The organism is Collinsella aerofaciens, assembly GCF_018785245.1.
GTDB classification, from domain to species: domain Bacteria; phylum Actinomycetota; class Coriobacteriia; order Coriobacteriales; family Coriobacteriaceae; genus Collinsella; species Collinsella aerofaciens_AD.
Genome location: NZ_WQPL01000014.1, coordinates 1 through 57,671, shown reverse-complemented (window position 1 = coordinate 57,671; position 57,671 = coordinate 1). Strand labels below are relative to the sequence as shown.

49 protein-coding genes and 6 tRNA genes (1 of these 55 running past the window's edge) are annotated in these 57,671 nt (G+C 58.7%); 28 read left to right on the top strand and 27 right to left on the bottom strand.

From position 1 onward, the window contains the following. From GPK39_RS03170 to GPK39_RS03130, 9 genes are all read right to left on the bottom strand, one after another. Nucleotides 1-1,047, bottom strand: partial view of an aminopeptidase gene (locus GPK39_RS03170; protein ID WP_022093791.1) — the 5' portion only. It extends 234 nt beyond the left edge of the window; the window shows 1,047 of its 1,281 coding nt (coding positions 1-1,047); the start codon lies at nucleotides 1,045-1,047; its stop codon lies off the left edge, out of view. 89 nt (nucleotides 1,048-1,136) lie between these two features. Continuing rightward, entirely contained in the window at nucleotides 1,137-1,712 is a 576-nt protein-coding gene (locus GPK39_RS03165; RefSeq protein ID WP_022093792.1) for an ABC-2 transporter permease, read from the bottom strand. Further along, a complete protein-coding gene (locus GPK39_RS03160) occupies nucleotides 1,713-2,591 on the bottom strand; it encodes a phosphoribosylaminoimidazolesuccinocarboxamide synthase (protein WP_035136481.1) in 879 nt (292 codons plus the stop codon). A gap of 118 nt (nucleotides 2,592-2,709) precedes the next feature. Continuing rightward, nucleotides 2,710-4,275 (bottom strand): sensor histidine kinase, encoded by a 1,566-nt coding sequence (locus GPK39_RS03155; RefSeq protein WP_215673732.1) that lies wholly within the window; start codon nucleotides 4,273-4,275, stop codon nucleotides 2,710-2,712. Nucleotides 4,276-4,286: 11 nt separating this feature from the next. After that, on the bottom strand, nucleotides 4,287-5,009 hold the full coding sequence (locus GPK39_RS03150; protein ID WP_215673731.1) for a response regulator transcription factor: 723 nt from the start codon (nucleotides 5,007-5,009) through the stop codon (nucleotides 4,287-4,289). Between the two features lie 153 nt (nucleotides 5,010-5,162). Next, nucleotides 5,163-6,374, bottom strand: a complete 1,212-nt coding sequence (locus tag GPK39_RS03145; RefSeq protein ID WP_035136485.1) for a twin-arginine translocation signal domain-containing protein — start codon at nucleotides 6,372-6,374, stop codon at nucleotides 5,163-5,165. Beyond that, nucleotides 6,374-6,637, bottom strand: coding sequence for a TIGR03905 family TSCPD domain-containing protein (locus GPK39_RS03140; protein WP_006236206.1), 264 nt, complete (start codon nucleotides 6,635-6,637; stop codon nucleotides 6,374-6,376). Before GPK39_RS03140 ends, GPK39_RS03145 begins: the two co-directional genes overlap by 1 nt. Nucleotides 6,638-6,765: 128 nt before the next feature. Next, nucleotides 6,766-8,112, bottom strand: coding sequence for an adenylosuccinate lyase (purB, locus tag GPK39_RS03135; protein WP_022093797.1), 1,347 nt, complete (start codon nucleotides 8,110-8,112; stop codon nucleotides 6,766-6,768). Between the two features lie 426 nt (nucleotides 8,113-8,538). Continuing rightward, nucleotides 8,539-8,613, bottom strand: a tRNA-Gly gene (locus GPK39_RS03130). Between the two features lie 297 nt (nucleotides 8,614-8,910). Here GPK39_RS03130 and GPK39_RS03125 point away from each other — a divergent pair. Further along, nucleotides 8,911-12,342, top strand: a complete 3,432-nt coding sequence (locus GPK39_RS03125; protein WP_215673730.1) for a SpaA isopeptide-forming pilin-related protein — start codon at nucleotides 8,911-8,913, stop codon at nucleotides 12,340-12,342. A gap of 66 nt (nucleotides 12,343-12,408) precedes the next feature. On the opposite strand, the gene GPK39_RS03120 is transcribed toward GPK39_RS03125, so the two are convergent. Continuing rightward, nucleotides 12,409-12,627 (bottom strand): hypothetical protein, encoded by a 219-nt coding sequence (locus GPK39_RS03120; RefSeq protein WP_215673729.1) that lies wholly within the window; start codon nucleotides 12,625-12,627, stop codon nucleotides 12,409-12,411. Between the two features lie 21 nt (nucleotides 12,628-12,648). Beyond that, complete coding sequence (locus GPK39_RS03115) at nucleotides 12,649-15,840, bottom strand: hypothetical protein (RefSeq protein ID WP_215673728.1); 3,192 nt, start codon at nucleotides 15,838-15,840, stop codon at nucleotides 12,649-12,651. A gap of 198 nt (nucleotides 15,841-16,038) precedes the next feature. Here GPK39_RS03115 and GPK39_RS03110 point away from each other — a divergent pair, with 198 nt between their 5' ends. Both GPK39_RS03110 and GPK39_RS03105 read left to right on the top strand, forming a co-directional pair. Beyond that, on the top strand, nucleotides 16,039-17,061 hold the full coding sequence (locus tag GPK39_RS03110; RefSeq protein ID WP_215673727.1) for a helix-turn-helix transcriptional regulator: 1,023 nt from the start codon (nucleotides 16,039-16,041) through the stop codon (nucleotides 17,059-17,061). Further along, nucleotides 17,048-17,965 (top strand): helix-turn-helix transcriptional regulator, encoded by a 918-nt coding sequence (locus GPK39_RS03105; protein ID WP_215673726.1) that lies wholly within the window; start codon nucleotides 17,048-17,050, stop codon nucleotides 17,963-17,965. Before GPK39_RS03110 ends, GPK39_RS03105 begins: the two co-directional genes overlap by 14 nt. Here the strand turns inward: GPK39_RS03105 and GPK39_RS03100 are convergent. Both GPK39_RS03100 and GPK39_RS03095 read right to left on the bottom strand, forming a co-directional pair. After that, a complete protein-coding gene (locus GPK39_RS03100; RefSeq protein ID WP_215673725.1) occupies nucleotides 17,962-20,856 on the bottom strand; it encodes a helicase C-terminal domain-containing protein in 2,895 nt (964 codons plus the stop codon). The two genes, GPK39_RS03105 and GPK39_RS03100, sit on opposite strands and share 4 nt — an antisense overlap. Beyond that, complete coding sequence (locus tag GPK39_RS03095) at nucleotides 20,850-21,815, bottom strand: D-alanine--D-alanine ligase family protein (RefSeq protein WP_215673724.1); 966 nt, start codon at nucleotides 21,813-21,815, stop codon at nucleotides 20,850-20,852. The genes GPK39_RS03100 and GPK39_RS03095 overlap by 7 nt, the downstream gene beginning before the upstream one ends. 85 nt (nucleotides 21,816-21,900) lie before the next feature. Here GPK39_RS03095 and rlmN point away from each other — a divergent pair, with 85 nt between their 5' ends. Next, the gene (gene rlmN, locus GPK39_RS03090; RefSeq protein ID WP_215673723.1) at nucleotides 21,901-22,953 is read left to right on the top strand and encodes a dual-specificity RNA methyltransferase RlmN; all 1,053 of its coding nucleotides are present in this window, start codon (nucleotides 21,901-21,903) and stop codon (nucleotides 22,951-22,953) included. Between the two features lie 198 nt (nucleotides 22,954-23,151). Here rlmN and GPK39_RS03085 read toward each other — a convergent pair whose 3' ends face one another. The 9 genes from GPK39_RS03085 to rpmH form a co-directional block, all read right to left on the bottom strand. Continuing rightward, entirely contained in the window at nucleotides 23,152-23,406 is a 255-nt protein-coding gene (locus tag GPK39_RS03085; RefSeq protein ID WP_149926478.1) for a hypothetical protein, read from the bottom strand. Beyond that, a complete protein-coding gene (locus GPK39_RS03080; protein WP_215673722.1) occupies nucleotides 23,396-24,301 on the bottom strand; it encodes a ParB/RepB/Spo0J family partition protein in 906 nt (301 codons plus the stop codon). Before GPK39_RS03080 ends, GPK39_RS03085 begins: the two co-directional genes overlap by 11 nt. After that, on the bottom strand, nucleotides 24,294-25,094 hold the full coding sequence (locus GPK39_RS03075; RefSeq protein ID WP_215673721.1) for a ParA family protein: 801 nt from the start codon (nucleotides 25,092-25,094) through the stop codon (nucleotides 24,294-24,296). The genes GPK39_RS03080 and GPK39_RS03075 overlap by 8 nt, the downstream gene beginning before the upstream one ends. A gap of 134 nt (nucleotides 25,095-25,228) precedes the next feature. After that, on the bottom strand, nucleotides 25,229-25,966 hold the full coding sequence (rsmG, locus tag GPK39_RS03070; protein ID WP_252204612.1) for a 16S rRNA (guanine(527)-N(7))-methyltransferase RsmG: 738 nt from the start codon (nucleotides 25,964-25,966) through the stop codon (nucleotides 25,229-25,231). Between the two features lie 96 nt (nucleotides 25,967-26,062). Continuing rightward, entirely contained in the window at nucleotides 26,063-26,632 is a 570-nt protein-coding gene (locus GPK39_RS03065; RefSeq protein ID WP_022093802.1) for a Jag family protein, read from the bottom strand. A gap of 44 nt (nucleotides 26,633-26,676) precedes the next feature. Next, entirely contained in the window at nucleotides 26,677-27,447 is a 771-nt protein-coding gene (locus GPK39_RS03060; RefSeq protein ID WP_006236192.1) for a YidC/Oxa1 family membrane protein insertase, read from the bottom strand. A 29-nt stretch (nucleotides 27,448-27,476) separates the two neighbouring features. Next, the gene (gene yidD / locus GPK39_RS03055; RefSeq protein ID WP_215673719.1) at nucleotides 27,477-27,701 is read right to left on the bottom strand and encodes a membrane protein insertion efficiency factor YidD; all 225 of its coding nucleotides are present in this window, start codon (nucleotides 27,699-27,701) and stop codon (nucleotides 27,477-27,479) included. After that, nucleotides 27,698-28,036: a ribonuclease P protein component gene (gene rnpA / locus GPK39_RS03050; RefSeq protein WP_006236191.1), complete on the bottom strand. Its 339-nt coding sequence runs from the start codon at nucleotides 28,034-28,036 to the stop codon at nucleotides 27,698-27,700. The genes yidD and rnpA overlap by 4 nt, the downstream gene beginning before the upstream one ends. Before the next feature lie 20 nt (nucleotides 28,037-28,056). Next, nucleotides 28,057-28,191 carry a 50S ribosomal protein L34 gene (gene rpmH / locus GPK39_RS03045; protein ID WP_019127408.1) on the bottom strand — a complete coding sequence of 45 codons (135 nt, stop codon included), beginning with the start codon at nucleotides 28,189-28,191 and terminating at the stop codon, nucleotides 28,057-28,059. Between the two features lie 345 nt (nucleotides 28,192-28,536). Here rpmH and GPK39_RS03040 point away from each other — a divergent pair, with 345 nt between their 5' ends. The 14 genes from GPK39_RS03040 (at nucleotide 28,537) to typA (ending at nucleotide 43,614) form a co-directional block, all read left to right on the top strand. After that, complete coding sequence (locus GPK39_RS03040) at nucleotides 28,537-29,889, top strand: ATP-binding protein (protein WP_215673718.1); 1,353 nt, start codon at nucleotides 28,537-28,539, stop codon at nucleotides 29,887-29,889. 15 nt (nucleotides 29,890-29,904) lie between these two features. Continuing rightward, the gene (locus tag GPK39_RS03035; RefSeq protein ID WP_328517342.1) at nucleotides 29,905-31,629 is read left to right on the top strand and encodes a DnaA ATPase domain-containing protein; all 1,725 of its coding nucleotides are present in this window, start codon (nucleotides 29,905-29,907) and stop codon (nucleotides 31,627-31,629) included. A 238-nt stretch (nucleotides 31,630-31,867) separates the two neighbouring features. Further along, nucleotides 31,868-32,971 (top strand): DNA polymerase III subunit beta, encoded by a 1,104-nt coding sequence (gene dnaN, locus GPK39_RS03030; RefSeq protein WP_022094338.1) that lies wholly within the window; start codon nucleotides 31,868-31,870, stop codon nucleotides 32,969-32,971. A gap of 10 nt (nucleotides 32,972-32,981) precedes the next feature. Continuing rightward, nucleotides 32,982-34,088 (top strand): DNA replication/repair protein RecF, encoded by a 1,107-nt coding sequence (recF, locus tag GPK39_RS03025; protein WP_215673717.1) that lies wholly within the window; start codon nucleotides 32,982-32,984, stop codon nucleotides 34,086-34,088. Then, nucleotides 34,075-34,638, top strand: a complete 564-nt coding sequence (locus tag GPK39_RS03020) for a DciA family protein (protein ID WP_338404382.1) — start codon at nucleotides 34,075-34,077, stop codon at nucleotides 34,636-34,638. Before recF ends, GPK39_RS03020 begins: the two co-directional genes overlap by 14 nt. A 105-nt stretch (nucleotides 34,639-34,743) precedes the next feature. Further along, a complete protein-coding gene (gene gyrB, locus GPK39_RS03015; RefSeq protein WP_022094340.1) occupies nucleotides 34,744-36,774 on the top strand; it encodes a DNA topoisomerase (ATP-hydrolyzing) subunit B in 2,031 nt (676 codons plus the stop codon). Between the two features lie 41 nt (nucleotides 36,775-36,815). Beyond that, a complete protein-coding gene (gyrA, locus tag GPK39_RS03010) occupies nucleotides 36,816-39,527 on the top strand; it encodes a DNA gyrase subunit A (protein WP_215673734.1) in 2,712 nt (903 codons plus the stop codon). Nucleotides 39,528-39,827: 300 nt separating this feature from the next. Next, nucleotides 39,828-39,904, top strand: a tRNA-Ile gene (locus GPK39_RS03005). A 67-nt stretch (nucleotides 39,905-39,971) separates the two neighbouring features. Beyond that, a tRNA-Ala gene (locus GPK39_RS03000) sits at nucleotides 39,972-40,047 on the top strand. A 4-nt stretch (nucleotides 40,048-40,051) separates the two neighbouring features. Further along, a tRNA-Ile gene (locus tag GPK39_RS02995) sits at nucleotides 40,052-40,128 on the top strand. A 159-nt stretch (nucleotides 40,129-40,287) separates the two neighbouring features. After that, a complete protein-coding gene (locus tag GPK39_RS02990) occupies nucleotides 40,288-40,788 on the top strand; it encodes a bifunctional nuclease family protein (protein WP_117756926.1) in 501 nt (166 codons plus the stop codon). Nucleotides 40,789-40,821: 33 nt separating this feature from the next. After that, nucleotides 40,822-41,178 (top strand): hypothetical protein, encoded by a 357-nt coding sequence (locus GPK39_RS02985; protein WP_117564021.1) that lies wholly within the window; start codon nucleotides 40,822-40,824, stop codon nucleotides 41,176-41,178. Nucleotides 41,179-41,208: 30 nt separating this feature from the next. Continuing rightward, nucleotides 41,209-41,658 carry a hypothetical protein gene (locus GPK39_RS02980; protein ID WP_215673716.1) on the top strand — a complete coding sequence of 150 codons (450 nt, stop codon included), beginning with the start codon at nucleotides 41,209-41,211 and terminating at the stop codon, nucleotides 41,656-41,658. Nucleotides 41,659-41,775: 117 nt separating this feature from the next. Next, nucleotides 41,776-43,614: a translational GTPase TypA gene (gene typA, locus GPK39_RS02975; protein WP_006235837.1), complete on the top strand. Its 1,839-nt coding sequence runs from the start codon at nucleotides 41,776-41,778 to the stop codon at nucleotides 43,612-43,614. A 128-nt stretch (nucleotides 43,615-43,742) separates the two neighbouring features. On the opposite strand, the gene GPK39_RS02970 is transcribed toward typA, so the two are convergent. The 5 genes from GPK39_RS02970 to GPK39_RS02950 all read right to left on the bottom strand — a co-directional run bounded on the left by GPK39_RS02970 (nucleotide 43,743) and on the right by GPK39_RS02950 (nucleotide 47,370). Further along, nucleotides 43,743-44,891, bottom strand: coding sequence for a bactofilin family protein (locus GPK39_RS02970; RefSeq protein ID WP_215673715.1), 1,149 nt, complete (start codon nucleotides 44,889-44,891; stop codon nucleotides 43,743-43,745). Nucleotides 44,892-44,996: 105 nt separating this feature from the next. Beyond that, on the bottom strand, nucleotides 44,997-45,686 hold the full coding sequence (locus tag GPK39_RS02965) for a trimeric intracellular cation channel family protein (protein WP_252204610.1): 690 nt from the start codon (nucleotides 45,684-45,686) through the stop codon (nucleotides 44,997-44,999). Nucleotides 45,687-45,889: 203 nt separating this feature from the next. Next, entirely contained in the window at nucleotides 45,890-46,897 is a 1,008-nt protein-coding gene (locus tag GPK39_RS02960; RefSeq protein WP_215673714.1) for an endonuclease domain-containing protein, read from the bottom strand. Between the two features lie 244 nt (nucleotides 46,898-47,141). Further along, nucleotides 47,142-47,232 (bottom strand) — tRNA-Ser (locus tag GPK39_RS02955). Nucleotides 47,233-47,279: 47 nt separating this feature from the next. Then, a tRNA-Ser gene (locus GPK39_RS02950) sits at nucleotides 47,280-47,370 on the bottom strand. Between the two features lie 494 nt (nucleotides 47,371-47,864). On the opposite strand from GPK39_RS02950, the gene rpsF reads away from it, so the two are divergent. The 10 genes from rpsF (at nucleotide 47,865) to GPK39_RS02900 (ending at nucleotide 57,526) form a co-directional block, all read left to right on the top strand. Further along, nucleotides 47,865-48,158, top strand: coding sequence for a 30S ribosomal protein S6 (rpsF, locus tag GPK39_RS02945; RefSeq protein ID WP_006235831.1), 294 nt, complete (start codon nucleotides 47,865-47,867; stop codon nucleotides 48,156-48,158). A gap of 48 nt (nucleotides 48,159-48,206) precedes the next feature. Then, nucleotides 48,207-48,659, top strand: a complete 453-nt coding sequence (locus tag GPK39_RS02940) for a single-stranded DNA-binding protein (RefSeq protein WP_055310294.1) — start codon at nucleotides 48,207-48,209, stop codon at nucleotides 48,657-48,659. Nucleotides 48,660-48,731: 72 nt separating this feature from the next. Then, nucleotides 48,732-48,998, top strand: a complete 267-nt coding sequence (rpsR, locus tag GPK39_RS02935) for a 30S ribosomal protein S18 (RefSeq protein WP_006235829.1) — start codon at nucleotides 48,732-48,734, stop codon at nucleotides 48,996-48,998. Between the two features lie 15 nt (nucleotides 48,999-49,013). Continuing rightward, a complete protein-coding gene (gene rplI / locus GPK39_RS02930) occupies nucleotides 49,014-49,553 on the top strand; it encodes a 50S ribosomal protein L9 (RefSeq protein WP_215673713.1) in 540 nt (179 codons plus the stop codon). A gap of 218 nt (nucleotides 49,554-49,771) precedes the next feature. Then, complete coding sequence (gene dnaB, locus GPK39_RS02925; RefSeq protein ID WP_117778659.1) at nucleotides 49,772-51,169, top strand: replicative DNA helicase; 1,398 nt, start codon at nucleotides 49,772-49,774, stop codon at nucleotides 51,167-51,169. Nucleotides 51,170-51,262: 93 nt separating this feature from the next. Continuing rightward, on the top strand, nucleotides 51,263-52,549 hold the full coding sequence (locus GPK39_RS02920; RefSeq protein ID WP_215673712.1) for an adenylosuccinate synthase: 1,287 nt from the start codon (nucleotides 51,263-51,265) through the stop codon (nucleotides 52,547-52,549). 121 nt (nucleotides 52,550-52,670) lie between these two features. Further along, entirely contained in the window at nucleotides 52,671-53,975 is a 1,305-nt protein-coding gene (gene purD, locus GPK39_RS02915) for a phosphoribosylamine--glycine ligase (RefSeq protein WP_215673711.1), read from the top strand. A gap of 21 nt (nucleotides 53,976-53,996) precedes the next feature. Beyond that, nucleotides 53,997-54,692, top strand: a complete 696-nt coding sequence (locus GPK39_RS02910; protein ID WP_215673710.1) for an NUDIX domain-containing protein — start codon at nucleotides 53,997-53,999, stop codon at nucleotides 54,690-54,692. Between the two features lie 82 nt (nucleotides 54,693-54,774). Further along, a complete protein-coding gene (locus tag GPK39_RS02905; protein ID WP_215673709.1) occupies nucleotides 54,775-56,547 on the top strand; it encodes an ABC transporter ATP-binding protein in 1,773 nt (590 codons plus the stop codon). Between the two features lie 19 nt (nucleotides 56,548-56,566). Then, nucleotides 56,567-57,526: a hypothetical protein gene (locus tag GPK39_RS02900; RefSeq protein ID WP_215673708.1), complete on the top strand. Its 960-nt coding sequence runs from the start codon at nucleotides 56,567-56,569 to the stop codon at nucleotides 57,524-57,526. Nucleotides 57,527-57,671: the final 145 nt, after the last annotated feature.

The following is a 57,671-nucleotide window of genomic DNA, read 5'->3' as shown; positions in this document are numbered from 1 at the left end:
GTAGAACAGAACACCACTTTCGCGGATCGGCGTGTTCTTGGAAATGAGCGCGACCTCTCCCAGGTGAGCAGCGCCCTCGTCAGTATCGATGATACTTGCGAGCGTTGCCTTGCCCACGCGGGCGTCGTAGTCCACCACGCGGCCGCCCTCGAACTTAATCCAAAAATCGTCGACTTTATTGCCGTGGTGGATGAGCGGCATGGCCGAGTACACGATACCGTCGGCGCGCATGCGATCGGGCGAAGTGAAGACTTCCTCGGTGGGAATGTTGGGGAAGAAGGGGTGCCCATCGGGCGTCTTGCCCTTGCCGCCGGCCCACTCGTGACCCTTCGTCATGCCAATCGTCAGATCGGTTCCATTTGCCGCGGTGTAATGCAGGCAGTCGAAACGATTGTCGTTCAGGAAACGCAGGTTCTTTTCGAATGCGGCGTCATGGAGCTCCCAGTCGCTCTCTGGATCCTGGCCATCGGCGCGAGCGGTGTGCAGAATCGCATTCCACAGCTTATAGATTGCAACCTCATCGGCGTCTCCCGGGAACACCTCGCGCGCCCAAGCCACGACCGGAGCGCCGGCGATGCACCACGGATTGATGTTGTAATCCAGTCCACGGCGGAAAACTTTGCACTGCGTGTTCTTTGCCTTAGAAGCTGCAGCGGGCTTAGCGGGATCGATGCCCTTAAGGGCGGCGGGGTCCGCACCCTCGATAAAGATAAAGCAGGCACCGTCCTGGGCCAGGGAATCCAGCTGCAGGCGCTTCCACTCGGGTGTCTGCTCAAAATAGCTTTTCTCGACATGCTCGTACGTGAGCCTCGTCACGGCATCATCGGCCCAGATGACCGTCACGTGGCCGGCGCCGGCAGCATAGGCCTCCGCGACCACCACGCGCGCAAACGGCGCGCACTCAACCGGAGACTGAACGACGACTTCCTGGCCGGGCTTAACGTTTACGCCCTTGCGGACAACCAGGCGCGCATAGTTTTTAATCTTGGGCTCCAGGGACTTCATACCCTCCAGGGCCTCTTCGACCGTCAGGGCAGCTCGAATCATGTGCCACTCCATCTATCTATAGAACAGTAAAAAGGCGCGCCGCAAAAACGACGCGCCTTATATCTTAGCGATAAGTATGTATGCAAACGCTACTTCTTCTTGGAGTCCTTCTTGTCCTCCTCGGCAGCTGCGCGCTCGATAAGAGCGTTGAGCTTGTTCTCGGACATGCCCTCGGCCTGCGCGCGGTACATGTTGCGCAAGGGACGAATACGAGCGAAGTCGTAGATAAAGTCACCTAGGATGATGACATAGGACAAAACGATGCCGACCATCTGGACAGGGCTGGACACCATGCCAGCGGGAGCGAAGTACAGCGAGGCCCAAATTGCCACGACGAGCACCATGCCAATGGCGAGCACAATCCACCAGATGCGACGGCGCTTGGTGTAGTCCTCGTCCTGCTTGAGGAGGATATTCGACACCGTATAGATGCGGTCCTCCTTGGCGCGCTGCTTAGCCTTGCGGGCGCGCTTCTCCTCTTTAGAGAGGCCCTCGAGGTTCTCGCCCTTCTCGAGCTCTTTGCGGCGTGCCTTAGACGAAGCCGGCACGACGCGAACGGAGCTCGCTGCTTGGCGGGCGGGCTTAGCAGATGCGGCAGACTTGCGCGCAACCCCGGTAACTTCGTGGGATTGCGTGCGCTTGTTCGTGGCGCTACGGGTACTCACTTATGCGTTCTCCTTCATGCTTGTGAACTGGGAGCCCGTGATGATCTGGAAGGCCTCGCGATAGCGCTCGGACGTGCCATCGATGACCTCGGCGGGCAGGTGCGGGGTCTCCCCCGTCATATCCCAGTTGGCCTTGAGCCAATTGCGGACGAATTGCTTGTCGTAGCTAGGCTGGATCTTGCCCTCCTCGTAGCTGGCAGCAGGCCAGAAACGGCTGGAGTCGGGCGTGAGACACTCGTCGATCAGCGTGACCTTGCCATCAATAACACCAAACTCGAACTTGGTGTCGGCAATGATGATGCCACGGGTCGCGGCGTACTCGGCGGCAGCCTTGTAGATCTTGAGGGAAAGGTCACGAATCTGCGTGGCGATGTCCTCGCCCACGATCTCGCAGCAACGCTCGAACGAGATGTTCTCGTCGTGGTCACCGATCTCGGCCTTCGTGGACGGCGTGAACAGCGGCTCAGGAAGCTTGGAAGCCTCGGTCAGGCCCTCAGGCAGCTGGATGCCGCAGACGGTGCCGTTCTCGTCGTAGGTCTTCTTGCCCGAACCGGTCAGATAGCCGCGGACGATGCACTCGATAGGAATCGTCTGGGCCTTCTTAACCAGCATGGCGCGGCCAGCGAGGTAGTCACGATACTCAGCAAACTCCTCGGGGAAATCCGCCGGGTCGATGGAAACGAGATGGTTGGGGACGATGTCGGCAAACTTATCGAACCAGAATGCCGAGATGCGATTGAGTACCTCTCCCTTAAACGGAATCTCGTCGGGAAGAATGAAGTCGAACGCAGAAATGCGGTCGGTGGCGACCATCAGCAGGTTTTCACCGGCATCGTAAATATCACGAACCTTGCCACGGGAATCCGGACGACGCTCCATCGTTGTCACGTGAGTCACTCCTTACCTAAATACGACAGAAATGCGGGTTCTTTCCCGCATGTTTTCGCAAACTCGGAGCGGCAGGGACGCGGCCCCTCCTTCACCGAATAGCGAAAAGCTAGTGCTCCATTGTAGTAGATGCCGCGTCTGCCGTGTGCTCGCGGGGCAGATGAATTGTAAAAGTCGTACCCTTTCCAAGCTCCGACTCCACGGATATGTAGCCATGGTGACGCTCGACGATCTGCTTGGTCACGGCGAGGCCAACGCCCAGGCCGCCAGCTTCGCGGGCGCGGCTGGCATCGGCGCGCCAAAACCGCCCGAAGATGCGCGACAAATCGTCCTTGGCAATACCGATGCCGGTATCAGAAACGGCAATGCTGACGTGCTTGCGGTCACTGAGCACCGACACCACGACCCAACCGCCCTCGGGGGTGTAGCGCATGGCGTTGCTCATGAGGTTGATAACACATTGCGTGATCATGTCGGGATCGGCCTCGACGACATCGTCGTGACCCTGGGTCTCGTCCGCAAAACGCAGGCGCAGATCGCGGTCGACAAACAGGCGCTCCTGGGCATTAACGATGGAACGCACGAAAGGAACCATGTCCACCGGCTCAAGGTTGAGCGGAGCCGAGCTGTTTTCCATGCGCGACAGGTCGAGCATCTGCTGCACCAGACGAGCCAGGCGACGCGTCTCGGAAGCAACGGTTTCCAAATGCTCATCGTCGGTGGGATACACGCCATCCTGCATGGCCTCGACCGTTGCGAGCATGGCCATAAGCGGCGTGCGAAGCTCGTGTGCAACGTCTGAGGTCAGGCGCTTCTCGTGTTTCATATCCTTCTCGAGCGAAGTGGCCATCTCATCGAAGGTCTCACCCAGCTGATCGATCTCGTCATCACCGCGCAGTCCCGTGCGAGCCGACAGGTCGCCGTCACGGATTTGCTTTGCGGTACTGGTGATGCGATGAATCGGCTTGGTGAGCATGCGCGACACGAGCGATCCGATAACGACCGAAATGCAGATTGCAACAACCGCGGCGAGGGCCATGGCGTTAAAGGTCTTCTCCCTAAACGCAGAGTCCGCCTTGGTGAGCAGAGCGTCGGAGCCGATGGCCCACAGCTTTACCTGTCCGACATGCTCGCCGGAAGACGTTACAATCTCGACGTTAGCAACGCTATCGGAGTCGGTTGGAGCAGACGAGACCGGGCTATGCGATGCCCTCTTGCCGCTCGTGTCGTCGGTCGTAGCCTGGTTTTCGCGTACATCGGCGGTGGCGCTTGCCGAGGGCCAGGAATCGTCATAAACGATCACGCCCTTTTTATTGACGACCTGCATGCCCAGATCGTCGGAAACCAAACTCGACGTTGCGACCGTGCGCAGTTCTCCCGCGGTCCAAGAGCCGTTTTCCTCATATGAGGTTGCCAACTTCTCGGCAGCGGAATTTGCGATTTCGACGATATTGGAGCGTGTGTAATCCGAAAAGACCGTGCCCCACACAACAGAGACAACGCCCACCAGCACCAATACCGTCATGAGCGATGTCAGAGCAAAAGCAAGTGCCATGCGCGAGGGATAGCTCATCGTTGGCCGTGAATCGGAACGAGGCGTGTTCCAACTAGCCTTGGAACCCGCCTCGCTCTCCTGCTTGTGCTTTTGTCCGATTTCAAAGCGCGCAGGTGTCATATGTGATTTCCCTATTTCTCGTCCGACTTATCGGTCTTGGCCGGAGCCTCGAAGCGATAGCCGACACCATGGACGGTGTAGAGCCACTTGGGCTTCTTGGGATCATCGCCCAGCTTGGCGCGAAGATTCTTCACGTGGCTATCGATGGTGCGCTCATAGCCCTCAAAGTCATACCCGAGCACTTTCTCGACCAGCTCCATGCGGTTATACACACGGCCGGGATGGCGGGCAAGCGTGGTGAGCAGCTTGAACTCGGAAGCCGTCAGATCGACTTCCTTGCCCTCGACCAAGATCTTGTGGCCCGAGATATCGATGACCAGATCGCCGAAGTCGAGTACCTCGACGGCGGGCTCGTCGGCCTGATGGGCACGGCGGAACAGAGCGCGAACGCGGGCGACGAGCTCGCGCGGCGAGAACGGCTTAATCAGATAGTCGTCGGCGCCGAGCTCAAGACCGATAATACGGTCCTCGATCTCGCCCTTAGCCGTCAGCATGATGATGGGGACATCCGAGGTATCGCGAATGGTGCGGCAAACGCGCTCGCCGGGGATCTTGGGGAGCATAAGGTCGAGCACGACCAGGTCGAACTGATGCTTCTCGAACTCCTCGATCGCGGACTGGCCGTCGCTGACGCCCACAACCCAGTAGCCTTCGCGCTCGAGATAGGCAGCGACGGCGTCACGGATTGCCTTCTCATCCTCGACCAGCAGAATCTTTTTTGCATCTGAAGCCATAACACGGCCCCCCTGTCTCAATTAGCTAAGAACAAGCCCATTTTAACGCACCTGAGCCCGCCGGATGCCGCTATGACGCGGCAGCTCGGCGGGCGGTACTCACAATTACAACGCGTTTATTCCCCTGTTGGCGCCTTTTTAACCCCTCTAAGCTTAAAGAGAGAATAGACGTGCAGTGACCGTCTCTGGTATACCCTGGCTGTTGCGCACCGTGGCGTACGTAAGGAATGAGTCCGATTTTCCCGCCGTAGCTGGATAATCGCCATACTCCAAAGCGCGGTCGGGCGACAGCAGCGAGCCATAGGTCTTGGCAGAGGTGTCGATCAGGAAATGCGACGCCTGTACCTTAACAAGGTATTTATTCTTCTTGCCAGCCGCACATGCGAGCGGCTCGCGGGACAGGAAGAGGTACGGCCCTCCCTCATTACCGATATATGTGCCCATATTGCCCAGGCTGCCCACGCCACTATAGGCCGCCTCGATAGAAAACACGAAGGTATCGCCCATATATACGGCCTCGAAAGGCGAGACTGACGAGGGAAGGACTAGCTGGGCACGTTTGGTGTTGTTGCCGTCGGTCAGATCGATTGCCGTTATGCCGTAGTAGACGCCCTCGTCGTTGCGGACACGCGGCGAGATGGTCAAAATGCCGTCGCTCGCGCGCGGGGCCGATGCAAAGCGGCCCGTCGATTTCCAAATTACCTCGGCCTTGGATTCATCAAGCGAGCGACGATAGCAAAACGAATCACTACTCGTTTTATTGCCGCCTGCCGAAGGCATTTTATACCAGATGACTGATGCCCCGAACGCCGTAAACAGCGGCGGATCGTAGTCCTTGCCACCTCGATCGAGCTCAACCACGTCGCCAGAGAGCGAAGCGCCCGACAGATTTTGAGCGTAGAGCTTCCACGATGAATTGGCAAAGTTCATCTCAACCCACGCGAATACGCCGTCGCCGGCACGGACATCGTAGAATGCATATCCCGTGCCCTCGATAGGATCCTCGATTAATGTGGTAAGCGAGCCATCGCCCAGGTTGAGCACACCGAGCGTGTTGGCGTGCAGTGCCGATGCGGGCGCCATCATTGCCGCGGCGTAATCGCCGTCGCAGTAGTACAGCAGCGTACCCAGAGGCAGCGTCCACGACGCCGCCGGCTCAAGATCGATGTCGACTGCCTCGTACTCATCCGTAATCGAGATGATTTTGGAATCATCCTTGATAACCTGCGGCTCGCCGGCGGCATCATCGCTGGTGCCCGTTTTTTTCGAGCATCCGGCAAGCACCGTGGCAGCGCCCGCGGCAGCCCCACCGAGTACAAAGCCGCGACGCGATATTCCGTTCTTGATGTGATCGGCGATACCCATTAGGCGATCTCGGTGCGAGCGGCCTCGATAGCGCGTGTAAGCTGGTCGGCGCAGGAGGTCTTTTTCATACCGCAGGTATTACCGGCGAGAACCTCGATTACGCGATCGGCAGGAGCGCCCTCGACCAGCTTGGAGATAGCCTTGAGATTGCCGTCGCAGCCGCCGGTAAACTCAACGCCCATCACCTTGTTGCCGTCATCGGAAAGATCAAGGTGAATATTGCGAGCACACACGCCCTGAGGCTTGTAATCAAACGAAATCATGCGATCCCCTCTCAGAATGTTATTCGAGACGACTATTATCCCCGTCTTTCCCTAAATGCAACGAGGCGCTTTGCCGGCAACACACATTACCAGCAAAGCGCCCTAAAAAGCTAACGTTATGCCCGAACCTACTCGAAGCTCAGCTGCTCCAGACGATCAAAGACCGTGTCGATACGGGTGAGGAAGTCCCACGGATCAAAGATCTCGTCGAGCTTCTCCTGACTGACGGTGCAGCGCGGGTCGGCCTCGAGACGCTCCTTAAAGGTGGGGCCGGAGACACAATCCTGTACCTCGTGCCAGGTTGCCATAGCGTTCTCCTGCACAATGGCGTACGCGTCCTCGCGGGTGATGCCCGTGTCGACGAGGGCGAGCAGTACCTTGGAAGAGAAGATGAGGCCGCGGGTCTTATTGAGGTTGGCCATCATGCGGGCGGGATACAGTTGCAGGCCGTCGATAACGCGGATGAGGCACTGGAACATGTGGTCGAGGGCGATGAAGCTGTCGGCCTGGGCGACGCGCTCGGCAGAGGAGTGCGAAATGTCACGCTCGTGCCACAGGGCGACGTTGTCGAAGGCAACCTGCGCGTTGGCCTTCACGACGCGCGACAGGCCGCAGACCTTCTCCATGGTGATGGGGTTGCGCTTGTGCGGCATAGCGGAGCTGCCCTTTTGACCCTTACGGAACGGTTCCTCGGCCTCGAGTGTATCGGTCTTCTGCAGATTGCGAACCTCGGTAGCGATGCGCTCACAGGTGGCCGCGGTGGTGGCGAGAACGCCGGCGAGATAGGCATGGTGATCGCGGCTGATGACCTGCGTGGACAGAGGATCGTGGACCAGGCCCAGGTGCTCGCAGACGTACTCCTCGACGAACGGCTCGATGGAGCTGTACGTGCCGACAGCGCCCGAGATAGCACCGAAGGCAACGTTCTTGCGGGCATCCTCAAGACGGTCCAGATCGCGCTTGAGCTCCCAGGCCCAAGAGCCAAACTTCATGCCGAAGGTCATCGGCTCGGCATGGATGCCATGAGTACGGCCGGCGCAGAGCGTGTTGCGCTCCTCAAAGGCGCGACGCTTGCAAATCTCGCCGAGCTTCTTGACATCCTCGATGATCAGGTCGCAGGCCTGGGTGAGCTGGTAGCACAGGGCCGTGTCGCCCAGATCGGAGCTGGTCATGCCATAGTGAACCCAGCGGCTGGGTTTGGGGTCGCCCTCGGGAACATCGGCATCGATGTATTCCTTCATGTTGGTCAGGAAGGCAATGACGTCGTGGCGCGTGACTTCCTCGATCTCATCGACCTTCGCCTTCTCAAAGTTGGCATGGTCGCGGATCCACTGGGCCTCGTCTTTGGAAATACCGATCTTGCCGAGCTCCGCCTGGGCCTCGCAGGCCAAGACCTCGATCTCCTGCCAAATGGCGTACTTGTTCTCGAGGGAGAAAATGTGTCCCATCTCCGGGCGGGTATAGCGATCGATCATAGCGGCTCCTTTTTGGTTATTGGCACGTTGGTCGTAACCCATCCATTGTACCGTGCGCAGGTGCAAGTATGGGCAGCAGGCATTAACCTAACATTTTGGAATTGGAGCGAGCAACGGGACGTCTGCGTTATTTGCTTCGCAAATACGCACCGGCTGCGGTCGATCTCCTCGGATTCACGGAGACGAAGGGGAAGACTTTGTTGAATTAGCCGTCCCCTTGTCTCCCGTGCCCGATGGAGCGGGCAACGGGACGTCTGCGTATTTGCTTCGCAAATCCGCACCGGCTGCGGCCGCCTATCGGCGACCTTGCCTGCTCGCTATAAACGCTTCGCGTTTATTTAACGCTCGCACCCTGTCGGGTTCGAGTCCCGGCGCTTTATTGAAAAAAGCACGGCACCGTGATGGTGCCGTGCTTGTGCTCTTAACTGGAGCGGGCAACGGGACTCGAACCCGCGAGTGTCAGCTTGGGAAGCTGATGCCTTACCACTTGGCGATGCCCGCTTGTGTGTTGGCTAGTATAACGCGGTTGTCTTGTTCGATACAAGGGTGGCGATGCTTGTTTTAGCTGTGGAGATTCGTTTGAAAATCGCGTCAATTGTGGAGATGAGGACCTTTGACCTCCTGTTCTCCCTATCTTCTACCTGCGCTTTTGCTTGATTGTTGTATTTGAGCTCAATTTGTCAGGAATTGGGCAAGCTTTTGGTCAGGCTCCGGTACTTACCCGCATGAACCTCGGGGGTAGCCTCATCCTACGCGTCGCAGCCTCCCCATGCGGCGCACGAGGGATAAGGAGCAGCCATGTCCAACGCACCCACGCACTCTGTCCACAGCGCAATCGCAACAGGTCCGCTGCTCCTGCTCCTCTTCCTGCTTTTCGGCTGCCTGGCACCGAGAGCCGCATTTGCCGTCGATGGCTACGACCAACTCGGCTTCCGCACTATTAGCGATGATTGTGGGCCCTTCTTCATCGGCAAGTATGAAGCTCAAGACGCCTCGATTGCCTACTGCATGAACCAGGAGCGCCCCGGCCCCACCAAGCCGGGCGGCCCATGGCTCAACTTTGATCAAGGCTGGGTGTGGCTCGACGACGAGTTCGCGGCAATCGTTTGTCACGGATATCCTACCGCCACGTCGTTTGGCGGTTACCATCTTTCACCCGATCGCGCCCGCGCCGCAACCCAGCTTGCCGTATGGATGCTCAACGGCACTACCCATGTCGACGGTACCTATTCCTACACGACCGCTCAGGGCAAAACCAAGAGCGGGCACTTTACCGCCGACAATGAAGTCGTGGCGGCTGCGCGGTGGCTCCACGACAACGCAAAATCAGGAAGCATCAAAGCCGCTCCGCACCGCGCGCGGCGCTATCTAGGAGCCGTATCGGGCGGCAGCAAACGTCAAGACATGCTCTATGTACTGCCGGCAGTCTCTGTTTCCTTCAAAAAACAGTCTGCAAACGCCGCCATTACCAGCGGAAACAATACTTATCAGTTTGACGGGGCAACATTCGATATTTTTGAGAGCGCCAGCGGCGCGCATGTCGGCACCGTCCAGATGGACAGCAACGGTCGAGCGCAAGCAACACTTCTGCCCAACACGGCATACTACCTAGTTGAAACGAAGGCGCCGGCCGGCTATGTCCCCCGCCACGATCGTATTGCCTTTACCACGGGGAATGACGGCGGGCGGGTCGCCATTGATGAACAGCCCGGCACCATCAACCTGCGTATCGTAAAACTCGATGCCGCGACGAATGCCGGCCACCAGGTGGGAGCTTCGCTCGCAGGAGCAGAGTTCACGTGTGTGTCGCAATCAACCCCTGGATGGGCACAAATCCTCACGACCGACGAAAGCGGTCGGGCCACCCTCGCCGATGTCCCCTTAGGAACCTTTACCATCTACGAATCAAAAGCCCCCGAGGGCTACCTGCCATCCAACGACAGCTGGACCTATACCGTTGGAGCCGACCAGCTCGGCGATTCAGGCGTGGTCGAGATCGAATCTCGCGTTTCCGATATCCCCATTGCGTTTAACCTTGAGATTTCCAAATTCAAGGATTACGGCAATAGCGACCAATCCGGCCTGGAGCAGCCGGCGGGTGGTGTTGTCTTTGAGGTTGTCAGCAACAGCTCTCAGCAGGTTGTTGGCACACTGACCACAAACATCTATGGCTTTGCCTCCACCGAAGATCAGCCCGAAGCATGGTTCGGCACAGGCAAGCGACCCGCCGGTGTCCACGGAGCCGTCCCATACGACCGTGCCGGCTACACGGTTCGTGAGGTTCCGGAAACCGTCCCCGAGGGTTTTAAACGTGCAGGGGAATGGACCGTCGGGGCAAATCAGATTTCCGACGGCGCCGAGCTTCAATATATCGTGGACAACCACGCTCTGTCGACGCATCTCCAGATTGTAAAACGCGATGCCCAAACAGGCGCTTCTGTTCCCCTAGCCGGATTCACCTTCCAACTCCTCGACAGCAATCACGAACCTGTCTCACAAACTTGCTGGTATCCAGCACATAACGTAATGGACACCTTTACGACTGACGCGACCGGGACCGTCACACTGCCCGAATCGCTCGTGCCGGGCACCTATTATGTACGCGAAACCTCGGCCAAAGAGCCCTATCTTGTCGGCGAGGAGATCGAGGTAAACATACCCGCCGACATGAACCTAACGCCCGTTGCAATCGCCTCGTATTATGACCACGCCGCGACCGGAAACATCAGGATCGTTAAAACCGATGCCGTAGACGGCAGCAGCCTCGCGGGCGCCGTCTTTGAGATCCGTGCCTCGGGTGATATCGTGCGCCCCGACGGTAGCATTGCCGCGCTCGACGGTGAGACTGTCGCTACCGTCACGACGGATGAAACTGGAGAAGCACGCGCGGACGACCTCCCGCTGGGATCTGGCACCGCACGCTACGAGGTTGTCGAGACTCAAGCGCCGGCAGGCTTCTTACTCGATCGGACATCCCATATTGTCGACCTTACTTATGCCGACCAGAAAACACCCGTTGTAGAAGCACGGCTTAACGTATCCGACGATTACACCAAGGTTGATGTCTCCAAGGTCGATGCAAGCGGTGAGCAGGAAGTGGAAGGCGCACAGCTCACCTTATATGGTCCCGATAAAACCGAAATAGACTCCTGGACCTCATCCGACAAGCCGCACCGCGTCGAACATCTTGCACCCGGCACCTACTCGTTGCGCGAAATGATGTCTCCGCGGACCTATGACCTTGCCGAGGAGATAACGTTTGAAATAAAAGATACGGGAGAAGTCCAATCCGTCGCGATGAAGGATGCGCCCATCGAGATCAAGGGGCAGGTCGACAAGCGTCAGGAACTTGTCCAACCTATCGAAAAGGGCCTGTTGGCTAACGGCGATGGTAAAAACCGCGCCACGACGCAAACCAATAGTGATGGGCTTTTCTCCTATACCATCGATGCTCGAAACGATTCCGCTACTTGGGTTGATGAGTTTACGATTACCGATGATCTTGAGTGCGCCAAAGACGGCACGGCGAGATTCATCTCAATCGAAACCCCCGTCGCCATCGGCGACCTCAACGGTCTGTGCAACGTGTGGTATCGCACGACGCCGTTGGACTCGACAGACGTCGATGAGCCGGCGAACGCGACACTTGACGATGGACACGAAAATCCTTGGCTTGAGTCCGACGAAGTAAAAGAGAGCCTTGGTGAGGACTGCCGCCTCGTCGATTACGACGGCTGGCGCCTCTGGAAGGCGGATGTCTCGACCACGGAATCCACCACACTCGAGGCGGAAGAGCTCGACCTTGCATCCAATACCGTCGTAACAGGCATTCGAATTGAATACGGTGCGGTAGCCGCCGACTTTACGACTCGAAGCGATGCGGATTCTTGGACCCGCGATGATCTCAAAGATGAGCACGACGACCTTGACGATGCCAAAGCAATCCTTGGCACAGACGCTCGGGGCGCAGTCGTACACATGCAGGCAACGTCGGCTTATACGCCCCAAACCGCACTCACCAACAGCGCGCGCGTCGATCTTTGCCGCAACGGTGGCGGCGATAAACTTGAGTCACATGACGAGGACAGCGTCATTCAACGCTGTACCCTACCGCAGGACCTACCGGCAACAGGATCAGTTCCCATCGCCTCTTGCATCACCGCGCTCCTGACCTCGGGTGCCGCAGCCCTATGGTTCGCTCGCCTTAGGTCGATCCCAAAGAAGCGCTAGCGCGATGAAAAAGCGGGCGAGCCAGTCCCCTGGCTCGCCCGCTTTCAATCATTTAAATCGCCGCATCTACTCTGCAGACGAAGATCCACCATCAACGATTGCCTGCTCGGACTCAGGAATCCCATCGGCACCCGTACTCTGTTCTTGCTCCACCTCTTCGCTGATTGCGGAGGCGGGGGTCGAGCCCTTTGCACCCACGATGAAGGCAGCCCCAAATCCTAACGCAATGGCAATCAAGGTCAAAATCACGTAGACAGGCCAATGGCGCTTAATATACGAAAACACGTTGACTCCTTAGAGCTCCGTCTACGAACGGCGGATAACCTCGGTCACGACCTCGGATACCGTAGTAATGTTCGTCGGGTTGACATTGTGGGGCAGGTCGTCCTCGGTACGAGCGCAAGCCAGACGAGTGCCGTCCACGCCGGCGATGGTAAGGGCTCGGCGGCTCGCCTCGAGCGCAGCATAGGCATCGGTCTTGGCATAGGGCATCTCGAGCGCGCCACAATCGACATGGAACGACTTGCAGACCTTGCTGACCAGGTTCATGATGCGGCGATCGCCCTTGAGCAGTTGTTGTTCGCCCTCGACCGTCACCACCGAAAGCCTACCGGCGCCGACGGATTCAAGATTGATAAAGAATACGCCGCGGAGCTTATCGCGATGCGAAGCCAAGAAGGCCTTCATGCCAGCGCCATCACAATCCGAGGCGCCCGTTGCCACAAACCAGATATCGTGACCGAGCAGCTCATCATCGCCCATAGAGGCGACAGCCGAGAGCATATCTTCGGAAGAAGCGCCATCGGAAGACGTAGCGCCACCCTTCCAGCCATCGTTATCGTCCTCGAAGTTATCCCACGAACCGATACCGCGACCGGACTTCTTGGCATCGTAATCGTCTTCGACGCCCAGCCAGTCACTCATGCTGTCCTGCTCGTTTTTCTTTTTACGGCCGAACAGACCACCCAGGCCGCGCTTACGAGACTTGGGTGCCGCCGGGGCGGGAGCCGAAATGGTCTCGATCGGCTGTGCGCCCGACGCAACGGGCATAGGAGGCGCAACGGGTGCCGATGTGGGTTCGGGGCCCTGGGCAGTAGCAAAGGGATCGTTGACCTGTGCGGAGGGGTCGGGAAGGTCGAACAGCGACGTGCGAGACGCAACGTTTGCCTGCTTCATAGACGGCAGCGACGGATCGGGGACCGAAGCCAGCGGAGACGAGGAAGGTGCAGGCGACGGTGCCGACGCCGGATCGGGAACATTCATCTGCGGGCGCGGCGATGCCTGGGAGGAAATCTGGGCCATAAGGGAATCGACCGTTTCGTCCTGGGTGGGAGCGACATTGGCAACCGTGGCACCGGAACCACTCGGGGTCGGCATGGTGAAAATCTGCGTGGAATAAGGCCTCGACTCATCCGTCTCGGGAGTCTCGGAAACCGCAGGCACTTCCTCCTGCTCGACCTCGGTCGAATCATCTTGCTCGGCTGCCGCGTATTGCTCTTCGTCAGAGTTGGCCTCGACGGGCTCGTCCTCGGCGGCATCTTGGATTTCGGCAGCATCAACAGGCTCGTCATCGTCTGCCGCGTCGCCCTGCTCATCGGAAACAGGAAGGGGCTCGGCAATCGCGGTGCCCTGCTTTTCAAACGTTATCGTGGAATCGAACTGCGCGGCATCAAACGACATGGTGCTATCGACGTGCTGCTGAGCCTCGAAAGACGTCGTCGCTTCAACAACATCCGCGGACGCCGGTTGCTGGGACTCAAAGGACGTTGTAGCTTCGGCGGCTTCGACGGGCGCGGACTGCATAGCCTCGTTCTGCTCGAACTCTTGCGCCGCGAGCTCACGTGCCGCCTCGGCTGCCTGCTGCTGAGCGATAGCCTCCTGCTCGGCAGCCTCGCGTGCGGCAGCGCGCTTCTCCTCGAAATCGTCGACAAATTTCTTGCCCTTTGCAAACGCACCCTTAAAGAAGTTGGAAGCGCTGGCGCCAATCGACGAGAACGCGGATGCAATGTCGGTATGCGGCGTTGCCGCGGGAATCTCGGCCGAGAAATCAGTATCGCTCTCGTAAGACACGCGCCTCGGTTGTTCAACGTAATCGTCGTCAGACTCGTCCGCAACGTCTTGCGCCGGTGCGGCGGGAGCCAAAATGTCCAGTCCTGCCGCGGGATCGAACGCGGACACCGCCTCGGGATCGGCAACGGCAGCGGTAACCGCGGCAGACTCATCATCCGCAGCGACAACGGGCGCAGGCGCAGCCACGACGGGGGCAGGCTCGGGCTCAACCGTTGGCTCCTCGCCCTCCTCGTAATCGAGCGTGCAGGACTCGGGAAGCATTCCGAGCGCACGGATGGCATCCGAACCAAAGCGGATGTTGCCGGCGGCGTTGCGATAGAGCTTGGGCTCGGGCTCGGCAGACTCCTCCGCCGGCTCGGCAGCGGGAACCTCGTCATTGAACTCTTCGGCTTGGGCAGCCTGATTCTGATCCTCAGGCACGATAGCGCCGATCAGCGTCTCGTCGGCAGACGCACCCTCAAAGCCCTCGATTTGCTCGTCGAAAGCCTCACCCTGTTCGGGCTCGGTCTGAGCGTCGGGAGCAATCGGCTGACCGAATTCGTCCTCGGCGTAGGTAGGCTCTTCATACTCGATGGTGTTGCCGTAGTCGTTTTGCTGCTGGGCCGCGGCATATTCCGCCGCTGCGCGCGCCATTTCCTCGGCACGACGCTTCTGCTCCCCAAAATAGGTATCGAACGGAACATCGTCGGGAAACTCGTTTTCGCCCTGGAAGGGAGCAACGTTGTCCATAACGCCGAGCATAGCGGCGACAGAAGACTTGTTGCACACCGCGCCAGACGTATAGGGAAGAATGTGGCGGTTAGAGATGATGTTTACCGCGTTGGCGAGTGCAACGAGGGAAGCGAGGATCGCGACAATCCACAGCAGAACCTTGAGCGCGCCGGGGAGCGGCAGAATACGCAGGATGGCGACAACCGCGGGCGCGATCGTGGCGACAGGCAGGAGCTTGGCGATGAGCGCACGATACGGAGCGTAGGGCTCGCGAGCAAGGAGCTCGGCACGGGGGGAATCATAGTGGGCCACCACGACGACCGGGCGGTTGCGAGGAGACGCAAGCGGGCCCGAGGCCTTGTGATAGGCGATGACATTTTGGCTCACACCGGTCTTTCCCAGGCGCGAAACCACGGGATGCCCTGTGCGCTCGAGTACGTAGAGCACGGCACCGACAATGGCCAGCAAGGTGCCGACCAAGCCGATACCGCCGCCGATGCCCATCAGCAGGGCGCCGGCAAACGCAAGAATACCGGTAACGGCAAATGCCAACCTACTGGGCGCCGGGGCATTGAACTCCTGAACCTCGGGGTCAAAGCCGTGGTTGCGGAAGATCTGAGCGATATCTTCGGCAGCCAAGCGCTCTTCTTCGCTGCATGCCGGCGTAATGCCGGTGTTCTGCAGCAGGTGGTTAATATAGTTCTGGGTGTTCGCCATGTGCGCTCCACATCCATAATCCGACAAATAGGCCCAATGCATGCACATTAGAACCGTATATAGTCGAAAGTATACCCCGAGCGAGCGCAAACGACCGAATTCGGGCCATCTTAACGCCCCGAGCGGACAAGGATATAGCCTAATCTCCATATCGGACTAAAATCATGGCAGCAAACCACCTTCTCATGCGAGGACTCTATGACGGCAAGCGACACGACCGAGACAATTAAAAAGGGAAATTCGGAGCCCAGTTTCGATAAAACGGCTCAGCGCATCCTCAATCTTTTCTTTGTGCTCAATAGCTCCCCCGAACCGCTGACGACCGAGCAGATCGTCTTGGATTCTGACCTGGGATATGACTCGGGCAATATCGACTCGGATAAGCGCAAGTTTCGACGCGATCGTGACAAACTGCTCGAACGCGGCATCTTAATCAAGGAGGTTCGCCCCACCGGCGCGCAGGAGACCGAGGAAAGCTCGTGGACAATCGACCGCGAGCACACGTTTGCGGCAGGCGGCCTCATTACCGCAGACGATGCCGATATCCTGCTCAACGCCATCGACCAGACACTAGCGGCCGGCTCATCCACTTTTGCCGCACCGCTTGCCGATATTCGCTCCAAGATTGCCTATCTCACCGGTAGGACGGCGGTGGACGAAGTACCGATCCGCCGCTCTCCCACCGTCGATGCGGTATGGAGCGCCTTTGCCGAGCGATGCGCGCTGCGATTTTTATATCAGAACGGACGCGGCGAGCAGAAAGAGCGCACCGTCTGCGTCTACGGCATGTTCGAGCGCGAGGGCGTGGCGTACTTCTGCGGTCTCGACAATGCCACCGACGACATCAGGACATTCCGCTGCGACCGTATCGTTCGCGCTTGGCGTCCTTCGAAGGCCTACGTCATCCCCGCGAACTTCAATCTCAACGACTATCTGTTCTTTGAATTCGATTTTGCCGACCGACCGCCCGTTGCAGCTACGTTCTCGTTCGCCCCTCAGACGCAGATCGATATGATCAACGGCCTCACGCGCGGGCGAGGTGAGCTCGTACACACCGATGTGGGATGGACCTGGACCGTCGACGTGCGCGATCTTGAAGCCGCCGCCTCATTTTGCATGGCCCACGCCATGGACGGCATGAGGCCCGTGGCCCCCAAATCGCTCAAACAGGCGTGGAACCACCTCATTGAAAGGACGGTGCACGAGCATGCCCGTGCGTAAACTCACCAGCGAGCAGAGGCTCTCGCGCGCCATCGACATCATGGAGGCCCTCTACGCCGCCGGCGAGAGCGGCATGACTCGAACCGAGATTTGCAGTCGCTTTGACATCACGGGGGTGTCGCTCGACGAGATTCTCGAGATCGTCTCGACGCTCGCGGACCGAGAATCGGGCGCGCGCATCATCTGCGAATGCCGCGGCGAGCGTGTGGTCCTCACCGGTGACGCCGGGCGTGTGCTACCGTTGCGCCTGAGTGCCGCCGAGGGCGCTGTGCTCAACCACGAACTTGAATCGTTGGGGATCGAGCCGCAGACGGCAGCTCGGATTCGACATGCCCTTCTACCCGAAGAGCTTGGCTATAACCAGCGCGTCTTTGACACCGTCAACCACGGATCGCACTGGCAGCAGCTGAGCTGCGCCATTCAGGACGGCGTTCGCTGCCGCATCTCGTATCGCTCGATGGACGATGCACGGCCACGCAAGCGTCTGGTCGACCCCTTGCGCATTACGGCAAACGGCGACCAAACATACCTGATTGCCTGGGACATCGCAGTCGATGAGCAGCGCACCTATCGCATGGATAAAATCGAGGGACTCGCCTTGACGGAAGACTCCGTCGTGCCTCACGCACCGGACGTCGCATCCCTCCACGATTCCCTTGCCCGGACGCAGCGTAGTGCAAAGCTCTTGATGCCATTCGATATGGCGGAGCATCTGGACTGGGCCGGCATCACCCTAATCGAGCACAGCGGAGCAGACATGGCAACGGTAACCGTGCATTACGGCTCCGAGCGTTGGCTACTGAGCCAGATAATCGCAGCGGGCGGAGCCATCCGCATCTTGGATGACCCCGCCCTGTCAAAGCGTCTGTGCGATATGGCAAAAACCCTCGTCTGTCCGCTTTAGCGCCGCCGCTCGTGGCGTGCACGCCACAGTTGCAGATAGTGCCCAATCTGCGCCGATTCGATGCGCTGGTAGGAGCTCGTGGGCAGCGACGTTAAGAACTTCTTTCCGTAGCCCTTCGTCACCAGGCGCGGGTCGGCCAGAATCAGCACGCCGCAATCGGTCGACGAGCGGATAAGGCGGCCGGCCGCCTGCTTGACCTCGAGCACCGCCTCGGGCAGCGAATAGCGCGCCCAAGCGCGGTCTTCACGCAGGTTGCGCTCGCACGAGAGCGGGTCCGTGGGGCTCGAGAACGGCAGCTTGGGAATGATGACGCAGCGCAGCGTCTCGCCGCTGGCGTCGAATCCCTCCCAGAAGGCCTTAAGCGCAAAAAGCGATGAAGTCGGCTCGCTGATAAACCGGTCGCGCAGGCGACGAGGAGATGAGTTGCGCTGCTGGCAGTTGAGTTCCAGACCCGCACGGGCCATCTTGGGCTCAACGCGGGCGTACAGGTCTTCCATGTCGCGCCGATTGGTGAACAGTGTGAGCACCGATCCGCCCATGGCAAGATGGGCGTCGACCAGCACGCGCTCGAGCGCCGTAAGATAGCTCTCGCGATCGCGCGGATCGGGGATATCGCCCGCAACGACTACAGCCATGTTCGAATCGAAGTCGTAGCTCGAGTCCAAGTGCAGCGATGAGGATGTTGAAGCACCGATGCGATCGAGGCCGACCGCATGGTTAAAGTGTTCAAAGCTTTTGGACACCGTCATAGTCGCCGAGGCAAAGATAGCCGTGTGAACCTCGGGCAGCCACTCGGTTGCCAAGGCCTCGCCAATGTCGATGCGCTCTGCGGTCATCGACTCTCCGCCGGCACGCAGCCTGCGATTGACCTGCAGCGAATACACGTAGTGTTCATCGGTGCCATCAATGATGAGTTTGAGGTTCTCGACCAACTCGTGCAGGCGACGCGAGATATCACCCAGGTCAACAACAACCTCGGGCTTGTCGGCGGCGACGGCTTGCACCAGCGCGTCGACGCTCTTGTCAGCCTGTTCCAATGCGTCGATGCCAGTGTAGGCCGACTGTAAGAAATCATGCCAGTCGTCAGATTCGCGCAGCTCGGGGCCAATCCATAGATTGGCATTGTCATAACCCCCACGCGCACGGCGGCCGAGCTCGCGAACGCCATCGAACACGTCGGCGATTGCCATGCTCGCGCGCGCAACCGTCGACGTCGCCTTGGCAGTAAGGCCCAGATAGAGCGTAGAGCCCTCGGAGGTTGCCAAATCACGGGAAACCTGGCTTAGCGCGCCGGTGCTCGAGCCACCCAGGCGCTCAAACAGAACGCGTGATTCGTCCGCCGACACCACGCGCGCCCACTGGCGGCGCGCCTCGCGCTCGATGGAATGGGCCTCGTCGATTACCCAATGACGAATCGGAGGTAAAATCCTACCCTCGGCCGCGACATTGCGGAACAGCAGGGAATGGTTGGTGACCACCACATCGGCATGCGCCGCACGACGGCGAGCGCCGTGGACCAAACATTTATCAGGGAAAAACGGGCAGAGGCGACGAGCACACTCGCGCGAGGCCGTCGTAAAGTCGGGACGGTTGACGCTGCGCCACCGAATGCCGAGCGAGTCGAGGTCGCCATCGGCTGATTGGCAGACGTACGCCATAATGACCGCGACCGCCGTGAGCGTGTCCGCCGGATCGCGCTTGGTGGTAATCTCGACCTGGCCTCGGCTCATGCGCTCAAGCTTGCGCAGGCACGGATAGTGGTCATAGCCCTTGAGAGCGCAAAATGACAGACCACCGTCCAGTTGCTCGGCAAGTTTTGGCAGCTCATGGTACATGAGCTGGTCGGCAAGATTGTTCGATTTGGTCGCAATACCAACCGTGATGTTGTTACGGCGTGCTGCCTCGGCAAAAGGCACCAGATAGGCCATCGATTTGCCGACGCCCGTGCCCGCCTCAATTACGCGATGTGTGCCCGTGACCAGCGCATCGCGGACCTCGAGCGCCATCGCGATCTGCTCATCACGCGGCTCGTAGGTGGGATACATGCGATTGACCAGGCCACCTGGCGCATAGTCTGCCTCAATCTCCTCACGACTCGGCATCTTGAGTACCGGCAGTTCGTCGGCGTCCACCCGATCGTCGGCGCGATCGGCCTTGAGAACGTCAGCACGAGCGGCGCTGAGAGAGAAGATAGAACCAGGGTTCTGCCCCGCCAAGAATGAGAAGATAGGACGATAGGACCAAGGCACATCCGGATGCATGTCGGCTAGGCGCGCCATGAGGCCCTGAGGCAAGTCGGTGAGCGCCACGAGCAACACGCGCCATACGCCACACAGGGCGTCGACGTCGGCATTGGCACGGTGTGATACCGAGTCACAGCCAAACAGATCGGCCATAAAAGACAACTTGTGCGAGGCCAGGCGAGGAAGCGCGATGCGCGACAGCGCCAGCGAATCGATCCAAATATCGCTCACGTTGACGCCGCCTTTGACCGACTCGATAAACGAGCGGTCGAACGTGGCGTTATGTGCGATCACCGGGCAACCACCGACAAAATCGGCGAGAGCGGCGACGGCCTCAACAGCCGACGGGGCATCTGCCACATCGGCATTTGTAATGCTCGTGAGCTCGGTAATCTCGGCGGGAATCAGCTGCTTGGGATGCACGAAGGTATCGAAGCGGTCGACGACCTCGCGACCCGAAAGGCGGGCCGCCGAGATCTCGATCAGCTCGTTGTCCTGCACCGAAAGACCCGTTGTCTCGGTATCGAGGACGATCACATCTTCCTCAATAAGGCCGAAGGACTGTGTTTTGGCGCGCTCGGCAAGCGTGGCATAGGAGTCGATGACAAACTGCGGCGTTCCTGACAAAACCGCGTCCTCGATTAGCATGCAATGCCCGCTCGACGAAGGCCCATACGGATCAGGCTGTCACAGACCTGCGGGAACGTCATGTCGTCGGTGTGGCGAATCTCATCCGGATACAGCGACGTATCGGTCATGCCGGGAATGGTATTGGTCTCGAGGATGACGGGGCCGTCCTCGCTCACGATAAAATCGCTGCGCGAGATGCCCAGGCAACCGAGGGCCTTGTGAGCAGCACAGGCAAGCTCCTGAGCGCGAGCGTAATTCTCGGGTGAAATCTGCGCCGGAATACGATGGATGTCCGTAGGGTCGACATACTTCACGTCCAGATCGTAGAACTCGCAGTCCTCGGGCTTACGAATCTCGACAATCGGCAGAGCGCGCACGTCATCTTCGCCGTATACGCCGACGGTGATCTCGGTACCCTCGATGCACTTCTCGACCAGTACTTTGTCGCCGTACTCAAACGCCTTGGCGATTGCCGCGGGCAGCTCGGAGGGCTCATGGACCAGGGAAATGCCATAGCTGGAACCGTTGACGGCCGGCTTCACAAAGCAGCGCTCGCCACAAACCTCGACGATACGATCGATATCGACTTCATCGCCCACCTCGAGCGCAAGGCCGGGGGCAATGGGAATGCCCGCCTTGGCGTACAGGAGCTTAGAGACCTCCTTGTCGGCACCGCAGGCGCTGGCAAGCACGCCCGAAGCCGTGTAGGGGATACCCAGGGTCTCCATGGCGCCTTGCATGGCGCCATCCTCGCCGCCGGCACCGTGCATGGCGATAAACGCCACGTCAAAGCCGCCGGTTGCCATGGTTACCATAAAGTCATCAGCAGCCGTGTCGAGCAGCTCCACCGAAGTGTAGCCGGCCTCCTTCAAGGCAACCACGACGTTCTTTCCCGAATTGAGCGAGATCTCGCGCTCAGCGGAATGACCGCCCGCCAAGACCGCTACGTGCATGTTCTCTAGGCTTTTACCCGGCATGGGCAGACTCCTCCTCTATAATTTCTGCAGCTGATACCATATTGTAGCGATACCCTCTACGTTTCCCCAAAATCGAAAGGCTTCCATGAATCCCAGGACTAAATCTCAGGACATTCGCGACTTGAGCCAAAACGATATTCGCGAGCTCGTGGCCGAACTTGGCCAGCCAGCCTTCCGCTCGAAGCAGCTCATCGAATGGGTCTTTGAGAAGAACGTTTGTTCGTTTGACGATATGACAAACCTTCCTAAGGCTTTCCGCGAGCAGCTTAAAGAGGCTTTTGCCTTTGACACGCCGACTGAACTAACCAAGCAGGTTTCCAAAGATGGCTCTCGCAAGTATTTGCTCGAGTACCACGACGGCGTTTCCGTCGAGACTGTCGGCATGCCCCGTCGTAACAAGCTTTCCGTCTGCGTTTCCACCCAAGCTGGCTGTGGCATGGGCTGCGCCTTTTGCGCTACCGGTCTCAACGGCCTCAAGCGCTCTCTGACCGCTCAAGAGATCGTCGACCAGGTACTTCATGTATCCAACGACTTTGGCGAGCGCGCCACGAGCGTTGTCTTCATGGGCCAGGGCGAGCCGTTTGCCAACTACGACGAGGTTCTCAAGGCGCTGCGAATCCTCAACGACCCCGATGGCATCGGTATCGGCGCTCGTCACCTCACCGTCTCTACCAGTGGCGTTATTCCCGGTATTCGCAAATTTGCCGACATCCCCGAGCAGTTCACGTTTGCTGTTTCACTGCATTCCGCCATCCAGTCGACGCGCAATAAGCTCATGCCCGGTGTTAAGAAGTACACGCTGCTTCGCCTTCACGAAGCGCTTCAGCTCTACACCGAGAAGACCGGCCGCCGCCCAACCTATGAGTATGCCATGATCGAAGGCGTCAACGATACGAATCCGGAAATGCAGGCGCTCTGCGACTTCTGCGAGGGAACGCTGTGCCACGTTAACCTCATTCAGCTTAACGACATCGAGGGTAGCCCGCTCAAGCCGTCGCCGATTCATAAGGTTGAGGATCTTCAGCGTCGCCTTGAGTCCCGTGGCATCGAGACAACGATTCGTAACTCCCGTGGTAACGATATTGACGCCGCTTGCGGACAGCTGAAGCAGCGCTTCAAAGTTCAGAAGAACGCATAGGGGAGTCGCACCCCAAAACGTTTCATGTGAAACATCGAACGACCCCGGTTGCAGGATATGCAACCGGGGTCGTTTCATTTATTGACCTTAATTTTGAATCAGCTGCTACTGGTCCCATTTTTACGGCCAAAATAAGGGGTCCTTGTCTCGTGAATCAGACAAGGACCCATCACAATATGCTAAGTAATTGTTAGGTACCTAATAGCCTACATTTTCCCATTGGTTGCTGACCCAACCCTGATTAATCTTGGGATTCTTCGTTACCTGAGCTGTACGCATGGCAACATCTTCTGTCATAACATCCATTTTCTTCTTGGATGTATCGACAATATCTTGCGCACTACGAAGCAAACGACCTCGAAGTTCATCGTCTGTCGCGATCTTATAGCCAGCAAAGGCACCAGCCGCGACAGTCGTCGCCAATGCAATCGCAGTTAAAATTCTATTCCTCATCTTGGCCTCCTTGATCAAACTGAATCATTTCGCCAAGAATACGAGAGAGCTCTTCCTCGTCTTTAAACTCAATCTCAATCTTATTCTTTCCACGCGAGCTCTTCACACGCACGTTGGTATTAAAAACCTGACGAAGCACGCGGGCTGCCTTTTTAAAAGACTGAGGGGTTGCAGGCCTCCGCGTCTTAGGTGTCTCTCCGGCAGAAAACAACGGAGCAAGATTTTCTGTCGCTCTTACGGAAAGGCCCTCTGCAACAACCTTCTCTGCAAGTCGAATTCGAGCATCCTCATAGGGAACTGCAAGAATCGCACGTGCATGACCAGCAGTAAGTTTACCCTCAAAAATCATCTGCTGAACTACTTCGGGGAGATCGAGAAGACGCAGCGAGTTTGTAATTGCAGAGCGTGACTTGCTTACTGCCTTCGACAATGCCTCCTGGGTCATACCGCTGGCATCGATGAGCTGTCGATAGCCCTTAGCCTCTTCGACGGGATTCAGATCTGAACGTTGAAGGTTTTCGATAAGAGCAAGAGCCAGCATCTCTTCATCATTTACCTCTTTAATGATGACTGGCAATTCTTCAAGGCCAGCAAGCTTTGACGCCTGGTAACGACGCTCACCAGCGATGATCTCATAGCCGTTTCCATGCTTGCGAACCAAAAGCGGCTGCAAAACGCCATGTTCTTGGATTGACTCGCTCAACTCGCGAAGTTCAGTTTCGTTAAAGTGAATTCGCGGCTGATTAGGGTTGGGAACGATATCCTCAATAGGTAGTTTTGTTTCAGATGCAGCATTTGAAGCCGATGCAGCCGAACCGCCGGTCTCATACTCGGCCTCTGAGACCAAAGCATTCAGTCCACGTCCCAATCCGCCACGTTTCTTTACACTAGGCACGCTTGATCACCTCTTTTGCAAGGTTCATATATGCTTTTGCACCCTTATTTTGAGGTGCATAGGTAATTACTGGTTCTCCAAAAGACGGAGCTTCGGAGATTTTAACCGTACGGGGGATTAGCGTCTTAAACGCCTTATCACCAAAGTACGATTGAACCTCCTCAACAACCTGATTCGATAGTGAAGTACGCGAGTCATACATGGTCATAAGCACACCATAGGTGTCTAAGCCCTTGTTCAGCCTTGATTTGACCATCTTCATTGACTCAAGCAGCTTCGTAACGCCCTCGAGTGCGTAATATTCGCACTGGATCGGAATCAAAACGCTGTCTGCTGCGGTCAAGGCGTTGATAGTAAGCAGGCCGAGCGAAGGAGGACAGTCAATCAAAATAAAATCGAACTCGTCCTGAATCGGCTCAAGCAAATCTTTGAGGCGGGTTTCACGTGCAATTGCGCTTACGAGCTCAATTTCGGCGCCTGCAAGCTGAATTGTAGCTGGAATTACGAATACCTTTTTGCAATTTGTATCAAGAACAAGTGATTCTGCCGGCACATCATTCAACAATGCATCATAGATGCAGTGATCAAGGTCTTCTTTTTCAATTCCGAATCCACTGGTGCTGTTTCCCTGCGGATCAAAATCGACAATCAGTGTCTTACGACCCTGCTCACCCAGTGCTGCTGCAAGGTTTACAGCCGTCGTTGACTTACCGACGCCGCCTTTTTGATTGATGATTGCAATGATACGCGTGTCTTTTGCGCTCTTTGAACGCTTAACGTCGCGAAATCCCACGGTCCCTCCTGGTGTGTATTAAAGCTGTCAAACGGAGGATGTTTCACGTGAAACATTCCGAATCGATATCAACCGCCATGTTTCACGTGAAACACTGCAAGTTGTTAGTATCCATTATGTTTCACGTGAAACATCTAGGCAAGCGGATTCTTCTTTGCCACGCCATTTGCACGAGGCAATGAAACGGATGCTGGATGACTCTTCTTAAGAACAATGAACTCCCTGTGACCCAAGCCTTCAGGCAAATCAATTGCGTCATTCAGAAGCAAAGTGAAGCCGCAAATCTTAGCTGCTGACATGCCGGAAGCAAGCTCCTCATCCGAAGGATTGCCCTTGGTTATAACAAATAGCCCTCCATCCTTCAGATACGGAGCCGCATACTCAACAAGAATCGGTAGAGGGGCCAGTGCGCGGGCGGTTACAACAGAGAACTGCTTCTTATGGCTCCGAGCATATTCTTCAAGACGATCATGAACCGCATGGGCATGTTTCAATCCAATAGCATGGACAAAGGAATTTACCGCATCAACCTTCTTGCCAACAGAGTCAATATAAGTAGCTTTACGATGCGTGGTTATGGTTAATGGAATACCAGGGAAGCCCGCACCTGTTCCCATATCGAGCAAAGCTCCCTCAGGAGCCTTGTTGATATAGGGGAGCAAAACAAGTGAGTCGAGGATATGAAGTACTGCAGCATCTTCTACGTTAAGAATACGGGTGAGATTGGTTGTCTTATTTGTTTCTAGAACCAAATCCAAATGCTGAATACATTTCCTCAGCTCAACATCAGTTACGCTCAAGGAATACTCTTTGCAATAGAAAGCTAGACGACTCAACATCTCGTCAGCCTGCTGATCAGTAAGTACTAACAACGAAAGCTCCTTTCTGACAAAAATCAGCGTATCGAGAACTTTTGACAAAAAAAGGGGACGTGGAAACCACGTCCCCTTAGCATAAACTCGAGTAGATTATCGAGCAACAATCACCACATGGCGATCAGGGTCAGAACCCTCAGAATGAGTATCGACGGCATCATTGCCACGAAGTGCAATGTGAACCAGTCGACGCTCGTAGGCATTCATGGGCGGAAGCGAAACACTCTTATGAGTGCGAATGGCACGCTCGGCAGCAGACTGAGCCATGGAGGCAACCTTGTCCTGACGGCGGCTCTTGTATCCCTCGACGTCCACTACAACCGGATACCTAAAGCCAAGTTTGCGGCTCACCAGCAAAGAGAACATAACCTGAAGGGCATCAAGGGTGCGACCATGACGGCCAATGAGAACAGCAAGGTCGGGAGCCGTTACATCCAAAATCAGCTCACCTTCGTCGCCCTCATACTCATCGATAGGAGAGTTGGCGGCATCGAAGTGCGAAAGGATGGAACGCAGGATGGAAATAGCAACATCGGCAATGGTGTCGAGCTCCTCATCGGTCAGCTCTTCACCAGCCTTGTAGCGCTGTGCAATCTCGGGATAATCGCCCGCGACCTGCGGGGCAACCTCCTCAAGCATATCCTCGATGATCTCTTCAGACATAACGTACTCCAAAAGTTAGGTACCTAAATAAGATTGATATCCCACTACTTCTTCTTGTGCGGGCGCGGCTTCTTCTCTCGACGAGTGACCTCAACCTGCAGCGGAGCGTTCTTAAGACGCTCCTCCTCATCGGCCTTCGCCTTGTCGATGACCTTCTGCGTCACAAAAATCTGCTGGATAACCTGCCAAGCAGACGAGACGTCGTAGTACAGCAGAACACCAACGGGAAGGCTCCAGCCCATCCAAAGCATCATGACCGTCATGACAACGGCCATCATACGCATGCTCTGAGCCTGCTGGCCGGTCTGGTTGCGCGACATATAGAGCTGCGGAATCAGGGTCAGGACGGCGAACAGGATCAGGCAAACCAGCGCAGGCAGTGCAACCATAAAGCCATCGGCAAAGGAAGCACTCGGCGTGGTGGTCAGGTCGGGCAGGATGTTGAAGAACGAGAACGTGCCGTCGTTAAAGTACTGCGGCAGGTTGCGCAGCAATGTAAACAGGGCGAACAGGATAGGCATCTGAATCAGCAGCGGCAGACAGCCAGCCATGGGGTTGAACTTGTTCTCGCTGTAGAACTTCTGCATCTCCTCGGCCTGACGCTGGGGATCGTCGGCATAGCGCTCCTGGATCTCGAGCATCTTGGGCTGCAGCACCTGCATGCGAGCCGTCGACTTGGTCGACTTGAGCATGAGCGGCGTCAGCAGCAGACGGATGATGACCACCAGGATGATGATGGACAGGCCCCAGTCGACCGCAAAGGTCTGGATGAGCTTGAGCAGCTCGAAAAGGATGTTAACGATCCAATCCCACATGTAAGTTTTCCTCCGATAGCGAGTGCCCGCTAGGGCACAGGGTCATAACCGCCGACGTGCAGGGGATTGCAACGAGCGATGCGCCTCACGGCAAGCCAGCAGCCTCTCAAAACACCGTGCTTCTCAATCGCCTGGATGGCGTATTGCGAGCACGTTGGGTAATAAATGCAGGCGTCAGGCAATATGGGCGAAATAACCTGTTGATATATGCGAATAGGAGCGATGGCAACACGTCGCAAAACGTGATTGCTCATCGCTCCTCCCCGGCAACGCCGGCGCGCTTCATAAGCGAACGCAACGCCTTGTCCATCTCCTGCGGCGAGGAAACCCTCGTCTTGGGAGTTGCAAACAAGATGATGTCATAACCCGCAACGGGAAATCCGCAGCTGCGGGCGGCCTCGCGCATCACACGCTTAGATCGGTTGCGCACGACGGCACAACCGAGTCGCTTAGCACCAACGAAGGCGACCCTTCCGGAGTCGCCTTCGCCAACCGATTCACATATGGTCATTCGAATCAGAGGGTGATTGAAACGACGCCCCTGACTGAACACATGCTCGAAATCTTGCCGAGACTTAATAGTCTTCATGCGAGATGTGTGTATCGCTGCTAGACAGTGAGACGCTTGCGGCCCTTGGCGCGACGACGGGCGAGCACGGCACGACCACCCTTAGTGGCCATACGGGCACGGAAGCCATGGGTCTTGGCACGCTTACGCTTATTAGGCTGATACGTACGCTTCATCTTAAGTTCCTCCTGCTGCATTTCGAGTGTCCGCGGGGACGCGGACGCAGATATAGACACGTGAGCTTGAAGATTGTAGGGAAATCAATGTTCAAATGTCAAGAAATCAAAGGTAAAAGGTTGCGCAGTTCACACGGTTCCCCCATAAGCACAACCGAAATTTGCGCCTCATGGCAACCTTTCACGATATTTCATCGAGTTTTCAACAGGTCATGTTGGCAATGTTGAGAACTTTTCGCCCGTTTTCCAAAGTTTTCAACAAGTTTTGAAAAGTTGTCGAAAGATGAGAAACGTTGCACGGTGAGCTACTATTTGTTCGAAACCTTTTGAAAGATTGCGAGCGGCATGTCTGACGACTTTTACACCATGGTCGATTCCGGAGACCCGGCACCCGACAACGAGCACATCACCGGCGTGCGCGAAGAGCGTGCGGAAGGCGAGCAGACGACCACGCAGGCGCCAAAAGCCATGTACGCCGCGCGCATCGCCGTCTATGACGACATGCTGTCGACACCGCGGGTGATCGTCATTGATCCGCAAGATGTCCGCACGTATTTGGAAGAGACGACCAACACCGTCTACCAGTGCATGAAAGAACAAGGTGGCCATATCTCGCTCATGGTCATCCGCGAGATTGTCGAAAACTTTATCCACGCACACTTTGCCGAGCCCATCATCTCGATTCTGGACGGCGGAGACACCATCCGCTTTGCTGACCAAGGACCCGGCATCGACGACAAGGAACGTGCTTTCGACTTTGGCGTTACCAGCGCAAACAGCAAGATGAAGCGCTATATCCGTGGAACCGGAGCAGGGTTTCCCATGGTGCAGGAGTATTTGGAAAACGCCGGCGGTGCCGTATCCATCGAGGACAACATGGGCAACGGCACCGTGGTTACGGTAAGTCTGAACCCTAAACGCGTGCAGGAAATCGAGCGTGCCGGCGGACGCGGCGCTGCCGTGCGGCCCGAGACGGAGCAGCCCACATATCCCCTGCCGGGAGCTTTTGCGCAGCAGCCCATGGCAGCGCAGCAGATGCAGCCCACCGTGGGACAGATGCAGCAGCCCGGAATGCCTCCTACACAAGAACCCCAGGCGGCATCTATGTCGATGCCGCCAAACATGCCAGAGGCCATGCCGCTGGCTGATCAGGATGCAGCAGCAATGCAGCAGGCGACGGGGGCGCCGGGTGGCCAGCAAATGGGCTATCAGCCGTACCAACAGGGATATCCATATCAGCAGATGCCGCCACTGGGGTATGGCCAGCAGTTCCCGCAGCAGTACCAGCAGGGATATCAGCAGCCGTACCAGCAGATGCCGCAGCAGCAGTACAACCCTTGGACCCAGCAGATGCCTCCACAGCCTTACCAACAGTGGCCTCAAAGTTTTCAACAGCAAATGCCGCCGATGCAGAGTTCTCAACAACCAGCAGCTCAAATGGTGTATCCTAATGCAGCAAATCAGTATGCGCAGCCACAACCGGACGTGTTCGTAAGCGATCGCGGCAACGCCGCGCTGGGCTATCTGGCGCAAAATCAAGCGTGCGGTGCAACCGATCTGGCGAGGACGTTTGGAAACTCGGCCCCCACTTGGTCACGCACACTCAATGACTTGGCGCAGGCCGGCTTGGTCATCAAGCATGGCCAGAAATACCATCTGACCGAACTCGGCGCCGCTCGCGTGCGAGCTCAGAGCTAAAGAACGGGAGAGACAGTGGACGAGGAAGCAAGCATCATCCTGGGGGATGCCATCGCCTTTTGTCAGCGCGACGGCCAAGATGCACGCCTCATCAACATGCTGGGGCAATCGCGCGCCATAAGCCTGACCGAAGATACGCTCACGATCGAGGCCCCCTCGCGCTTTGCCATCGCGCAGCTCAAAAAGCATCAGCCGACTATTGAGGCCTATCTGGAAGAAATCGCCTTTGCACCGATTGCGCTCGACATCGTGGCACCGCAAGGCGCCGCGACGGAATCCGCTGCCGCGACGGCGCCCGCCACGGCTCCCGCTGCTTCCCCGGCGGTGCCGGCCTCCGCAGGCGACGTGCCGACAATCGAGCACCAGCACAGCGATGTTTCCCGTGAAACCATGGCACCGTTGCCGACCGCGGCAGCGACGTCAACGAATGCACCCGTCACGCACATGCCCATCGCTCACGACGCAGCGGCGGGCGCGGATTCGGGCATTGCAATCAAGAACACGCTCTCGGCCGATGATTTTCGTCGCATGATGAACCAGATGAAGGGCGGAGCGCCGACTAAATCCACGCAAGCTGCGGCCCCCGCTTCACCCATGCCAGCGCCGACCGTGCCGGCCGAGCAGAATACGGATGGAGCCCCACTCGCCGCGAACTCAAAATTCACCTTTGAGAACTTTGTCTACGGCCCCGAGAACAGCCATGCCTATCGCTCGGCACTCAAGTTTGCCGCCCTCGCGGACGAGCGCGGCACGTGCACATCGCTGTTCATCTACGGCAAATCGGGCCTGGGCAAGACGCACCTGCTGCTTGCCATCAAAAACGAGCTCGCCGAGAAGTCGCCCGAGATCAAGGTCAAGTATGCCAACTCCCAGGCATATCTGGACGACCTGATGACCGAGTTCGACCGCCAAAAGAAGAGCAACGCCCCCATCATGCAGGCGTACCACGGCGTGGACGTGCTCATCATCGATGACATCCAAAACATCATCGGCAAGCGCGCGAGCGTGGACTACTTTTTCCAGCTCATGGACGAGTTCATCCGCAACAACAAGAAGGTCGTCATCGCGGCAGACCGCGCCCCCAAGGACCTGAGCATGGATGAGCGTCTGACCAGCCGCTTCAACGCCGGCATGCTCTGCCTGGTCGCAGAGCCCAGCTACGAGATGAAATACAAGATCTTGCAGCGCTATTACGAGAACACCATCGTCGCCGCTCCCGAGGCAGGCGACGACTCGCTGCTGGCGGCCTATGGGGGCGACGGCGGGCACCTGACCGACGAGCACTTTAAACACATGGCCGAAGTCTCGGGCACCAACATCCGCGAACTCGAGAGCTTTTGCGAGCGCTGCGCCGGCGAGGCGGGCGACCGCGAGCGCGAGGGCGGGGAGCTCACCTTTGACGATATCGACGCCATTGCCAGCCAGTACTTCGACACATCGGCCAAAAAGATCAACGTGCAAACGGTTCAGTCCGTCATTGAAGAGCAGTACGGCGTGACGCACGAGGAGCTCATCGGCCCGCGTCGCAACGCCAATATCGCCAAAGCACGCCATATCGCTATCTACCTGGCTATCGAGATGTGCGAGATGACGACCACGGCGGTGGGCGCCGAATTTGGCAACCGCAACCACTCGACCGTCAGCACGAGCTACAAAAAGGTCCAGAAGATGATTCAGGAAGACCGCACCGTCACCGAAGACCTCAAGTCGCTGCGCGATAAAATAACACTGCGCTCGTAGGGAAATAGAGACACCTGTTGAAAACTTGTCGAAACCACGGGCATAAGGTGTCTAAAACCCAACCCGCGGTGATGAAAAGTTTTGCGCAGGTTTTGAACGTGGAAAACCACCCCTGTTGCACACAGGTTGCTGTCGATTCTCTTTCTGGGTCTGACCTGCGTCTTTGTGAGTAATCAACAGTTTCGTCAGTGCTATTACTATTATTAAGATATTTATATCTATAGAAAGGTATTAAAAGATGAAGTTTACCGTCAGCCAGAGCTCGCTTACACAAGCCATCGGCGTCGTTATGAAGGGTGTCGCTTCGGCATCCACCCTTCCCATCCTGTCGGGCGTGCTCGTTAAGGCCCAAGACGGCATCTTGGAATTCCAGACCTCTAACTACACCATCTCAATCCGCCATCGTATCGCGGCGCATGTCGAAGAAGAGGGCGAGATGGTTATCCCCTGCAAGATGCTCTCCAATATCACCAAGACCCTCCCCGATGCCCCGGTCACCTTTGAGCTGTCCGAGCGCCAGGTGCTGATTGGTTGCGAGAAGAGCTCGTTCCGTCTGAACACGCTCGATGCCAATGACTTCCCCGAGTTTCCAGCCTATGCCATCGAGAGCGCCGTGGAACTGCCGACCGATATCTTGTCCGAGATGGTCGGCCGTGTGTGGCGCGTCACCTCGACCGACAAGGCCCGCCCCATCTTGGGTGGCGTGCACATGAAGGTCGAGAACAACACCGTGCGCCTGGTGGCGACCGATTCCTTCCGCTTGGCCGTGTGCGATACACAGGTCGAGACCTCGACTCTCGAGGGTTCCTTTGAACTCAACGTTCCGGCTGACGCGTTTAACGACGCGCTGAACATCATGGCCAGTCAGGCGACCATCATGATCGGGGCTACCGACACCCAGGTTGTCTTCGAGGCCGGCAACACCACCTACGTGTCGCGCCGCATCGAGGGCGTGTACCCCAACTACAAGCAGCTCATCCCCGATTCGTGCGTGACGAGCGTCAAGATCGACGTCGCCGCCTTTAACGCCGCCCTCAAGCGCGTGGCCGTTATCGCGAGCGCCAACCCCGCCGTCAAGTTCGAGATCGATGTCGAGAACGGGCAGATGGGCCTGTCCTCCATTTCCAATGACCAGGACCTTGCGCAGGAGACGATCGATGTCGAGGCCGAGGGCGAGTCGGGCACCATCGCCTTCAACTACCACTACATCTTCGGCTGCCTCAATGCCCTGTCCAAGGAGAAGGAGATCACGCTGGAGCTCAAGAGCTACTCGCAGGCGGGCATCTTCAAGTCCTACGACAAGATCAACTACCTGTACCTGGTCATGCCGGTCCGCATCTAGCAACTGCCCTATGACCATGTTCGCCCGCGATCTTTCCGTCGCGCACTACCGCAGCTTCGATAGCTATCGCCTTGCCCTGGACGAGGGCGTGACGATACTTGCGGGACCCAACGCGGCGGGAAAGACCAATCTCATAGAGGCGCTGCAGCTGCTGACGAGCGGCGCCTCGTTTAGGCATCCGACCGCAGCCGAGCTCGTCCATGACGGCGTGGGCTCGTGCAAGGTCGAGCTGAGGCTCGAGGGCGACGGCCGCGTGCTTGATATGGGATTGAGCGCGGAGGACGGTAAACGCTCGTTTAGCCGCAACGGCAAGAGATGCTCTGCCGCCGGTGTGCGCGGGGTTCTGCCGAGCGTGCTGTTTTGCCCCGACCATCTGGACATGGTTAAGCGAGGCGCCAGTGTGCGCCGCGCCGCCCTCGACGACTTTGGCATGCAACTGAGCGCACGCTATGCCGATCTTGCGAGCACCTATGGTCGCTGCGTGACCCAGCGTAACGCCTTGCTCAAGGAGGCCTGGTGCTGCCGCGAGATGCTCGGCGCGTGGAACGATTCGATTGCCCGCGCGGGCGCGGCTCTGCTCGTGCACCGGTTGGCCCTGCTCGACCGGCTGGCGGGCCATGTGCGTACTGCCTACGGGCAAGTGGCGTCCGGTGAAGCCGCCAACGTGTCCTATGCGTCCACGCTGGGGGATTTGCCCCAGACCGAGGACCGAGAAGAGCTGAAGGGCTGGGCGTACGAGCGCATGCTGGCTGCCCTTGATGAGCACGCCGACGAGGAAATTCGCCGCGGCGTGACGTTGGTGGGACCGCATCGCGACGAGATTGAGTTTGCTGTGGCGGGTCGCTCCGCCCGTTCATTTGCCAGCCAAGGTCAGCAGCGAACGTTGGTTTTGGCCTGGAAGGTGGCGGAGGTGGCCGTGGCTCGCGATGTCCTGGGCACCGCCCCACTGCTGCTTTTGGACGACGTGATGAGCGAACTCGACGGCGAACGCCGCGGTGCTTTCCTGCGGCTGATCGGCGATGATATCCAGACGGTCATAACCACGACCAACCTGGGGTACTTTACCGATGACCTGCTTGATCGAGCCAAGGTGGTGAGCATGGGTGAGACGTGCTAATTACGAGCGCGAGAGCGAAACGGTCGCCTTCAGTGGCTTTTTGAACGCAGAGCGCCAGCGCATCCTGGCGGCTGCGACCCCTGAGCGCCGTGCGCAGATGGAGGCCGCCGAGGAGTCGCGCGCGGTCTATCGCGCGTGGAACGCGGTGTGCTCGGGCACGCGCGAGGGGCGGCATGTGACGGGCCTGCGCTACCTGCCCGAGTCCAATGAGCTGCTGGTATATCTCGACTCGCCCTCGTGGACGCAGGAAATGACGTTGTTGCGCGAGATCATCCGCGCGCGCATGGAGCGCGCCGGTGCGCATGTGGATGGCCTGGTGTTTAAAACCACCGCGCCCGGTCACACGCCGCCCGCCGCCAAGGAGCGCCTGCGCCCGGCGACGACCGAGCGCCCGCCGGCTCCGCACGCCGACCTCAGCGATGCCGAGCGCACCGAGATTGAGCGCCAAGTGGCGCCCATCGAAGACCAAAAACTGCGCGAGGCCCTCGAGAACGCCATGAGAGCCAGTGCCGAGTGGGCCAAGGGCGTGCAAAGCAAAAAAGAGCCTTAAATCGCATCTGGTGGCCTTGTAGAGCCAAATACCCTCGTTCCCGAGGGTATTTTTTTACGATAAACTAGTAAGGCTGTACACATTTTCTTGACTGAAGGAGGACGTGTGGCAAACGAAAACGATTACGATGGCGGCGAGATTAAGATTCTCGAAGGTCTCGAGGCCGTTCGTAAGCGCCCGGGCATGTATATCGGCTCGACGAGCGCCAGCGGTCTGCATCACCTGGTGTGGGAGATCGTTGACAACTCCGTCGACGAGGCCATGGCCGGTTTCTGCACCGAGATCCAGGTGACGGTCCACGCCGACAACTCCATCACGGTCGTCGACAACGGGCGCGGTATCCCCGTCGACGAGCACCCTGTTAAAAAGATCCCGACGCTCGAGGTCGTCATGACGATTTTGCACGCCGGCGGTAAGTTCGATAATTCGGCCTATAAGGTCTCGGGCGGCCTGCACGGCGTTGGCATCTCCGTCGTCAACGCACTGTCCAAGCGCGTGGTCGTTCAGGTTCGTCGCGACGGCAACACCTACGAGATGGAGTTCTCGCGCGGCAAGACCGTCAAGAAGATGGAGGTCGTGGGCACCTCGGATTCGACGGGCACCACCGTCACCTTCTGGCCCGACGACGAGATCTTCGAGACCTGCATTTACGATTTCGATACGCTGCACAACCGTCTGCAGGAGACGGCGTTCCTCAATAAGAACCTCAAAATCGTGCTGACTGACGAGCGCGAGTCTACTCCCCACGTGGAGGAGTTTTGCTACGAGGGCGGCATCATCGACTTCGTCAAGTTCCTTAACGAGGGCAAGGACGTCCCCGAGGCCTTTAAGGAGCCTATCTACATCGAGGGCAAATCGGACCCGGACGCACCTGTGGCCAAGATGGGCGAGGTTGAGGTTTCCCTGCAGTGGAATAGCGGCTACGGCGAGAACGTCATGTCGTTTGCCAACGACATCTACACCCCCGAGGGCGGCATGCACCTTGAGGGCTTCCGCACCGCGCTCACCCGCGTGATCAACGACTATGCGCGCAAGCAGAACCTGCTCAAGGAAAAAGACGCCAATCTGACCGGCGACGATGTGCGCGAGGGCCTTTCGGCCGTTATCTCGGTCAAGCTGCCCGATCCGCAGTTTGAGGGCCAGACCAAGGCCAAGCTCGGCAGCTCCTATATGCGCGCGCTGACGCTCAAGATCGTGACCGACGGCCTTGCCGATTACCTCGAGGAGCACCCTAAGCCCGCTCGCGAGATCGTCAAGAAGGCGCAGCAGGCCTGCAAGGCGCGCAATGCCGCCCGCAAGGCGCGCGAGGCGACCCGCCGCAAGAGCCTGCTCGAGACGGCGTCCCTGCCCGGTAAGCTCGCCGACTGCTCGGTGCGCGATGCCGAGCTGACCGAGCTCTTCATCGTAGAGGGCGACTCGGCAGGCGGTTCGGCCAAGGACGGCCGTCGCCGAGACATCCAGGCGATTCTGCCCCTGCGCGGCAAGATTTTGAACGTCGAGCGCGTTGGTGACCATCGCGCGTTCTCGAGTGACACCATCCAGTCGCTGATTACCGCGATCGGCTGCGGCGTCACGACGAGTGCCGGCGACGGCGGCGATTTCGATATCACCAAGGCGCGCTACCACAAGATCATCATCATGACCGATGCAGACGTCGACGGCGCGCATATCCGCATCCTGCTGCTGACGTTCTTCTACAAGTACATGCGTCCGCTGATCGATGCCGGCTACGTCTATGTTGCCTGCCCGCCCATCTTTGGCATTAAGGTGCGCAACAAGATCCACTACGTGTATCCCAACGGCCGCCAGCCCGAAGACGAGATCCTGCGCGATACCATCCAGAGTCTGGGCCTGAACCCCGATGATAACGACGAGGACGGCAAGGCCAAGGACGGCAAGATCACCAAAAAGCGCAAGGGCTATACCGTCCAGCGCTACAAGGGCCTGGGCGAGATGGACCCCAAACAGCTTGCCTCGACGACGATGGACCCAAAGACCCGCATTCTGCAGCGTGTGTCGATCGAGGACGCCGTGGTGGCGGACCGCGCCGTGCGCGAGCTGATGGGTTCCGAGGTCGGCTATCGCCGCGAGTACATCGAGAAGCATGCACATGATGCACGATTCCTTGACGCTTAAGAGGAGGTAACGTGGCAGACGATATCAACAATAACGAGGGTATGGGCGAGGCCGGCGATGCCGGTATGCCCGATGATCTGAAGCGCCTGCTTGCCCGTGCTGAGCAGGGCGAGGACGGCGATCCGGACGCCTATAACCCCGATGCCGATGATGATGAGGAAGAGGACGACGACGGTGAGCTCGAGGAGAGCTTTGGCGAAGTCGATCGTGGCGCCTCGGCCGGCGAGGACATCAACGGCGGCCAGCTCCAGATTTCGGAGTTCGGTCGCGAGATGAAGCAGTCGTTCATCGAGTATTCGATGTCGGTTATCACAGCGCGTGCCCTGCCGGACGTGCGCGACGGCTTAAAGCCGGTACACCGCCGCATCCTGTACGCGATGAACGAGAGCGGCATCTACCCCAACCGCCCACACAAAAAGTCGGCCTGGACGGTCGGCGAAGTTATCGGTAAGTACCACCCGCACGGTGACTTTGCGGTCTACGAGGCCATGGTCCGCCTGGCGCAGTGGTTCTCCATGCGCACGCCGCTCATCGACGGTCACGGCAACTTCGGCAACATCGATGGCGACGGCGCGGCGGCCATGCGTTACACCGAGAGCCGCCTGGCCAAGCCCGCCATGGAACTGCTGCGTGACTTGCAGAAGGATACCGTCGACTGGCAGCCCAACTACGACGAATCGCTCGCCGAGCCCGTGGCACTGCCTGCGCGCTTCCCCAACCTGCTGGTCAACGGCAGCCAGGGCATCGCCGTCGGCATGGCCACCAACATCGCCCCGCATAACCTCACCGAGGCGATCGAGGCCACCTGCTACCTGATCGACAACCCCGACGCCACCGTCGACGAGCTCATGCAGATCATGCCCGGTCCGGACTTCCCCACCGGCGCCATCATCATGGGCAGCGCCGGCATTAAGCAGAGCTACGAGACCGGCCGCGGCTCCATTACCGTGCGTGCCAAGGCACATGTGGAGTCCACCAAGACCGGCCGCAGCCGCCTGGTCTTTACCGAGATTCCCTACATGGTCAACAAGGGCACCCTGCAGGAGAAGATCGCCCAACTCGTCAACGACAAGCGCATTGAGGGCATCTCGGATATGCGCGATGAGTCCAACCAGAAGGGCATCCGTCTGGTCATCGAGCTCAAGAAGGGCGTCATTCCGCAGGTCGTGCTCAACAACCTGTATAAGTACACCTCGCTGCAGACGACCTTTGGCGCCAACAACCTGGCACTCGTCAACGGCGTTCCCAAATGCCTGAGCCTGCGCGAGATGCTGCAGCACTACATCGACCACCAGGTCGACGTCGTCACCCGCCGCACCCGCTTCGACCTTAAGAAGGCCCAGGCCCGCGCGCATATCCTCGAGGGCTACCTGATGGCCCTTGACCATATCGACGAGGTCATCAGCATCATCCGCTCCTCGCAGACCGACTCCGAGGCCAGCAGCCGACTGATCGAACGCTTTGGCTTTACGCCCGAGCAGACCACGGCCATCCTCGAGATGAAGCTGCGCCGCCTGACCGGCCTGGAGCGCGACAAGATCCAAGAAGAGTTGGACGGCCTGCGCCGCGCCATCGCCTACTACGAGGACCTGCTGGCGCACGAGGAGAAGATTCTGGGCGTCATCAAGGAAGAGATGCGCGAGATCTCCAGGAAGTTTGGCGACAAGCGCCGTACCGAAATCAGCCAGGTTGAGAAGGACCTGGATGTCGAGGACCTCATCGCCGACGAGGATATGGTCGTGACCATCACCCACACCGGCTACGTTAAGCGTATCCCAGTGGCTGCCTACCGTGCCCAGAAGCGCGGTGGCAAGGGCGTGTCGGGCGTCAACCTCAAAGAGGACGACGTTATCGATGAGATGTTCATCGCGTCCACGCACGAGTACGTGCTGTTCTTCTCGAGCAAGGGCAAGGTCTATCGCCTGAAGGTGCACGAGCTGCCGGTGGGTACGCGCCAGGCGCGCGGTACCGCGATCGTCAACCTGCTGCCCTTCGAGGAAGGCGAGAAGATCGCGAGCGTCATCAGCTGCCGCGAGTTCCCGGCCGACGAGTACCTGATGTTTGCCACCAAGAGCGGCATGGTCAAAAAGACCGTGATGAGCGCATATGACCGCAGCCGTCGCGACGGCCTGATCGCTATCAACCTGCGTGACGACGACGCGCTGCTGAACGTGCGCCGCGTGCGCGAGGGCGACAAGATTATCCTGGCCACCACCGCGGGCAAGGCGATCATGTTCTCCGAGGAGCAGGTGCGCGCCACCGGCCGCGATACCAGCGGCGTTCGCGGTATCGGTCTGAAGGACGGCGTGAGCGTTCTGGGCATGGAAGTCACTAACGGCAACGGCGATCTGTTCGTCATCACCGAGCGCGGCTACGGCAAGCGCACGCCGGTTGCGGACTACCCGGAGCAGAATCGCGGCGGCCAGGGCGTCTACACCATCCAAATGACCGAGCGTAAGGGTAACCTCGCGGCCATGAAGACAGTGGGCCCGCAGCACGAGCTATTCATCGTGACGGAGGGTGCGACGGTCATTCGCGTCAAGACCGACGAGATCAGCCAGACTGGCCGCGCTACCCAGGGCGTCAAGATGATGACCGTCGACGACAACGACCGCATCTGCGCCGTAGCCCGCATGACGGCCGCCAAAGAGAGGCCCGAAGGCGAAGCCACAGAAAACGGCTCTGCTTCCGAAGAAACCCCTGTCGATCTAGGCGACGGCAACGACATGCCAGAAGATCTCCTCGACGAGTAAGAGGCCCTGGCTGGTAGAAAATATCAGACCCCAAATATCGGCGGTCGGCGCACTGCGCGCCGACCGCTTTTTTGAAAACCTTGGGACTCGTGTTCGCCCCGGTCGCACGGCGGCATGTGAAGTCGATCGCGAGTTCCGCACGAGCCAGAGAGCACTTAATGTGCTCTCTGCGCGAGTCAGGACTGTCCGAGCAGGCGACTTCACATGCCGCCGTGCGACCGGGGCGAACACCCTTCAAAGATTTTCAAAAAAGTTGTTGACGCGCGCGTAACGACTCGTCTAATATATCCCTTGCGCGATGGACCTGTAGCTCAGTTGGTTAGAGCGTCCGGCTGATAACCGGGAGGTCACAAGTTCGAATCTTGTCAGGTCCACCACTTTCTTTCGCAATAAACACCCCAGCGAGAGCCGAGTCGCCGCTGGGGTGTTTATTACTGTCTCCGTGGGGGTTTAGCTCAGCTGGGAGAGCGCGGGCTTTGCAAGCCTGAGGTCAGGGGTTCGATCCCCCTAACCTCCACCATGATGGACCTGTAGCTCAGTTGGTTAGAGCGTCCGGCTGATAACCGGGAGGTCACAAGTTCGAATCTTGTCAGGTCCACCATCAAAACTGTGAAGAGCCCTGGGGCGTTGCCTCGGGGCTTTTTTCTTGTCTGCGATAAATCTCATTTTGGTTTTGTGTGCTGTGCGAAAGATTGGGTAGTATAGCTATTCAATGCGGCGACCTTGCCGCGTGTTAACCGCTACGTACCGGAGGTGTTCCATGGTTCGTGTCGACATAGAGACCATCGTCATGGCCGCCGGTCCCGTGCCATCGCTTATCGTACTTCGTGAGCGCAGCAGCAAATCGGACTCGCCCGCGCCGCTGCGTTCCCTTTCCATTCAGACTGGTTCGTTTGAAGCTGCTGCCATCAGCCGCGGCATCGATAGCGGCCGCGCCGAGCGCCCGATCACCCATGACCTGCTGCTCGATACCGTTGACGCCCTGGGCGCCAAGCTCGAGCGCATCGAGATCGTTCGCGCCGAGCCGCCGGTGTTCTACGCGACGATCGTCGTACTGGCCGATGGCGAGGAGCGCAAGATCGACGCCCGCCCCAGTGACGCCATTGCCCTTGCCGTGCGCAGCAATGCCCCCATGTTTGTGGAGGACGACATCATGAATCGCCTGGGCACTGTTTCCACCCACGCCGAGGATGTCGACGACGAGCAGGAGTTCGAGAAGTTCGACGAGTTCGTCCATACGCTCTCCCCCGATGATTTCTAAATGCGGGGCGGACGGGTTGCGGAGCGTTCGCTGATGGCCGGCGGTATCTCGGCTGAGGCGGCGGCCATTGCGCGCGAGGCCCAGATGCGCTCGGAGGCATCCGAGGCGGCTCGCATTGCCTATGTGACGCAGGCCCGCACGCTTCGCGAGCGCCGCGGCTCGTTTATCAAGATGGTTGTCGTCTCCGCCCTTGTCGCGGCAATCTGCTCGCGCCTTCGTGGTACAGTTGGTGCGCTTGGGTTTTCGATTTCAACAGGCTTGGTAATCTGGGGTGTGGTCGATGCAGTAATGCTGACCAACCAGATCAAGGTACTCGACAAGCGCGCGATGGATATGATGCGCGCCCGCGACGCTGCCGCCAAGATCGCTGCCGAGGCACAAGAACTGTAACGACGCCAGACTCGATGGGAAGGTCTAAAGATGGCACAGGATATGCAAGACGCCGGTAACGTCTCCGCCGAGCTCGACGCCATGGTGTGTGGCCTGATTGGTGCATTCTTGGACGACCTTGCCGCCGGCGAGAATCCGGGCGTAGTTGTGGCGATCGAGGACGCTGCTTCCAACCGCTATCTGGCCGCGCTCGACGAAGATGGCGAGGAGGCATGCCTCGAGGCTGCCACCAACTTTATCTCCGAGCACAAGATGGGTCTTAAGGACGAGGGGCTGGGCCGCATCGCCCGCTATGCCATCGGCTATACCGGTTGTGTCGAAATTGACGGCGGCTATCACGACGCCCTGCTTGTGAGCTTCTTCGAAACCACGCTCGAGAGCGGTTTTTCGGCATACGTGCTGTATGAGGGCATGGGTGCCGGCGATGGTTTTATGTGGAGCGACCCTGAACCTGCAGGTGAGGAAACCCCTCTCATCTAAAATCGCTAAAATAAACGAGTTTTCGGTAAAAGGCTCAATATTCCCGCTGAGCGTTGTGTCGCTGGGCGGGCCGCATACGCGTGCCGTTTGTATATGGATAGAAGATAGGGGAACTACATGCGCGTAGACAATCTGAGGAACATCGCCATCATCGCCCACGTCGACCACGGCAAGACGACGATGGTCGACAAGCTCCTGCGTGCCACGGACGCCTTCCGTGCCAACCAGCAGGTCGAGGACCGCGTCCTGGATTCCAACGACCAGGAGCGCGAGCGCGGCATTACGATTCTCGCCAAGAACATCTCTATCGAGTACAAGGACGTTAAGATCAACGTCATCGACACCCCGGGCCACGCCGACTTTGGCGGCGAGGTCGAGCGCGTGCTGCGTATGGCCGACGGCGCCCTGCTGCTGGTCGACGCTTTTGAGGGCCCCATGCCCCAGACCCGCTTCGTGCTGCGTCACGCTATCGACACCGGCCTCAAGATCATGATCGTTATCAACAAGATCGATCGTCCGGGCGCCAACCCCGAGAAGGCCTACAACGACTGCCTGGACCTTATGGCCGACCTGGGTGCCACCGACGACCAGCTCGAGTTCGCCATGGAGCACGTGGTCTACGCCAGCGCCATGAACGGCTTTGCCCGCCTCGACCCCAACGACGGCAACATGGACATGTATCCGCTGCTCGATATGATCATCGACGACATGCCCGCGCCCGAGGTTGACGAGAACGCCCCGCTGGCCATGCAGTGTGTGACCATCGACCACTCCAACTTTGTCGGCCGCATCGGCATCGGTCGCGTGTATTCCGGCACCATCCATCAGGGCGACCAGATTCTGGTTGTTAAGAACGACGGCTCCAGCGCCACCGCTACCGTCAAGCAGCTCTTTACCTTCGACTACCTGGGCCGCACCGAGTGCCAGGAAGTCGGCGCCGGCGACATCGCCGCCGTCGTGGGCATCGACCGCACCGATATCGGCGATGTCTACACCGATCCCGAGAACCCCGTCGAGCTCGAGCCCATCGAGATCGACCCGCCGACCCTGTCCATCGTCTTCGAGGCTTCGACCTCCCCGCTCGTCGGTCGCGACGGAGACATCGTGGGCGCCCGTCAGCTCAAGGAGCGCCTGTTCAACGAGGCCGAGAACAACGTGACCATGAAGATCGAGGAGCTCGAGGACAAGAGCGGCGTCGAGGTCTCGGGCCGCGGCATTCTGCACCTGTCCGTTCTGATGGAGTCCATGCGCCGCGAGGGCTTTGAGTTCCAGGTCGGCCGTCCCCGCGTTCTGTTTAAGAAGGACGAGAACGGCAACAAGATGGAGCCTGTCGAGCAGGCCGTCGTTGAGTGCCCGGACGAGTACTCGGGCAAGGTCGTTGAGGTCTTCGGTACCTCCGGTGGCATCATGACGAGCATGGATACCTCGGGTATCGTGACGCACCTCGAGTTTAAGATCCCGACCCGCGGCATCATGGGCCTTAAGAACCGCATCATGAACGTCACCCACGGCGAGGGCGTGTTCTACCACACCTTCCTGGAGTACGGTCCCTACGCCGGCGAGATCGGCAACCGTCAGAACGGCGCAATGATCTCCATGACCACCGAGAAGGCCGTTGCCTATGCTCTGGGTACGCTGCAGGAGCGCGGCCAGCTTTTTGTTGAGCCGGGCACCGAGTGCTACGAGGGCATGATCGTGGGCGAGCGCAGCAAGGCTGGCGACATGGTCGTCAACATCGCCCGTACCAAGAACCTGGGTAACCAGCGTTCCTCGACCTCCGATATCTCCGTTCAGCTGGTGCCGCCCCGCACCTTCTCGCTGGAGGAGGCGCTGGAGTACATCGCCGACGACGAGCTGGTTGAGATTACCCCCAAGAACATCCGCCTGCGCAAGCGCCTGCTCAACGCCACCGACCGCAAGAAGGCCGCCGTCCGCGCCGGCCAGGTCAACAAATAAGCGCTGGACTTTATAGCGTCTAACAAGAAAGGGCGTCGACCGTAATGGTCGGCGCCCTTTTTGTGCATAGGGACTGAGCTGGTCTGCACCACCACAAAGGTGCCTGGTCCCTTTGTGGTGGTTGGCGGCTAAGCGGTGGGGAGTCCTGGCGTGTTAGCCGGCTGCTGCGGCTTGACGCGGGCGTTGCGCCAGATGATTTGGATGATGTAACCGAGCATAAAGACAAAGGCCACGCCGCTGATGAAGCCGCCTACGAGGGGAAGCCCCGTGAGGGCGCCTGCGATTACGCCGCCCACGGCTGCCATGGCGTAGCGGTTTTGGTTGTGTCCAACCATGCGGGCGATCGCGCACCCCGCAAAAGCGGTGGAGACCAGCGCGACGCCGATCACGGCGCACATGAGGGCTCCAGCAAGCGACAGGCCGGCAATCGAGATAATCAGCAACAATACGGCAGGGACAATGGCTACCGTACCCAGAAGACCGCTCATCCACAGGGGTGTGGGGCGCTGGTGGAGCATTCCGGCGGCGCTGGCGGTCGCACGCGGAAAGACGAGCTCGAGCAACAGAGCGATAAAGCAGGTCGACAGGGCTGCGGCCACGATGCCGCCGATGATATCGTTAACCGTCGTGGCGGCGCTTTCATTTTCGGTACGGTCGATCTTGAGCGCGCCGACCTCGGCTCCTGCGGCGCGCTCGGGGTCCTCGGAAACATGGGCGTTCACCGTGCCGGTGATGTGAGCGTTTTTGCCCAGGATGAGTTTGTCGGCCCAGACCTCGACATCGCCGTCGACGATGCCGTCGATGGTTACCGTACTGCCCGCGAGTGCTGCCGACTTGGCAGAGCCGCGCAGGGCAACCGTCTCGCCCATCGCGTAAAAACAGTTGGCGGTGCTACCAGTGTTGAGTACGACATGCTGACCGGCTACCGTCACGCTGCCATCGATTGCGGTTTTGGAGATATCGATGGCCCGCGCCGCCAGGCGAACGGCTCCGCCTACAGTGCAGTCGCGAATCGACAAGCTCTCGCCTGCCGCGATAATATCGCGGCCGATGGAAGCGTCGTCTAGGTTAAGGTTTTGGCCGGCCCAGTACAGGTCGCTTTCGACGCCAGACGGATTTGAGTCAACTTCGGTTGCGAGCACGTTGCCCGCGGTGTCTGTACCGGCGAACGACGTCGTGGGAAGCGCGGTCAGCGCAAGTGAAATCAGTGCGAATAGGAGGGCGATGCGGCCACGCGTTTTACGGCATCGGGACGACGGTTTTAGGTTGCAAGGCATAGTGAATCCTTCGTTAGATACTCGACATGTATCTAACAGGGTACCCATCGCGCGGGCGCTCTAAAAGAACCTCTCAGTTGCATTTCGGGGACGAGTCCGCGCTAGCTATTTTTTGCGATGCAAGAAGCGCGCGATGTCTTCTTCGGTGGGGCTTTTGATGTCAAAGCGCAGCGAGAGCCAGCGCAGACCCATGGTCACCGCGACACATACGACCAGTGCGGCGACATTGCTCATGATGCCGCTCATTACGAGACACACATAGCTTGCCGAGCCGGCGATGGCGGCGATGGCGTAGAAATTGGTGCGCTGGAAAATGCCCGGCACCACACCCATAAAGCCGTCGCGCAGCATGCCGCCACCCACCGCGGTGAAAAAGCCCATCATGATGCATACGGCCGGCGCAAAGCCATAAACCAGTGCTTTGTCCGCCCCAGTGGCGGCGTAGATGCCGACCGAGATGATGTCGAGCAATGGGATGAGTTTCTCGGGTTTATCGACGATTGCCGGGAAGATGTAGATGATGGCCGCCGTGGCAATGGAAAGCGGGAGTGCCATCGGCTGGTTGAGGATGTAGACGTTGCCGACCTGGAGTGTCATATCGCGCAAAAGACCGCCGCCCAGACCGCAGACCACGGCGAGTGCGACCGCGCCCACCAGGTCAAGCTTGTGCTCGCGCGCGACCAGCACGCCCGAGATCGATGCCGCGACAACAGCGAACATCTCGAGCCAAAAGGGAATAGCGACCATGGCATCCGAGGCATGTGGGGTAACGGTTATAGCGGCGACGACGGGCAAGATGGGTTCCTTTGAGTTACGGGTTTGGACAATGCCCGTACATAGTACATGTTCGGCGCCGATTGCGACCCTACCGCTCGGCAAACGGTCGGGACTAGGTGCGGTCATAGGTTCAAAACGTGCACATCACACTCCAAAGATGTCAAAAAATGTCGTTTTTGGAGGGTGACGTACATGTTTTGGTGTGGTGCGCCGGGATGACGCTACTTGGAGGGCGCGTCTTCGTCCTGCGCGCTCCTCCAGTTGCGGATAAGTGCCTTGCGCAGTTCGTTTTGCTTTCGCTGATACTCGGCATCTACGCAACGAGGCATGCCGAGTGCTTCGCGGATATTGTTCATGGCACGGTGGAAAGCGAGTTGGCTGGCAAATTGCGTTGAGGTGAGCGTGACGATGCGATAGCCCATTTGGGCGAGTACGGCCTCTCGCTCCGCATCTGCTCCCTTGCGTTCGGCCTCGTCGTGAAAGCCGCCCTTATATTCGATGCCGAGCTCTCTGCGCTTATAGGTAACAAGAGCGTCGATTTTGAGCGTTCGAGCTTTGGCGCAATGCCAAAGTCGTTTAGGGATTTCGAGCGGCTTGTTGAGTTCGACACCTCGGATGCCAACGCCGCCTTCGCTCGTCGGGAGTGAAAGGGCGATAGCGGATGCGGTCTCCATGGGTGAGGCTGAGTGGTCGTAGATATGCCTGAGCGCGAGTCGGGCGCGTGTGGCACCGGGTTTGCCGGGGTGCCGATCGAGCAGATCGACAATTTCGTTCTTGGAAGCGGTAGCTGGTTGATCGGTGTAAGGGTCATCGGGATTGAGCCCCATGCGATAGTCACCGCAAACTTCGTAGCCGTATTCGAGGTATTCGATTCTGTCCATCCACTCGGCAGCGAATACGAAGGTAAGGGCTTCGTCGGTGATAAAAATACCAGGGGACAGCTCGTCAATATGGTCGTAGGGTAGATTTTGGCCAAGAACGTGGCAATTTACACCGTTGGCGCGGATTCGCTCGAAGGCAAATACAACGGAGATATCGATGGTCTCAAGCATGCTAGTGGGAATACCGCAGTCGGTAAGAGCCTGTCGGATGCGCGCGGTGCGTTGCTGGGTGGAGAGGCCTCTTGCGCCTATCTGGTAGTCGTGTTGCGCGACCGCTTGAACCAGGTCTTGTGGCGCATGATGGACGAGCCATGCGGTTTTATGCGTAATGAGAACAGGAGTATCCATTAGGGACCTCTCGCTTTATGCCGATATGCAGTCCTTATGTCCGTTGAAGTGAGGAAATATACCGAATGCCGGCAAAACGGCCGATCGTGCGCCGAGTGCGATATGCAAACATGTACATCAGCCTCCAAAGATGTCGAAAAATGTCGTTTTTGGAGGGTGATGTACATGTTTGGTTGGGATGTGCGGCCGAGAGGGGATCCGATAACAAAAAAGCTCCCATTGTTGGGAGCTTTCTCAAGCAAAATGGCGGAGGAGGAGGGATTCGAACCCTCGTGACCTTATACAGGCCAAACGGTTTTCGAGACCGCCGCATTCAACCACTCTGCCACCCCTCCGCGTGGGGTAAAAACAAAGCAGGCTCGAGGCCTGCTTTGGAATTAACTGGCGGAGAGTCAGGGATTTGAACCCTGGAGACGCTTTTGACGCCTACACGATTTCCAATCGTGCTCCTTCGGCCACTCGGACAACTCTCCGTTAAATGCGAAAGTCAGTATACACGAGGAATCGCAAAGTGCAAACAGAAAAGTTGGCATTTTTTGAAACGCTTGGCTTCGTGACGGGATCTAGGAGGCCAAAAACGGGCTCTGACCAGCATGGCTGCATGCGGCAAATTGTTCAAAATGAGTATTTATAAACGACGTGGCAGCAATTTTAAAAATCTTTGAACGGTGTTGTGAACCACTGGTATGCACTTCGCGACCACAGCCTTGCAATTGCTGACCTGCGGGTTGATTTGCCTTGTCCCCGCAGCACCGTATCTTGCCCACAGATTCGTCAAGTATTTGGTCAGCATTTGGTTGGAAGACGCATGAAGTGCCGTGTGAGTATGGACATATGTGGAGGTCATGAGGTTGTAGCTGCATATTCTTGCAGCCTGGGAGGTTGAAAGATATTATTACCAAGTCTTTTCCTGCTTCAGGCGCACCTTCACGACCTGAAGCCACATTTGCCCAGAGGAGGTGACAATATGAAGGCTTATGAACTGCTGTTCTTTGTTGACCCGTCGCTCGACCCCGAGACTCGTCTCGCTGTTATGAAGCGTATCGATACCACGATCGCTGAGGGCGCTGGCAAGGTCGACTCCGTTGACGAGTGGGGCAAGCGCAAGCTCGCCTACGAGATCAACGACCTCACCGATGGTGACTACACCCTCATCAACTTCCACGCAGATCCTACCCAGATCGCCGAGCTTGATCGCGTCCTGCGCATCACCGACGCTGTGGTCCGCCACATGATCGTCCGTCGCGACGACCAGGAGTAAGACTGTCGTTTTGGACTGGGCTTGTGCCCCAAGAGGAAGTAGTGAGTTATGAGCATCAATCGAGTGAACATCACCGGTAACCTCACGCGTGATCCCGAGCTGCGCGCCACTGCCGGCGGAACCCAGGTTCTGTCCTTTGGCGTCGCCGTGAACGATCGTCGCCGCAACCCGCAGACTGGCGAGTGGGAGGACTATCCCAACTTTGTCGATTGCACCATGTTCGGCACGCGCGCCGAGGCCGTGAGCCGTTTCCTGGCAAAGGGAAACAAGGTCGCGATCGAGGGCAAGCTGCGCTACAGCTCTTGGGAGCGCGACGGCCAGCGCCGGAGCAAGCTTGAGGTCATCGTCGATGAGATCGAGTTTATGAGCTCCCGTGGTGGCCAGGGTGGCTACGATCAGGGCGGTTACGCCCCCGCAGCCCCTGCGCCCGCAGCACGTCCTGCCGCACCGGTGGCTACGCCGCCCGCGGTCGACGTCTACGATGAGGACATCCCGTTTTAAGGGCTGTTCACCTATTTTTGAGTGAGAGGCGGCTTCGGTTCGCCGAGGTTGCCAAACGAAAGGTATTTTGACATGGCTAATGATTTTTCTGCACGTCAGCCGCGTCGTAAGTACTGCCAGTTCTGCAAGGAGAACACTGAGTTCATCGACTATAAGGACACTCAGCTTCTCCGTAAGTACATGACCGACCGTGGCAAGATCAAGCCCCGTCGCGTCACTGGCGCTTGCACGCAGCATCAGCATGACATCGCCAACGCCATCAAGCGCGCCCGCGAGATGGCTCTCCTGCCGTACACCGTCCCCGTGGTTTCCTCTCGTGGCAACCGCGACCGCGGCTAAGAAGGGAGACGCATCATGAAGGTTATTCTTCTCGATGAGATCAAGGGCAAGGGCGGCGAGGGTGACGTCGTAGAGGTCGCTCAGGGTTACGCTGAGAACTTCCTGTTCCCCAAGAAGCTCGCTGTTGCCGCCACCAAGGGCAACCTCAAGCAGCTTGACGAGCGTCGCAACAACATCGCCAAGCGCGAGGCCGTCCGTCTGGCTACCGCCAACGAGACCAAGGCTGCCTTCGAGGGCAAGACGGTCACCGTTGACGTCAAGGTCGGCGACGAGGGCATCCTCTTTGGCTCCGTTACCGCCGCTATGATCGCTGACGCCATCAAGGCTCAGCTCGGTATGGACATCGACCGCAAGCGCGTCGAGCTCGGTAAGCCCATCAAGGTTGCCGGTGCCCACACCGTTGCCATCTCGCTGTACCGCGAGATCAAGGCCGAGGTTGTCGTTCTCGTTGGCGTTACCGCCGAGGAGCTCGCTGCCGAGGCTGAGGCTGAGGAGACCGCTGAGGTCGCCGAGGCCGAGACCGCCGAGGTCGAGACTGAGGCTGCTGCCGAGTAGCATTTGCTGCAACGCAACAATCTTGTTCTAAGAAGGGCGCTCTGGGAGACCAGGGCGCCCTTTTGTTTTCTACGCTCAGCGAGCGCCATGGCAGGCGTTATGGTGAAGTCCCAAATGCGGGACCGTTCATCCGTTTCGTTCGGTGATGATTGCCGGGGCGCGGCCCGTTTTGGGACTGTGGCTGATACTATGGATGCTCGCAAGCGATATGAATGAGGATGCTCATGGCATACGACGATAGGGAGACGGGGCTGACGGTCGAGGACCGTGGCTCCAAGTTGGGTCTCCCTCAAAACCAAGATGCAGAGGCCAATGTACTGGCCGCCATGCTGCTGTCGCCCGAGGTGGTCGAGGAGGCCCAGGTCGAGCTGCAGCCCGATGACTTCTACCGGCCCATTCATAAGACCATCTACACCGCGATGGTCGATATGTACAACAGCCGCATTCCCATCGACTCTATCTCGCTGATCGATTACCTGCGCAGCATCAACAAGCTTGATGCCGTGGGCGGCGAGGCCTACATTTTGGAGCTGATGGGTCAGACCCTGTCGCTCGTGAACTGGCAGCACCATGCCGCCATCGTCCGTCGCGACTCGATGCTGCGCGAGCTGATCGGTGCCACCAATGAGATCAACGCGCTGGCCTATAACGCCCCCACCGACACCAAGGAGGTCGTGGAGCTGGCCGAGAGCAAGCTGCTTAAGGTCACGGCGCGCGAGGTCAAGTCGAGCTATAAGACACTGACCGAGTTTATGGTCGAGGCCTATAACGAGGCAGAGGAAGTGTGTAAGGCCGGTGGACAGGCCGCGGGCGTGCCCACCGGCTTCCCGTCGCTCGACCGCATGCTTATGGGTTTCCGCGAGGGCCAGCTCATCATTATCGGCGCCCGCCCTGCCGTGGGTAAGACGTCGTTCGCTCTGAACCTGGCGCTGAATGCCGCCGCTGCGGGCTATACCGTCGGCTTCTTTTCGCTGGAGATGTCGGGCAAGGAAATTGCCCAGCGCCTGATTTGCGCCTACGCCATGATCTCGATCAGCGACTTCCGTACGGGCCGCATTAGCCCCGAGCAGTGGGCCAATATCAACGAGGCCACGCAGACCTTGTCTAAGCTCGACATTCTGATTGACGATACGCCCGGCACCACGGTGACCGAGATCCGCGCCAAGAGCCGCCGCATGCTCCACAACAAGGAGAAGGCCATCATTATCCTGGACTACCTGCAGCTGGTGAGTCCTCCGCCGGGACGTCGCTCCGAGAGCCGTACCGTCGAGGTCTCCGAGATGTCGCGTGGTTTAAAGATCATGGCCAAGGAGCTTAAGATCCCGCTCATTGCGCTGTCGCAGCTGTCGCGTCAGGTCGAGTCCCGTACCGGCAAGCGCCCGCAGCTGTCCGACCTGCGTGAATCGGGCTCCATCGAGCAGGACGCCGACATCGTTATGTTCTTGGACCGCTCCGCCGATGAGGCCGAGGCCTCGCGTGACGATCGACCCGACGAGGGCGTTACGCGTATCGTCGTGGCCAAGAACCGTTCGGGCCCGATCGGTGACGTCGACCTGATGTTCCTGCCGGCATCCACCAAGTTCTATGAGCTTGATGGGGCGCATACCGAGGAGTAGGACAGGCGCCCGTTGCACGGGTATACTGGGAATGTTTTGTGCTTCTGCGTGCCGGCGTGGCGCGTAGACAGTCCATGAATGTAAGGAGTAAACATGCCGTCAACCGTTTTGGTCGGTGCCCAGTGGGGCGATGAGGGCAAGGGTAAGATTTGCGACCTGGTCGCCGGCGACTTCGATGCCGTCGTGCGCTATTCGGGCGGTAATAACGCCGGCCACACCATCGTCGTCAACGGCAAGAAGTACGGCCTGCACCAGGTGCCCTCCGGCATCATGTATTCCGACCATGTGTCGGTGATCGGTAACGGCTGCGTCGTCAACCCCAAGGTTGTTCTTGAGGAGATTGACATGTTCGAGGCCGACGGCATCACCACCAAGAACCTCAAGATTAGTGGCAACGCGCACATCATCATGCCGTACCACATCGATCTGGATGGTGCTTTTGAGCAGAAGCTCGGCAAGAAGAACATTGGTACCACCAAGCGCGGCATCGGTCCGTGCTACCAGGACAAGATGGCCCGCATTGGCCTGCGCATGCAGGACATGCTGGACGAGGCGCTGTTCCGCGACAAGCTGGAGACCGCTCTTGCCCGCGTGAATCCCGAGCTGGAGCTCATCTACCACCTGCCCACCTACACCGTGGACCAGATCTGCGACGAGTACCTGCCCATGGCCGAGCGCCTGCGCCCCTACATCACCGAGACGAGCCTGCTGCTCAACAACATGATCGACGAGGGCAAGGACCTGCTGTTCGAGGGCGCCCAGGCAACGCTGCTCGACATTGACCACGGCACCTATCCGTACGTGACGTCTTCCAACTGCACCGCCGGCGGCGCCATCACCGGCTCTGGCGTCGGTATGAAGAATGTCGACCGCGTGCTGGGCGTCATGAAGGCCTATATCACCCGCGTCGGTTCGGGCCCCATGCCCACCGAGCTTTCCTATGAGTCCGAGGCCGGCCATACGCTGACCGAGGAGGGCTATGAGTACGGCGTGACCACCGGCCGTCGCCGTCGCTGCGGTTGGTTCGATGGCCCCATCGCCAACTACGCCTCGCGTGTCAACGGCCTCACCGATATCGCCATGACCAAGCTCGACGTGCTTTCGGCCTTCGATACCATCAAGGTGTGCGTTGCCTACGACGTCGACGGCGAGCGTTACACGAGCGTGCCCGAGCATCAGGTGCGCTTTGAGCATGCCAAGCCCATCTACGAGGAGCTCCCGGGCTGGAAGTGCGATATCACCGGTTGCCGCAGCTTTGAGGAGCTGCCGCAGGAGGCTCAGGACTACGTGGCATTTATCGAGGATCTGGCACACACCCGCGTGACGTTCATTGGCGTCGGCGCCGGTCGCGAGCAGATCATCAACCGATTCTGGAAGTAATCGGCACTATTCGGTTATTGCGATATACCCCTTTGCAGCCCAGGCGGGCGGCCGAGGGGTATATTTGCTTTGTAATGGGTCCGCATGGTTGGCGGGCCGTTCATCCATAGAGGAGGCACCCTTGAAGGCGGACACTCAAACCATCGACATCCTGTTGTTGGGCAGCGGCGGCCGTGAGCATGCTCTGGCAGCAAAGCTCGCTGCATCACCGCGCGCCGGCAAGCTCTACATTGCGCCGGGTAACGGCGGCACCGCGAGCTGCGGCGAGAACGTGGTTCTCGACGATTGCGATCCTGCGGCCGTGGCGGCGTTTGCCCAGAGCCACGGATGCGGACTCGTGGTGATTGGCCCCGAGGCTCCGCTCGTGGCGGGCGTTGCCGATGCCGTGCGCGCGGCGGGCATTCCCTGCTTTGGCCCGGGTGCCGAGGGCGCTCAGATGGAGGGCTCCAAGCTGTTCTCTAAGCAGCTCATGGAGCGCGCTGGTATCCCGACGGCCGCCTACGGCTCGTTCACCGACGAGGCTTCGGCTCTCGCCTACGTGCGCGAGCAGGGCGCCCCGCTGGTCGTGAAGGCCGACGGCCTGGCCGCAGGCAAGGGCGTTATCGTGGCGACTGAGCTCGATCAGGCCGAAGAGGCCGTGCGCGAGTGTTTTGGCGGCACCTTTGGTGATGCCGGCAATACTGTGGTCATCGAGGAGATGCTGACCGGCCCCGAGTGCTCGCTGCTGGCCTTTACCGACGGCAAGACCGTGCGCCCCATGGCCACCTCGCAGGACCACAAGCGTGCGCTCGAGGGCGACCTTGGCCCCAACACCGGCGGCATGGGCGTTTACAGCCCGGTGCCCATCGTGACCGACGAGGAGCACGCCACGATGGTGAAGGTCATGGAGCAGACCGTGGCCGAGCTGGCTGCCGAGGGTATCGACTACCGCGGCTGCCTGTATGGTGGCTTTATGCTCACCCCCGCCGGCCCCAAGGTGCTGGAGTTCAACGCCCGCTTTGGCGATCCCGAGACGCAGGTCGTGCTGCCGCGCCTTAAGAACGATCTGGTCGAGGTTATGCTCGCCTGCGCCAACTGCGAGCTTGATCAGATTGAGCTCGACTGGCGTGACGAGTGGGCCGTGGCTGTTGTCCTGACGAGCGCGGGCTATCCCGGCAGCTACGAGAAGGGCAAAGTCATCACCGGCATCGCCGACGCCGAGGCCATGGAGAACGTGACCGTGTACCATGCCGGCACTGCCGTGGTGGACGGTCAGCTCGTGACCAACGGCGGCCGAGTGCTTGCCGTGACCGCGCTGGGCGACACGTTCGAGAACGCTCGCAACCTTGCCTACGAGGCCTGCGAGAAGATTGATTTTGAGGGCAAGACCCTGCGTCATGACATCGGCCTGCGCGCGCTGCGTGGCCGCGACGCCTGGGATGCCTAAAGTCCGAGAGGGATGAGACGGATGGACGAAAAGAACGAAGAGCTCGTGGACGCGCAGATCGTCGAAGAGGACAGCCGCATGTATGGGCACGCCGAGGGCGAGCCTGGTGGCGAGGTCGCTGACGAGCCGGCGCTGGTGCTGGGCGACGACGACCCGCACGATGCCGAGCTGCACGAGAAGATTCTTTCGGAGGAGTGCGCCTGGAAGGGCAAGATCCTCGACGTCCACCGTCTTGAGGTTGAACTGCCCAACGGTCGCCGTAGCGCCCGCGATATCGTTCGCCATCCGGGTGCGGCGGCCGTTGTGGCACTGACCGAGAGCGGCAAGATCGTACTGGTGCGTCAGTACCGCACCGCCATCGACCGCGTGACGGTCGAGGTTCCCGCCGGCAAGCTCGACCCAGGCGAGGACCCGCTCGATTGCGCCAAGCGCGAGCTGCATGAGGAGACGGGCTTTAGGGCCGGTCGCATTCGCTTTTTGACGTCGATTGTCACGTCCTGCGGCTTCTGCGACGAGATCATTCACATCTACCTGGCCACCAAGCTCGAGTTTGATGCGCCCAACCCCGATGATGACGAGTTCGTCAACGTGGATCTGGTGCCGCTGCACGAGCTGATCGACGCCGTGCTCGACGGTAAGATCGAAGATGCCAAGACCGTCGTGGGCGCCTTGGCCTGCGATAGCATCGCGCATCGCCTTGGGGGCGCGGAGCTTTAACGAGTGGGGATAGCCCTGGGGCAAGTACTGCTGATTGCTTTGTCCCAGGGCCTTACGTTGCTGATATATCTTTGAGGATCACATGCTGAAGAGGTTTCTTTCGTATTACAAGCCCCAGATGGGGCTTTTTGTTGCCGATACTGTTTGCGCCCTGGTGCTTGCCGCCATCGACCTGGCGTTTCCTATTATTCTGCGCAATTTGACTGGTGGGCTCTTTACCCAGGGTCAGGCTGCTATTATGCAGGCGCTCGGTATGATCGCGGTTGGTCTGGTGCTGATGTATGCCATCCGTTGCGCCTGTCGCTACTTTGTGAGTTACTGGGGCCACGTGATGGGCGCGCGCATGGAGTCCAAGATGCGCGAGGACCTGTTCGATCAGTACGAGCGCTTTAGCTTTGCGTACTTCGATCGCAACAGCTCGGGTGACATGATGAGCCGCGTGGTCAACGACCTGTTCGATATCTGCGAGGCGGCACACCACGTGCCCGAGTGGATTATCATCTGCGGCATCGAGATCGTCGGCTCGTTTGTGATCCTCTTTGCTATTGCCCCGGTGCTGGCGCTTGCTATGGCCGTGGTGACGGCGGTGTTTGCGGCCATCATGTTTTGGCAGAACATGCGCATGCGCGAGGTCTTTAGCGACAACCGCAAAAAGATCAGCGGTATTAATGCTCAGCTGCAGGATTCGCTGGCCGGCATGCGCGTGGTCAAGAGTTTTGCGAACGAGGAGGCTGAACGCTCCAAGTTCCGCGCCTCCAACGACCGCTATCTTTCGTCCAAAGAGAATATGTATCACGCCATGGGCGTTTACACTGCGACGTATGGCCTGCTCTCGGGCGTGTTGTACGTGATCGTGGTGCTGCTGGGTGGTTGGCTGGTGGCGCAAGGCCAACTGCAGGCGGTCGATATGGCGACCTTCGCGCTCTACATTTCACTGTTCTGCACGCCGCTCGAGACGCTCGTCAATTCGGCCGAAACGTATCAGAAGGCCATCGCCGGCTTTAAGCGCATGGACGAGGTGCTTTCGACCGCCCCGGATATCCAGGATAAGCCGGATGCCGCGGACCTGCAGGTGACGGCAGGCGCGGTTGAATATCGCGACGTGTGCTTTAGCTACGAGGATGTTGAGTTGGGCGAGGGCGGCGCCGACGGACGCCCTGTTATCGACCATATGAATCTGTCCATCAAGCCCGGACAGACCATTGCCCTGGTTGGCCCCTCGGGCGGCGGCAAGTCCACAACGTGTTCGCTGCTGCCGCGCTTTTACGACGTGGCGGACGGATCCATCAGCATCGACGGCCAGGACGTGCGCGACGTGACGCAACAGAGTCTGCGCCGCGCCATTGGCCTGGTGCAGCAGGATGTCTATCTGTTTGACGGTACGATTGGCGAGAACATCGCCTACGGCAAGTCGGGCGCCACGGCAGAAGAGATCGCCGAGGCGGCCCGCCGCGCCAATATCGATACCTTTATCGAGTCGCTTCCGCAAGGCTACGACACCGTGGTGGGCGAGCGCGGCAGCCGTCTTTCGGGCGGCCAGAAGCAGCGCGTAGCCATTGCGCGCGTGTTTCTCAAGAATCCCAAGATCCTTATTTTGGATGAGGCGACGAGTGCTCTGGATAACGAGAGCGAGGAAGCGGTGCAGGAGTCGCTCGAAGAGCTGGCGCGCGGCCGCACCACGATTATCATCGCCCACCGTCTCTCGACTATTAAGCATGCTGACGAGATTGCGACTGTTGAGCATGGTCGCGTTGTGGAACGTGGCACGCACGAGGAGCTTCTCGCCCGTGGCGGCACTTATGCCCGTTACTATCGAATGCAGTTCGAAGGTGCGCGTGCGCACGAGCTCGACTGATTGATACGACAGGAAGTTTATGGCTGACAAGAACCCTTTGACTCCGGAAGAAGTGACGGAGTTATTCTCCGAAATCGATGCATCCGGCGTCTTGGATCCGACGCTCGCCAAAAAGCGTACCGAGCGCATGCGCGAGAAAGAGGCTGCCGTCAAGCGCGGTGACAAGGCGACGCTGGCGCGGCTGCGCAGCGAGGATCGCGCGAGCCAGGCAAAACATATCGACCCGCTGTCCGAGGACGATCCTTCAGGCTCGCAGGTGAGCCATACCATTACGAAGACTGCCATGGTCGTGGTTATCGGCATCTTGGTGCTGATCGTGGGCATGCAGATTGGCTACGGCGTGATGCGCCGTCTGAATACCGCCAATCTGTCCGAGAGCGTTTCGGTCGATACCGTTTCGACCGCGCTCAAGGGCGGCCTTGAGTGGGGCAACGGCTTTACGCAGTTCCCGCTCGACTTTAGCGTCGACGAGGCGGACGAGCGCACGGGTACGGTAGAGGTGACGGTGTTGGACACGTCGTCTGCCAACGAGCTCGAGCTGCTGTCCAACGGGCAGATTCAGGCTGCGGCGCTTGCGACCAACGCGTTGCTCAACGATAAGATCGACCGCGTGGTGTATAACGTGCATGCCTATATCGACGAGGACAGCAAGATCCAGCACGACTCTTTCTTTGGCATGTTCCCCGCACAGGGCCACCAGAGCGCCATTCTGACGTTCGTGTGGACCAAGAGCTCATCGACCGCTACGAACATCGACTGGAAGATGCATATCGTGAGTATGGATGACACGATTTCCGAGTGCATTCAAAAGCAGGTGAACTCGGTGTCGTCGCTGATTGAGGACCCGTCGGTGAGCCAGACCAAGATTGACGAGGAAAAGGCCGAACGTGACCTGGAGCATCGCCTGCACGGTCGCGAGATCTTCCGCGGTGGCAAGCCCGACCGCACGCCGTCCGATCTGCTGGAGCAGGACAAATAAGACGCCATCATCCCGCGTGAGCCAAGCGCCCGCGCGGGATGATTTTTCTGGGACGGGGATTAAATAAGGCTCTGTTAGACCAGGATTGACATACATGTGTCCCCACGGTGCCATATCGTTGACCCCATAGACCGCGATGATGGGG

What these genes read in the sequence shown, in the direction of transcription:
- GPK39_RS03160 (WP_035136481.1), bottom strand. Translation starts at nt 2,591, where the DNA reads ATGGAGCGTCGTCCGGATTCCCGTGGCAAGGTTCGTGATATTTACGAT.
- GPK39_RS03155 (WP_215673732.1), bottom strand. Translation starts at nt 4,275, where the DNA reads ATGACACCTGCGCGCTTTGAAATCGGACAAAAGCACAAGCAGGAGAGC.
- GPK39_RS03150 (WP_215673731.1), bottom strand. Translation starts at nt 5,009, where the DNA reads ATGGCTTCAGATGCAAAAAAGATTCTGCTGGTCGAGGATGAGAAGGCA.
- GPK39_RS03145 (WP_035136485.1), bottom strand. Translation starts at nt 6,374, where the DNA reads ATGGGTATCGCCGATCACATCAAGAACGGAATATCGCGTCGCGGCTTT.
- GPK39_RS03140 (WP_006236206.1), bottom strand. Translation starts at nt 6,637, where the DNA reads ATGATTTCGTTTGATTACAAGCCTCAGGGCGTGTGTGCTCGCAATATT.
- purB (WP_022093797.1), bottom strand. Translation starts at nt 8,112, where the DNA reads ATGATCGATCGCTATACCCGCCCGGAGATGGGACACATTTTCTCCCTC.
- GPK39_RS03125 (WP_215673730.1), top strand. Translation starts at nt 8,911, where the DNA reads ATGTCCAACGCACCCACGCACTCTGTCCACAGCGCAATCGCAACAGGT.
- GPK39_RS03115 (WP_215673728.1), bottom strand. Translation starts at nt 15,840, where the DNA reads ATGGCGAACACCCAGAACTATATTAACCACCTGCTGCAGAACACCGGC.
- GPK39_RS03110 (WP_215673727.1), top strand. Translation starts at nt 16,039, where the DNA reads ATGACGGCAAGCGACACGACCGAGACAATTAAAAAGGGAAATTCGGAG.
- GPK39_RS03105 (WP_215673726.1), top strand. Translation starts at nt 17,048, where the DNA reads ATGCCCGTGCGTAAACTCACCAGCGAGCAGAGGCTCTCGCGCGCCATC.
- GPK39_RS03100 (WP_215673725.1), bottom strand. Translation starts at nt 20,856, where the DNA reads ATGCTAATCGAGGACGCGGTTTTGTCAGGAACGCCGCAGTTTGTCATC.
- GPK39_RS03095 (WP_215673724.1), bottom strand. Translation starts at nt 21,815, where the DNA reads ATGCCGGGTAAAAGCCTAGAGAACATGCACGTAGCGGTCTTGGCGGGC.
- rlmN (WP_215673723.1), top strand. Translation starts at nt 21,901, where the DNA reads ATGAATCCCAGGACTAAATCTCAGGACATTCGCGACTTGAGCCAAAAC.
- GPK39_RS03085 (WP_149926478.1), bottom strand. Translation starts at nt 23,406, where the DNA reads ATGAGGAATAGAATTTTAACTGCGATTGCATTGGCGACGACTGTCGCG.
- GPK39_RS03065 (WP_022093802.1), bottom strand. Translation starts at nt 26,632, where the DNA reads ATGTCTGAAGAGATCATCGAGGATATGCTTGAGGAGGTTGCCCCGCAG.
- GPK39_RS03060 (WP_006236192.1), bottom strand. Translation starts at nt 27,447, where the DNA reads ATGTGGGATTGGATCGTTAACATCCTTTTCGAGCTGCTCAAGCTCATC.
- yidD (WP_215673719.1), bottom strand. Translation starts at nt 27,701, where the DNA reads ATGAGCAATCACGTTTTGCGACGTGTTGCCATCGCTCCTATTCGCATA.
- rnpA (WP_006236191.1), bottom strand. Translation starts at nt 28,036, where the DNA reads ATGAAGACTATTAAGTCTCGGCAAGATTTCGAGCATGTGTTCAGTCAG.
- rpmH (WP_019127408.1), bottom strand. Translation starts at nt 28,191, where the DNA reads ATGAAGCGTACGTATCAGCCTAATAAGCGTAAGCGTGCCAAGACCCAT.
- GPK39_RS03040 (WP_215673718.1), top strand. Translation starts at nt 28,537, where the DNA reads ATGTCTGACGACTTTTACACCATGGTCGATTCCGGAGACCCGGCACCC.
- dnaN (WP_022094338.1), top strand. Translation starts at nt 31,868, where the DNA reads ATGAAGTTTACCGTCAGCCAGAGCTCGCTTACACAAGCCATCGGCGTC.
- recF (WP_215673717.1), top strand. Translation starts at nt 32,982, where the DNA reads ATGACCATGTTCGCCCGCGATCTTTCCGTCGCGCACTACCGCAGCTTC.
- gyrA (WP_215673734.1), top strand. Translation starts at nt 36,816, where the DNA reads ATGGGCGAGGCCGGCGATGCCGGTATGCCCGATGATCTGAAGCGCCTG.
- GPK39_RS02990 (WP_117756926.1), top strand. Translation starts at nt 40,288, where the DNA reads ATGGTTCGTGTCGACATAGAGACCATCGTCATGGCCGCCGGTCCCGTG.
- GPK39_RS02985 (WP_117564021.1), top strand. Translation starts at nt 40,822, where the DNA reads ATGGCCGGCGGTATCTCGGCTGAGGCGGCGGCCATTGCGCGCGAGGCC.
- GPK39_RS02980 (WP_215673716.1), top strand. Translation starts at nt 41,209, where the DNA reads ATGGCACAGGATATGCAAGACGCCGGTAACGTCTCCGCCGAGCTCGAC.
- typA (WP_006235837.1), top strand. Translation starts at nt 41,776, where the DNA reads ATGCGCGTAGACAATCTGAGGAACATCGCCATCATCGCCCACGTCGAC.
- GPK39_RS02970 (WP_215673715.1), bottom strand. Translation starts at nt 44,891, where the DNA reads ATGCCTTGCAACCTAAAACCGTCGTCCCGATGCCGTAAAACGCGTGGC.
- GPK39_RS02960 (WP_215673714.1), bottom strand. Translation starts at nt 46,897, where the DNA reads ATGGATACTCCTGTTCTCATTACGCATAAAACCGCATGGCTCGTCCAT.
- rpsF (WP_006235831.1), top strand. Translation starts at nt 47,865, where the DNA reads ATGAAGGCTTATGAACTGCTGTTCTTTGTTGACCCGTCGCTCGACCCC.
- GPK39_RS02940 (WP_055310294.1), top strand. Translation starts at nt 48,207, where the DNA reads ATGAGCATCAATCGAGTGAACATCACCGGTAACCTCACGCGTGATCCC.
- rpsR (WP_006235829.1), top strand. Translation starts at nt 48,732, where the DNA reads ATGGCTAATGATTTTTCTGCACGTCAGCCGCGTCGTAAGTACTGCCAG.
- rplI (WP_215673713.1), top strand. Translation starts at nt 49,014, where the DNA reads ATGAAGGTTATTCTTCTCGATGAGATCAAGGGCAAGGGCGGCGAGGGT.
- dnaB (WP_117778659.1), top strand. Translation starts at nt 49,772, where the DNA reads ATGCTCATGGCATACGACGATAGGGAGACGGGGCTGACGGTCGAGGAC.
- GPK39_RS02920 (WP_215673712.1), top strand. Translation starts at nt 51,263, where the DNA reads ATGCCGTCAACCGTTTTGGTCGGTGCCCAGTGGGGCGATGAGGGCAAG.
- GPK39_RS02910 (WP_215673710.1), top strand. Translation starts at nt 53,997, where the DNA reads ATGGACGAAAAGAACGAAGAGCTCGTGGACGCGCAGATCGTCGAAGAG.
- GPK39_RS02905 (WP_215673709.1), top strand. Translation starts at nt 54,775, where the DNA reads ATGCTGAAGAGGTTTCTTTCGTATTACAAGCCCCAGATGGGGCTTTTT.
- GPK39_RS02900 (WP_215673708.1), top strand. Translation starts at nt 56,567, where the DNA reads ATGGCTGACAAGAACCCTTTGACTCCGGAAGAAGTGACGGAGTTATTC.